Genomic DNA, 55,910 nt, shown 5'->3' with positions numbered 1-55,910 from the left:
CCCGGGCGGTGTTGCGTCCACCGGCCGGTGGGGGCCCGGCGCGCGGTTCCCCGCGCGTCTTTCTCCGGGGCTTCGCCTCGTGTCCCGGCTCGGGTGAGCGAGACGCGGGCGGGCCTCGTCGTGTGCCGGGGGACGGTGTGCCGTCGTCCCGGCGTCCGGGCGGGGCCGCGCCCGCGTACCGCTCCCGTGCGCTCACCTCAGTGGGGGAGCCACCGGGGCCCGCGCCTCAGGCCACCGCCTCGATCCGCATCCTGATGTCGTCAGGGGACAACGTGCCCTTGGCGCTGACATGGTCGCCGGAGGACTCGCCGCGCAGCCGGCGGCCGATCCACGGCACCAGGTACTCCCGCGCCCAGTGGACGTCGTCCTTGCGCACGTCCAGGGTGCCGCGCGGCGGAAGCGGCGGCCAGGGCTGCTCCGGGTCGGCCGGCACCTCCAGGCCCAGCGCCTGCCCGGCGCGCAGCGCCACACGCGTGTGCCCCTCGGGCGAGAGGTGCAGCCGGTCGTCGTCCCAGGCCCTGCGGTCCTGCACGGATTTCAGGGACCACAGGTCGAGCACCGGGCAGCCGTACCGGTCGGCGATGGCGCGCACATGCCCGTTGTAGGTGGCGATCTTGCCGCGCAGGTGCTTGAGCACGGGGACGCCCCGGGTGTCGAAGCCGGTGGTCACCAGCACCGTGCCGGCCGTCTCGGTCAGCGCCGCGATCGCGCGCTCGAACCGCTCGGCGACCTCGTCGGGGTCGGTGCCCGGACGGAGGATGTCGTTGCCGCCCGCGCAGAACGACACCAGGTCCGGCGCGAGTTCGACCGCCCGCGGCAGCTGGTCGGCCATGATCTGGTCGAGCAGCTTCCCGCGCACGGCGAGGTTGGTGTAGTTGAAGTCGCCCTCGGGCCGCCGGTCGGCGAGCAGGACCGCGAGCCGGTCGGCCCAGCCGACGAACGCCCCGTCGGGGCCGGGGTCGCCGACGCCCTCGGTGAAGCTGTCCCCCACCGCCACGTACGACCCGATCACTGATCTGCTGTCACTCTTCGAATCGTCTGCCACAGCGGTTCATGATTCACTGCGGATTGTGACCTACGCGACCGTAGGCAAGGGTTGACGGACGGTGAGATAAGCCACTCCCCAAGAGTCCGTCAACCCGGGAATACGTGAAGACCGGATACCCGGATACCCGGATACCCGGATACGGGGACAACGGCCGAAGGCCGGACCCAGGGGATGGGGGTCCGGCCTTCGGCGGTGTGCGGGCGGTCAGCCGACGGAGACCCCGTGCGAGCGGAGGTAGGCGACCGGGTCGACGTCCGAGCCGTAGTCCGGGGTGGTGCGGATCTCGAAGTGCAGGTGCGGACCGGTGGAGTTGCCGGTCGAACCCGAGAGGCCGATCTGCTGGCCGGCGCTCACGCTCTGGCCGGCCGAGACGGACAGCGCGGACAGGTGGGCGTACTGCGCGTAGTAGCCGTCGGCGAGCCTGATGACGACCTGGTTGCCGTACGCGCCGCCCCAGCCGGCGGAGACGACCGTGCCGGCGCCGACGGCCTTGAGGGAGGTGCCGGTCGGGACGACGAAGTCGACACCGGTGTGGTAGCCGCTGGACCACATGCTGCCGGCGACGCGGTAGGCGGTGCCCACGCCGGCGGAGACGGGCGCGGTGTAGCCGGTCGCGGCGGTCTGCGTACCGGCCGACGTCGTCGCGGACGAGGAGGAGTTCGACGTCGTGGACTTCGACGGCGTCGACTTCTGCGTCGTGGACTTCTGCGTCTTCGGCGTCGTGGACTTCGCCGACGACTTCGACGACTTCGAGGAGTTCGAGGAGTTCGAGGACGACGACTTCTTTGTGGTGCCCGTCGACGCGGCCTTCTTGCCGATCGACAGCTTGAGGCCGGGGTGGATCAGTGACGGGTCGCCGCCGATGGCCGCGCGGTTGTCGCGGTAGAGCCGCTGCCAGCCACCACTGACGTTCTGCTCGTCGGCGATCTTCGAGAGATAGTCGCCGGGGCGGACCGTGTAGATCGTCGCGGCGGCCTTCTTTTCCGTGCTCTTCTTCTCGGCGCTCGCCTTTTCGGCCTTCTGCGTCACCGGGGCGGACTGCACGGCCTTTTGCGAAACGGACTGGGCCGAAACGGACTGGGCCGGGGCGGCGTGGGCGCCGGTGGCACCCAGCAGCGGGAGAGCGAGCGCGACGCCACCGGATCCGGCGACGGCGATCGAGCGGGCGAAGCGCGGGGTCTTCGAGCGGCGGTGCTTACCCTTCGCGGGCATGGCGAATTCCTCTCCGGCGCCTGCGAGGTGAGCTGTCGGGTGCGGGCTGGAGATGCCCGGCCGCGTCCGGGGACGCGGCTTTACCCCTAGCCGTTCCGGAGACCGGAACAGGCGGTGATACCTGTGGGTCCCCCGCTCCTGCCGTCACGGGTGAGTGTGTGGGGCTCCGGTCGGCGGCAGGATTGGGCGTCCGTCCGGATTGGTGGCGAACGTAAGCGACCAAGACGCACGGAAACAAGCAGAGGTTGCACGGGCCCCGCTTTTCTCGTGATCCCCTGTGAGAATTCCCAGTCACCCTGCGTGCATCAAAGAACCTGCCGTTTCACCAAATCCCCTTGAAAGGAGGCTCGATTACGTGAACATGACGGACAACGCTCGGTCACGGATATGACGATGCTCACGTGACGCTGCTCCAGCTCTCCCCATTCCAGAGCGAGTTGGAACGAAGGCTGCAATTCGGACAGAACGCTCAGATACGACGCAGCCGGAGAACCGTCGCATCCAGGTCGCCACGCAGCCCGGCATCCAGCCCATGGTGCAGCAGCAGCGCCCCTCGATGCGTTTCGCCCGTTTCAAGGCATTCGTACGACGCTGTCGGGTCGAGCCCGCGCAGCCGCACCGCCGGTACGGGTTCGCCGTACCGCTGGGCCTGGAGCCAGGCCAGGACGACGGACTCGTCGCCGCGGACGTACTGCACGGCACTCAGCCCGCCCTCCGGGGGCCGCAGCCGGTAGAGGTCGCCGCGCTGGACGAGAGGCCGGATCTCCTTGTAGAGGGCGACCCACTCGCCGGCCTCGGCGAGCTCCTCCTCGCTCCACTCGGCGAGGTCGCCGCCGACGCCGAGCACCCCGGCCATCGCGCTGACGAAGCGGAAGCGCAGCGAGCTGACCCGGCCGTTGAGCTGGGTGTTGGGGCTGTCGGTGACCCAGGCGGCCATCACGCGCGCGGGATGGACCTGACTGAAGCCGTGCTGGATGGTGAGCCGGTCCAGCGGGTCGGTGTTGTCGGAGGTCCACACCTGGTCCGTACGGCTCAGGACGCCGAGGTCGATGCGCCCGCCGCCGCCCGAGCAGGACTCGAAGGCGACGCCCGGGTGGGCCTCGCGCAGCCGGTCCAGCAGGGCGTAGAGGGCGCGCACATGGTCCACCCAGAGGCGCTGCGGGTACGGGTCGCCCGGCCATCCGGCGTCGGTGAAGCAGCGGTTGAAGTCCCACTTCACATAGTCGACGGGCGCGCTGGAGAGAAGACCGTGGAGCTGCTCCCACAGATACTCCCGCACATCCTCGCGCGCGAGGTTCAGCACGAGCTGATTGCGAAATTCCGTCCGCTTTCGTCCCGGTTGGTACTGCACCCAGTCGGGGTGTGCCCGGTACAGGTCGCTGTCCGGGTTGACCATCTCGGGCTCGACCCAGATGCCGAACCGCATCCCGAGCGCGTGCACGTAGTCGGCGAGCGGCTTGAGCCCGGAGGGGAAGCGATCGGGGTTGGGGGTCCAGTCGCCGAGTCCGGCGCGGTCGCTGGTGCGCGCACCGAACCAGCCGTCGTCGACGACGAACAGCTCGACGCCGATCGCCGCCGCCCGCCGGGCGAGGGCCGCCTGCTGCTCCTCGGAGATGTCGAAGGTGGTGGCCTCCCACGAGTTGAACAGCACCGGCCGGTCCTGGTCGGCGTCCGGGATGACGTACGCGCGCTGGTAGGCGTGCCAGGCACGGCTCGCGCCGCCGAAGCCACCGTCGCTCCACAGACCGGCGAAGACGGGCGTGGTGAAGGAGTCCCCCGCCGCCAGGCTCAGCAGGCCGGAGTCGTCGTGCCCGGCGCCGCCGGTGATCTGCACGCGCGCGTCGGGGAGTTGGGCGACGGCGATCCGCCACGAACCCGACCAGCCGAGGGCGCAGCCGTAGACCTCCCCGCGCTCCTCGGTGGCGTCGGTGTCCAGGGCGACCCAGGGCAGGTGCTGGTGCCCGGTGTGGCCGCGCCGGCTGCCGATGACCTTCTCGCCGTAGGTGAGTGCGGAGCGGGTGAGCCGGGACTCGGCGGCCCAGCGGCCGTGCAGCTGCGACAGCCGCCAGCCGTCGCGCTCGGGCAGCGTCCAGGTGGCGGAGTCGGCCCGCAGCAGCTCCAGGGCCTGCTCCCCTTCGTTGCGCAGCGTCGTCCAGCGCTCCACGACGTCGCCACGCATCCGGTAGTGCAGGGTCACCGCCAGTCCGGCGTCCCGGAAGAGCAGCCGCAGCTCGTCGCCGTCGGTCTCGTGCCCCGCGTAACGCCACTCGGTGCCGCGCCGCCCGTCGGCGCGCACGGACAGGGCGGGCCGGACGAAGCGGCGGCCGCCCTCGACGGGATACTCCTCGCGTCCGTCGAGCCGGGACTCGAAGGGCCACTCGCCGGGCAGCCCGCGCGCGGCGAGGGCCTCGGCGTCGGCGAGCGCGATCGCCGGGCCCCAGTGCAGATGCAGCACTTCGTCGCCGTCGGTGACATGGACGGCGTAACTGCTCGTGGGACCCGAGAGCAGCGCCGTACGGCCGTTTTCCGCGATCTCCAGCATCGGGCCTCACAGATTCGAACAGACGCGATCAGACAGCAACATCATCAGGGGCGGGAGGCCATCTGGGCAACGGCCTGTGGACAACTCCTGACCCAGGCATGTCGCCTCGCACCGGCCTGTGGAGAACCCGTCGCCCCAGGCCAGCGATGCCGTATGGTCGAGAGGATGCCCCGGTCGGCCACCCGAGAGCCGCGCCGACCGGGATCGACAGGGAGGGAGCCCCCGTGACGCAGCAGATCCCGTCGACCGAACCCCAACTGGCAGGCGTACGCAACTTCCGTGACGTGGGCGGCCTGCCGACCGAGGACGGACGGCGGGTGCGGCACGGTGTGCTGTTCCGCAGCGGCCACCTCGCGCACGCGACCGAGGAGGACACGGCGTTCCTGTCCGGGCTGGGGCTGCACACCGTCTTCGACTTCCGCAACGCGGCGGACCAGAAGCTGGAGGGCCCGGACGTCGAGCTGCCGGGCGTGCGCAATGTGAACCTGCCGCTGTCGGACCCGGCGGACGGCGCGGAGTTCTGGAAGATGATCCGCGAGGGGGGCATCGACCAACTGCGTGAGATCCTCGGCGACGGCAAGGCGGCCGACCGGATGGTCCTCTCCTACCGCACCATCATCAAGGAGCGCACGAGCGAGCACTCGCACGTGCTGCACGCGCTGGCCGAGGACAGCGTCCCGGCTCTGATGCACTGCGCGGCCGGCAAGGACCGCGCCGGTCTGTCCGTGGCGGTGACACTGCTGGCGCTGCGGGTGGAGCGGGAGGCGATCCTCGCCGACTACCTGGAGTCCAACGCCAAGCACCGCCGCTACAAGGTGCACCGCAACGGCAGCGATGCGAGCGCCTACTCCCCCGAGGTCATGGAGCTGCTCTCCCCCGTGTTCGACGCCCGCGCCGAGTATCTGACGGCGGCCTTCGAGACCATCGACGAGACCTGGGGCGGTGTCGACGCCTACCTGGAGCGGGGTCTCGGCGTCACCGACGCCACCCGGGAGCTGCTGCGGGAGCGACTGCTGGACTGAACCGCCCACGGGCTCACTGGTTGGCGCCGACCTCGAAGAGCAGCCAGATGAAGGCGGCGAAGAGGTGCCCCACGGCGATGTAGATGATCAGCCGGATCCACAGGGAACGGGGAAATCTCTCCTCGAGCTCGCTCATGGCGTCTCTCCTTGGGTGGGGCCGAGGCACAGGGCGGCCGTCGGGCTCTGCAGCAGGGTGTGGACGAACAGCAGCTCCACACCGTCCGCGTCCAGCGCGGCGATGCGGTGCGGGGTCAGGGAGTCGAAGTGCGCGCTGTCGCCGGGCGCGAGCCGGTGCGTGGTGTCCCCGAGCCGCAGCGAGAGCCGGCCCTTGAGGACGTAGAGCCACTCCTCGCCGGGGTGCACGCGCACGATGTCGCCCTGCGCGCCGTGCGGGACGTGCACCCGAAGGGCCTGCATCCCGCGGCCGGACGCGCCGGCCTGCCAGTACGTCCAGCCGCCGGCCGCGGTGGGCTCCATGTCGGCGGCGTGGACGACGGCGTCCCGGTCGGCGACCGTCTCGCCGAGCAGCTCGGACACGGTCGTACCGTAGACGCGGGCGAGAGAGAGCAGCATCGGCAGCGACGGTTGCCGCTGCCCGGTCTCCAGCCGGGACAGATGCGCGGGCGACAAGGAGGCGGCGCGGGCCGCGGCCTCCAGGGTGAGGGCGGCGCGGCGGCGCAGGGCGCGCAGTTGCGGCGCGACGACGGGCAGGGCACCCTCGGGTTCCACCGGGGGTTCCGTCTCGGCGGGGCTCATGCCTCCATTCAGCCCGAGCTTTGCCTCTGCGGCAAATTCCTTGCCTCAGAGGCAAAAACTCCCGGGCCGCCTGGTCACCTGTGGGCGACCGCCTGCTTGATCAGCGTCTTGCCGAAGTCCCACATCAGTCCGCCACCGCTGTGGGCGTCGTCCATGACCTCGGTGAAGGCGTCGACGAAGCGGTCCACCTCCTGTTCGCCGATGATCAGCGGCGGAATCAGTTTGATCACTTCCAGATGGTCGCCCGAGACCTGGGTGAGGATCCGGTGCCGTTGCAGCAGCGGGACGACGACCATCTGCGCGAACAGGCCCTTGCGCGCCGCCTGGAGCATCGCCCACCGGCTGCGCAGCTTCAGCGACCTGGGCCGGTCGAACTCGATGCCGATCATCAGGCCCCGGCCGCGCACGTCGGCGAGCAGCTCGTACTTCTCGGTCAGTGCGGCGAGCCGGGACCTCAGCAGTTCCCCGGTGGCCCGTACGTTGGCGACGATCTGGTCGTTCTCCATCACCGTCAGCACGGCGAGCCCCGCCGCCATCGCCTGCGCGTTGGACCCGAAGCTCGCCGAGTGGACCAGCACCCGGTCCATCGACGAGTAGACCTTCTTGAAGATCCAGTCCCGGCCGAGGGTGGCACCCACCGGCACATAGCCGCCGGAGAGCGCCTTGGCCACACACACCAGGTCCGGCTCGACACCGTCCTCGTGCTGATAGGCGTAGAAGTCGCCGGTGCGGCCCAGCCCGGTCTGCACCTCGTCGGCGATCAGCAGCGCCTTGTGCCGGTGCAGCAGCTCCTGCGCGGCCCGCAGATAGCCGGGCGGGGCCTCGTGCACCCCCTTGCCCTGGATCGGCTCGACGATCAGCGCGGCCACGTCGCCCTTCTTCACCTCCCGGGCCAGCGCGTCGAGATCACCGAGCGGGACGGCGGTGTCGGGCAGCAGGGGCGCGAAGCCGTCCCGGAAGCCGGTCTCGCCGTTGACGGACAGCGAGCCCGTGGTCAGCCCGTGGAAGGCGTGGTCGCAGTAGAGGATCCTCGGCCTCCCGGTGACGTACCGGGCGAACTTCAGCGCGGTCTCGACCGCCTCCGTACCGCTGTTGCCGAAGAACACCCGGTCCAGGTGCGGACTGTGCCCGAGCAGCTGCTCCGCGAGCAGCCCGGGCAGCGGCTGGCAGTCGAACCGGGTCAGGTCGGCGAGCCCCAGGTCGAGCACATCGTGCAGCGCCTTGCGCACCACCGGATGATGCCGCCCGAGCCCCATCACCCCGAACCCGGCCAGCATGTCGAGATAGTCGTTCCCCTCGGCGTCCCAGAAGTAGGCCCCCTCAGCCCGCTCGTACACCTTGTCGAACCCGATGGTGTGCAACATCCGCGGCAGCTGCGGGTTCAGATATCTGCTGTGCAGCTCGTACCGCTCATTCCCACGCGCGCCCAACAACGCACCGAGCTCGAACTCGCTGGTCATTCCCTCTCCTTGAAAGAAGCGTCCGCGTCGGCGCCGGAAAGGGGCACGGGGCTGCATCCGTAAGCGGCTCCACCGCGGGGCGCGACCAGCCCGGACGCAGCCGCAGACGGCCGACCACCCTCAGCGGCAGTACCAGACCCGGCGTCCCGCACCGCGAGACTCGCACTGACCCGCCCCGCGATCTCCACCGGCGTCAGCCCGATATCGGCCAGCACCTCACCCCGCTTGGCATGCGCCAAGAACTGCTCCGGAATCCCGAACCGACGTACAGGTACGTCGACATCCGCGTCCCCGAGCGTGAGCGCCACCGCGGAACCGACACCGCCCGCCCGGCTGTTGTCCTCCACGACGGCCACCAGCCGATGCCTCGCGGCAAGCCCCGGCAACGCCGCGTCGACCGGCTTGACCCAGCGCGGGTCGACGACCGTGCACCCGATCCCCCGCGCCTCCAGCAGCTCCGTGGCCTGGAGACACACCGGCGCCATCACGCCCACCGCCACCAGCAGCACCTCGGGCCGTTCCGCGCGGTGCAGCACATCCATCCCCCCGACCCGGTCGAGCGCCTCGATCGACGGCCCCACCGACTCCTTCGGGAACCGGAGCATCGTCGGCGCGTCGTCGACGGCCACCGCCTCCCGCAGCTGCAGCCGCAACTGGTCCGCGTCGCGCGGCGCGGCGATCCTGAGGCCGGGCACGACCTGGAGGACCGACAGGTCCCACATGCCGTTGTGGGAGGCCCCGTCGACACCCGTCACGCCGGCCCGGTCCAGGACGAAGGTCACCCCGCAGCGGTGCAGGGCCACGTCCATCAGCAACTGGTCGAAGGCACGGTTGAGGAAGGTGGCGTAGACGGCGACGACGGGGTGCAGTCCCCCCGTGGCGAGTCCGGCCGCCGACACGGCCGCGTGCTGCTCGGCGATCCCGACGTCCCACACCCGGTCGGGGAACCGCTCCGCGAACCTGCCGAGGCCGACCGGGTGCAGCATGGCCGCCGTGATCGCCACGACGTCCTCCCGCTCCTCCCCGATCCGCACGATCTCCTCCCCGAACACCGCCGTCCAGGAGGGGCCGTTGGACGGGCTGAGCGGTTCGCAGGTCAGCGGGTCCATCACGCCGACGGTGTGGAAGTGGTCCTCCTCGTGAGCGAGGGCGGGCTCGTAGCCCCGGCCCTTCTCGGTGAGACAGTGCACCAGGACCGGCCCGTGGAAGCGCTTGGCGCGCCGCAGCGCGGACTCGACGGCCCTGATGTCGTGGCCGTCGATCGGGCCGACGTACTTCAGCCCCAGGTCCTCGAACAGCCCCTGCGGGGCGAAGGCGTCCTTGAAGCCCTTCTTGGCGCCGTGCAGGGCCTCGTAGACGGTGTTGCCGACGACGGGCGTGCGCTGCAGGACATCCTTGCCCCAGGCGAGGACCTTCTCGTAGCCGTCGGTGGTGCGCAGGGTGGCCAGGTGGTTGGCCAGGCCGCCGATGGTGGGGGCGTACGAGCGCTCGTTGTCGTTGACGACGATGATCAGTGGCCGGTCCTTGGCGGCCGCGATGTTGTTCAGCGCCTCCCAGGCCATGCCGCCGGTGAGCGCGCCGTCGCCGATGACCGCGACGACGTGCCCCTTCCGCCCCTGCACCCGTCGGGCCTTGGCGAGCCCGTCGGCCCAGCCGAGGGCGGTGGAGGCGTGGCTGTTCTCGATGACGTCGTGCTCGGACTCCTCACGCGAGGGATAGCCGGACAGGCCGCCCTTGCCGCGCAGTTTGGAGAAGTCCTGACGTCCCGTCAGAAGCTTGTGCACGTAGCTCTGGTGGCCGGTGTCCCAGAGGATGCGGTCGACCGGTGACTCGAAGACCCGGTGGAGGGCGACGGTGAGTTCCACCACCCCCAGATTGGGCCCCAGATGGCCGCCGGTCCTGGCCACCGCATGCACCAGGAACTCCCTGATCTCTTCGGACAGTTCGCGAAGTTCCGCCTCGGACAGCGCCTTCAGGTCGCGTGGTCCCCGGATGTTCTCCAGAATGGTCACGCTCGGGCCCCCTCTCGGTCCGTGCCTTGTGTCTCAACTCACTTCGTCTGCTCCGCGATCCTCAGGGCCTCCTCGATGAGGGTCTCCACGATCTTCGACTCGGGGACGGTCTTGACGACCTCGCCCTTGACGAAGATCTGGCCCTTGCCGTTGCCGGAGGCGACGCCGAGGTCGGCCTCGCGGGCCTCGCCGGGCCCGTTGACGACACAGCCCATCACCGCGACGCGCAGCGGCACCTCCATGCCGTCCAGGCCGGCCGTGACCTCCTCGGCCAGCTTGTAGACGTCGACCTGGGCGCGCCCGCAGGACGGGCAGGAGACGATCTCCAGGCGCCGCTGCCTCAGGCCGAGCGACTCCAGGATCTGGATGCCGACCTTGATCTCCTCGGCGGGCGGGGCGCTCAGCGACACCCGGATCGTGTCCCCGATGCCGCGTGAGAGCAGTGCGCCGAAGGCCACCGCCGACTTGATGGTGCCCTGGAAGGCCGGACCCGCCTCCGTGACCCCCAGGTGGAGCGGGTAGTCGCACTGTTCGGCGAGCTGCCTGTACGCCTCGACCATCACGACCGGGTCGTTGTGCTTCACCGAGATCTTGATGTCCCGGAAGTCGTGCTCCTCGAAGAGCGACGCCTCCCAGAGGGCGGACTCGACGAGGGCCTCCGGCGTCGCCTTGCCGTACTTCTGCAGCAGGCGCCGGTCCAGGGAGCCGGCGTTCACCCCGATGCGGATCGGCGTGCCGTGGTCCTTCGCGGCGCGTGCGATGGCGCGCACCTGGTCGTCGAACTTCTTGATGTTGCCCGGGTTCACCCGCACCGCCGCGCAGCCCGCCTCGATCGCGGCGAACACGTACTTGGGCTGGAAGTGGATGTCGGCGATCACCGGGATCCGGGACTTCCGCGCGATGGTCGCCAGAGCGTCCGCGTCGTCCTGCGTGGGGCAGGCGACGCGCGCGATCTGGCAGCCGGACGCGGTGAGTTCGGCGATCTGCTGGAGCGTCGCGCCGATGTCGGAGGTGCGCGTCGTGGTCATCGACTGCACCGATACCGGGGCGCCACCCCCGACCGGCACCGGCCCGACCTGGATCCGCCGCGACGGGCGGCGCGCGGCGATCGGCCGGACGGGCACCTCGGGGACACCCAGGGAAACGGCGGTCATGCGGTCACTCCCGATTGCCGTTGACGGTCTCACGCATCGCCCGCAGGGACTCCTTCAGCGAGCCCATGGTGGCCAGGACCGCGGTGGGTTCGTAGCCGCAGTGCGCCATGCAGTTGGCGCAGCGCGGGTCCTTGCCGCGGCCGTACTTGTCCCAGTCGGTGTCCTCGACCAGCTCGCGGTACGTCGGCACGTAGCCGTCGCTCATCAGGTAGCAGGGCCGCTGCCAGCCGAAGAGCGAGTAGTTGGGGATCGCCCAGGCCGTGCAGGGGAAGTCGACCTTGCCCTCGAGGAAATCCAGGAAGAGCGGCGAGTGGTTGAGCCGCCACTTCCTGCGGTTGCCGCCCGCGAACGCCTTCCTGAACAGCTCGCGGGTCTGCTCCACGCCGAGGAAGTGCTCCTGGTCGGGCGCCTTCTCGTAGGCGTAGGCGGGCGAGATCATCATCTCGTCGACCTTGAGGTCGTCGTTGAGGAAGTTGAGCACCTCGATGATGGTCTGCGGGGTGTCGGTGTTGAAGAAGGTCGAGTTGGTGGTCACCCGGAAGCCGCGCCGCTTGGCCTCCTTGATGGCCGCCACCGCCTCGTCGAACACGCCCTCCTTCGCCACCGACTCGTCGTGCCGCTCACGCAGTCCGTCGATGTGCACGGCGAAGGCGAAGTACGGGGAGGGGGTGAACTTGTCCATCTTCTTGCGCAGCAGTATGGCGTTGGTGCACAGGAAGACGTACTTCCTTCTGGCCACCAACTGGCGGACGATCTCGTCGATCTGAGGGTGCATCAGCGGCTCGCCGCCCGCGATGGACACCATCGGCGCACCGGACTCCAGGACCGCGCCCACGGCCTGCGCGACGGGCATGCGCTGCTTCAGCACTCCCGCCGGGTGCTGGATCTTGCCGCAGCCCTCGCACTTCAGATTGCAGGCGAAGAGCGGTTCGAGTTCGACGATCAGCGGGAACTTGTCACGCCTGCGGAGCTTCTGTTCGGCCAGGTAAGTAGCGACCTTGATGGACTGACGCAGCGGCATGGCCATCGGGCTCACCTCCGGGGGAGCAGCACATTACGGTGCCATTCAAAGAAAGTAGGCAGAACGGAACGGAGAACGCGGAAGGCCGATATTCCACCGCGCAACGTGCCGATCCGGACGAGTTCATGTTCTGGAGCGTCCACGACCACCCGGACGGCCGCAACGGGGCGCTCGCCTGCGGATACGGCGCTCAGGAGCGTGGCCGCCGACTCCATGTCCACGGCGATCGCGCCGGTGGCGAGCAGATCGGACCGTTCGGGTCCGCGCACCACGTGGTCGGAGCCGGTGAGCGGGCCGGTGTGGACGGTCCGCCCGGGCAGGGTGCGCACGAGTTCCTTGACGAGCAGTTCGGTGCTCACGCACGGCACGGTGCCGCGCGGGTCCCGGGTCTCCTCGGCGACCACCAGGTCGCCGGGGTGCATCCCGGGGGCGAGGCCCGCGCAGAAGCCGGTGGCGAGCACCGCCGCACCGGTCAGCGCCGGGTCGCCCAGGAGCCGGGTGACGGAGCGCTCGGCCGCCTTGGGGCCCATGCCCGTGCGCAGGACGGTGACGGGCCCGCCGGCCCCGTAGCGGTCGCCGGTGCGCAACGCCAGTTGCTCGATGCCGAGTGCGCAGGCGATCAGCAGCGGCGGGACCGGGGCGGACTGCGGACTCATCAGCTCCCCTTGACCTCGACGGTGACGGCCTCGACGGAAACCGCCTCCGCCGGAACGCCCTTCGCCGGGACCGCCTCACCGGCGCCCTTCTGCGCGAACGGCTCTCCGTGGACGTACCGGCCGAGCGCGGTGAGCGGGAACACCTGCCGGTACAGGTGGTAGTTGATGGAGAAGTCCCAGGGGAAGCCCGTACCCGTGAAGTAGGGCTCGTCCCAGGTGCCGTCCGGCCGCTGGGTGTCGGCCAGCCACTGGACGCCACGCTCGACGGCCTTGGAGTCCCGCTCACCCGCGGCCAGCAGCGCGAGCAGCGCCCAGGCGGTCTGCGAGGCCGTGGAGGCGCCCCGGCCGCTCCACTGGGTGGAGTTCTGGTAGGAGCGCAGGTCCTCGCCCCAGCCGCCGTCGTCGTTCTGTACGCGCTCCAGCCAGGCCACCGCCCGCCGGATCGCGGGGTGCTGGGCGGGCAGCCCGGCGGCGGCCAGCGCGGGCACCACCGACCCGGTGCCGTAGATGTAGTTGACGCCCCAGCGCCCGAACCAGGAGCCGTCCGGTTCCTGTTCGGCGAGCAGCCAGTCGATGCCCCGGCGGGTGCGCGGGTCGTGGCTGTAGCCCTCGACGGCGAGCATCTCCACCACGTGCGCGGTCACATCGGCCGACGGCGGGTCGATGACCTCGCCGAAGTCGCAGAACGGCAGCCGGTTGGGGAACGGGCTGGTGTTGTCGACGTCGAACGCGCCCCAGGCGCCGTTCCTGGACTGCATGCCGAGGTTCCAGCGCACCCCGCGCGCGATGGCGTTCTCCACCCGCTCGGGGTCGTGGTGCCGGACCCGGCGCAGGGCGAGGACGACCTCGGCGGTGTCGTCGATGTCGGGGTAGTTGTCGTTGTGGAACTCGAACGCCCAGCCGCCCGGCGGGAGTTGAGGTCGGCGCACGGACCAGTCGCCGGGCCGGACGATCTGCTCGCCGAGCATCCAGTCGGCGGCCTTGACCAGCTGCGGATGGTCGGCGGGGAGGCCGGCGTCGGCGAGCGCGATGGTGGCCAGGCAGGTGTCCCACACCGGGGACTGGCACGCCTCGACCATCCGGGCCCCGTCCTCACGCCAGACGGCGTAGCGGTCCAGGGACTCCAACCCGGCGCGCATCACGGGGTGGTCGAGGTCGTAGCCGAGCAGGTGCAACGCGATGATCGAGTACACGGCCGGCGGCTGGATGCCGCCCCAGCAGCCGTCGTTCTCCTGCCGCTCGACGATCCAGCGAGCGGCGGAGTTCAGGGCCGACCTGCGCAGCGACCGCACCGCGACCCTGCGGTAGCCGCGGACGACCTTGTCGAGCCGCTGGAAGAGGCCGTCCCAGGTCGTCGCGGGTGCCAGGGGCCTGGGCGGGCTGGGGCGGGCCGGGTCGGTGTGCAGCTCGTCGAGCGCGAACGGCGCCGGGCGCACCGGGCGTTTGGCGGAGACGACGGTGAGCGGCACGATGGTCTGCCGGGCCCAGCAGCCGAAGTTGTAGATGCCGAGCGGGAACCACTTCGGGAAGTAGATGAGTTCGGGCGGCAGTTCGGGCAGGTCCTCCCATTTCCACCAGCCGAACAGGGCGAGCCAGATCCGGGTGAAGACGCGCGCGGCGGCGATGCCGCCCCGGGCCCGGATCCAGGCGGACGCCCGCGCCATGTGCGGGGCGTCGGGTGCGTCACCGGCCAGGCGCAGGGCGACGTATGCCTCGATGGTGGCGGACAGGTCGCCCGGTCCGCCGTAGAAGGTGGCCCAGGCGCCGTCGTCACGCTGCTCGCCGCGGATGAAGAGGGCTGCCGCCCGGGTCGTCGACTCGTCGCGGATGCCCAGGAACTGACGGAGCAGCAGGTCCTCGGCGTCCATGGTGACGTTGGTCTCCAGGTCGCCCTTCCACCAGCCCTGGGCGTCCTGCCGGGACAGCAGGTGGTCGGTAGCGCGGGTCATCGCGCTCCGGGCGGCTTCTTGCAGCCCGGCCGCGTCGGGGGTGGTGATGTCGGTGTCGCTGGCCGAGGCAGCGCGGGGCGGGAGGGCCGCCCCGGTGCTTCCGTCGGTCGTCGCTGTCATGGCTTCCCCTTCGTGCAGTCGTGTGAGTCCTGCTGCTGTGGGTCCGCCGTCGGCCGGTGCGTTCTTCCCGCGGCACCGGCCGGCGACTACGCGAGGGCTATTCGACCGATAGTGATCATCTCTTTCGTACGACGACGAAGTCGGCGAGCGCCGTGAACCGCGCCCGGACCTGTTCGGGCATGTCGACGGCGTCGAGGGCTTCGATGGCGATGGTGTGCTGACGGCGCGCTTCCGCGGCGGTCCACTCGCGGCCCCCCGCCTCCTCGATGAGGCGGGCGCGGGCCGCGAACTCCTCCTCGGAGAAGTGCTCGACGTCGCTGCTCTTGGCGTCGGCGGCGAGCATCTCGCCGAGCCGTTCGGAGGCCGGGCCGCCCGCCGCGAGCGCGGCCACGACCGGCAGGGACTTCTTGCGCTGGCGCAGGTCGCTCCAGGTCTGCTTGCCGGTGGCCTCCGGGTCCCCCCAGATGCCGAGGATGTCGTCGACGGCCTGGAAGGCGAGGCCGAGGTGGTGGCCGTACCGCTCCAGGACGTCGGCGGTGCGCTCGTCGGCGCCGCCGAGAACCGCGCCGATGGAGGAGGCGCAGGCCAGCAGGGCGCCGGTCTTGTTGCCCTCCATCTCCAGGCACTCCTCCACGGTGACGCGGTCGCGGTGCTCGTAGGAGATGTCCTGGGCCTGACCGTCGATCAGGGCGCGGGTGGCGGTGGTCAGCCGGCGGGCGGCGCGCCCGGCCTCGACCGAGCCGGATTCCAGCAGCACGTCGTAGGCCAGCGCGAACAGGGCGTCGCCGACCAGGATGGCCTGGGCGGGGCCGTGCACCTTCCAGACCGTGTCGCGGTGGCGGCGCTGCTCGTCGCCGTCCATCAGGTCGTCGTGCAGGAGTGAGAAGTTGTGGACCAGTTCGACGGCGACCGCGCCGGGGACGCCGGTCTCCGGCGCGGCCCCGGTGACCTCCGCGGACAGCACGGCCAGTGCGGGGCGCACGGCCTTGCCGCCGTCGCCGGACGTGGGGTGGCCCTGGGCGTCGATCCACCCGAAGTGGTAGGCGGCGACCGTGTCCATGGGCGGTGCCAGGCGGTCGACGGCCGCCCGCAGCACCGGTGTGGCCAGGGTCCGGCCGCGCTCCAGGAGCGCGGACACGTCCACCGCGTCGGCAGCCGTGGAGGCCGGGGGCACAGTGGGCACAGTTTCTCCTCTTGTTGCGGTGCCGGAGGTGCGGGGGTCGGTCCCGTGCGGCTCGGTCCTCACGCAGCCTCCCCGAAGAAGTCCGGGAGACGGTCACGGGACCGGCCCAGGGCGCCGAGGGCGGCCTCGGCCGCACTCACACCGCTGCGGACCGCACTCTCCATGGTCGCGGGCCACCCTGTGGCGGTCCACGCTCCGGCCAGGTACAGGCCGGGGGCCTTGGTGCGGGCGCCGGGCCTGAGCCGTCCGACGCCGGGGGCGGGAGCGAACGTCGCCGTGCGCTCCCGGGTCACGAAGAAGTCCGTCACCTCGGCGCCGCGCGCGCGGGGCAGCAGCCGCTGGAGTTCGGGCAGATAGCGCTCGCGCAGGGCGGCGACGGGCGCGTCGATCTCGTCCTGCGCGGCCGACTGCGACAGCGCCAGGTATTGGCCGGTGCGCAGCCCGGAGGCGTCGGTGCGGTCGAAGACCCACTGCACGGGGGTGCCGAGCGCGGCGATGAAGGGGGCCCCGAGGACCTTGCGGTCGTAGACGACGTGCACGTTGAGGATCGGCGCGGTGCCGATGTCGAGGAGCCGCTCGGGGGCGTCGAGCGCGCCGTCGGGGAGCAGGTCGTACGTCTCGCGCTGGGGTACGGCGAGGACGACCGCGTCGGCGCGGAGCGTCTCGCCGGGGACCCGGACCCGCCACGTGCCGTTGTCGTCAGTGGAGAGGGAGGTGACGCGTGTGCGGGTCTCGGTGCGTACGCCCGCGGAGTCGAGCGCCTCGCGGGCCAGCCGGTCGTGCAGTTCGCCCAGGGGGACGCGCGCCCAGCCGATGTCGGCCGCGCCCGGGTCGGACAGCAGCCCGGTCTTGAACACCATCGCGGCGAGCCCCAGGGAGGCGTCGCCCGCGACCGCGTTGAGGGTGGCGACCCCGACCAGGTCCCACAGGGCCTCGACGGCACGCGCGGACTGACCGTGCGTGGTCAGCCAGCTGCCGAAGTCCTGTGCGTCCAGGGTCGGATCGGCGAGGTCGAGGCCCTTGAGTGCGAGCGCGGCCCGGCCGACCCTGGCGCGTTCGGCGAGTGAGAGATGCGGATAGGCGGCGAGGCTGCGCCCGAGGTGGAGGGGGACGGGCAGCGCGTCGCGCCGCAGTCTGCCGAGCCGTCGGCCCTCGGGCCGGGCGACGTCGACGACGGGCACGTCGAGACGGTCCTGCAGCGGTGCCAGCGCGCTGCCCTCGATGCGGTCGAGGAACCAGCGGTAGGCGGTGCAGCAGCGCAGATAGACGTGCTGGCCGTTGTCGACGGTGAGGTCGCCGCGCTGGAAGGAGAAGGCGAGGCCGCCGAGCCTCGGCCGGCCCTCGAGCAGGGTGACGCGGACGCCCGCGTCGGCGAGGGCGAGCGCCGCGGTGATCCCGGCGAGCCCGCCGCCGACCACGACGGCGTCCCGTACGGAGCCCGCCGGTGCCTCCGTCGGCTGTGTGCCGTCGCTCATCGCGCGTCCTCCCCTGCGTGCCCACCGTGGTGCTTGAAGCCTGCACGAACGGTGGTCGCCCTCAGGGACGCCGCGCCGCACCGGAGGGTTGCGTGCCGCTGTTCGCCGGCTGCGTCACCTTGGTCCACTGCGTCACCCGTGGCGCCCATCAGCCCCGCCTCCTCGGCGCCTGCCGGGACACATGGCGGGTGTCCAGGCCCGACAGTCCGCGTACGGCGACGTACGCCTTCTCCCGGCCGGGCAGCGAGACCCGGCCGCGCAGCACGGCCTCCGGGTCGCGCTCGATCCGGTCCAGCAGCCGGCGGTAGATCCCGGCCATGGCGGCGACACAGGCGCCGCTGCGCCGGTCGAGCAGCGGAAGGAGCCGGTAGCCCTCGGCGAAGAGGGCGCGGGCCCGTCGCACCTCGAAGTGCACGAGGCCCACGAAGTCGGAGCCCTCCGGTGGCGTCGGCCCGTCGAACCCGGCCGAGCAGCCGAACTTGGCGAGGTCGTCGGCGGGCAGATAGGTCCGCCCGCCGACGGCGTCCTCGCGCACGTCCCGCAGGATGTTGGTGAGCTGGAGCGCCAGACCGAGGGTGTCGGCGTACTCCGGTGCGCGCTCGGCACCACGCGCCCCCGGTTCCGTGCCGAACACTCCGAGCGAGAGCCGGCCGATGGCTCCGGCCACGCAGCGGCAGTACGCCCTCAGGTCGTCCCAGGTCTCGTAGGTCTCGCCGCGGACGTCCATCAGGACGCCGTCGATCAGCTCGTCGAGGCCCTTCAGCGGGATCGGGAAGGCCCGGGAGGCATGGGCGAGGGCGACCGCGACGGGATCGGTGTCGTCCTCGTCGACCTCGCCGGCGCGGACTCTGCCGAGCAGCGCCCGGGTGTCCTCCAGGCGCGCGATCTTGACGTCGCCGGCCAGCTCGCCGTCGCCGATGTCGTCGACGCGCCGGGAGAAGGCGTACAGCGCCGAGATCGCGCGGCGCTTGGGCGTGGGCAGCAGCCTGATGCCGTACGCGAAGTTACGGGCCTGCTGCCCGGTGACGGCCTCGCAGTAGCTGTAGGCGGCGATTACCGGTGCGGACGCGGGTGGCGGAGACTCCACGGTCCGGATCACCCCTCTCCTCGCAGAGTCACGCCCACCTCGCGCAGCAGCCGGAGCTTGCCTGGCTTGGGCGGGCCGGGAAGAACGTCGTACTCGGCGGCGGCGATCGCGTGGATCGCCGCCCTTCCTCCCGCCACGAACCCTGCGAGCAGCAGCCTCAGCCTGCCGGTGACGCTACCCACCAGGGGGGCGCCTTCATTCAGGAGGTCGCGGGCGCGTTGGGCCTCGTACGCGATCAGCGCGCGCACCGACGCGCCCGCGGTCGTCGTGGCGAGATCCGCCTCCTGGACGTGAAAGCGCTTCATGTCCGTGGCGGGCAGGTAGATGCGGTCGCGGCCGAGGTCCTCGGACACGTCCTGGAGGTGTTCGACGATCTGCAGGGCGGTGCAGACGGCGTCGGAGCGGCGGATCCGCTCGGGGCTGGCGGTGCCGGTGACGGCGAGGACGAGACGGCCGACCGGGTTGGCGGACAGCTCGCAGTAGGCCAGCAGGTCGTCGTAGGTCTCGTAGCGCCTGACCAGCTGGTCCTGGCGGTTGGCGGCGATCAGCCCGAGGAAGGGTTCGGGGGTGAGCGAGCAGCGGCGGACGGTGGGCTGCAGCCGGCGCAGCAGGGGGTGGCGCGGGGTGCCGTCGAAGACGCGGCGCAGGTCGGCCTCGAAGGCGTCGAGCAGCACCAGCCGGTCGTCGGCCTCGGCGTGCGACACGCCGAGCAGCCGGGCATCGGCGCCGCCGGAGGCGAGATCGCCGTCACCGATGTCGTCGACGAGGCGGGCGAAGCCGTAGACCGCCATGAGGTCGTCGCGCCAGGGGCGGGGCAGGAAGAAGGGGGCCACGGGGAAGTTCTCGTGCGCGGCCTTGTCGAGCGTGCCGCGCTCGGGGTCGCCGCTGTACGGCGCGGTGGTTCGGGTCATCGTTCGCTGCCCGGGGCAGGGACGGCACATGCTGCGTTGAGCTGGGGAGTTTCCGTAGCCATTGCCGTCACATCTCCCGTTCTACACCGCCGACCCAATACACACTATTTCGGACACGCCGCCCGGCCGCCCGCGCGGCAGCCCTGACTGGAGGTGTCGCGCAATATCGCCCCACTTGACGCGTTTCGGGACCGGTACAGCTTACGTTGTACAACGCGTCTCGGATCCGGGGGGTGTCCCGCACATCACAACAACACACCGATTGGCGTCAGGATTTCTGCGCCCGGCGGGAGTTGACGTTTCCTTTGCAGACGCGGGGCCCCGCCGGACAGTTCCGGCAGGGCCCCGGCGCCGCGGACGAGCTCGGACTACCTGCCCGTGAACTTCTCGTACTCCTTGAGGACCTCGTCGGTCGGACCGTCCAGGCGCAGCACTCCGTGTTCCAGCCACAGCACCCGGTTGCAGGTGTCCCGGATGGACTTGTTGCTGTGGCTGACCAGGAACACCGTGCCGGCCTGCTGACGCAGCTCGCGGATCCGCTCCTCGGAGCGCACCTGGAACTTGCGGTCGCCGGTGGCCAGCGCCTCGTCGATCATGAGGACGTCGTGGTCCTTGGCGGCGGCGATGGAGAAGCGCAGCCGCGCCTGCATGCCGGAGGAGTAGGTACGCATCGGCAGCGAGATGAAGTCGCCCTTCTCGTTGATGCCGGAGAAGTCGACGATGTCCTGGTAGCGCTCCTTGATCTGCTCCCGGGACATGCCCATCGCCAGACCGCCGAGGATGACGTTGCGCTCGCCGGTGAGGTCGTTCATCAGGGCCGCGTTGACGCCGAGCAGCGAGGGCTGGCCGTCGGTGTAGACCTTGCCGCTCTCGGGCGGCAGCAGGCCGGCGATGGCGCGCAGCAGGGTGGACTTGCCGGAGCCGTTGGAGCCGATCAGGCCGATGGCCTCGCCGCGGTAGGCGGTGAAGGTCACACCGCGCACGGCGTGCACCTTGCGCACCCCGCGCTCCTCGCCGCGCCGCATCATGCGGCTCAGCGCGGCGGTGGCGCTGCCCTTGCCGGTCTTGGCGCCGTTGACCCGGTAGACGATGTGGACGTCGTCGGCGATCACGGTCGGAATGCGCCGCTCGGGCGTGGATTCAGCCACGGCCGTACCTCTCCTCCGCCTGCCAGAAGTACACGAACCCGCCGACCGCGAAGAGCAGCGCCCAGCCACCGGCGACCGCCCACACATGGTCGGGGAGGTTCTCGGAGCCGTAGCCGTCGATCATCGCGAAGCGCATCAGGTCCATGTAGACCGCGGCCGGGTTCCACTGCAGGACGTCCGCGATCCACTGCGGCTTGCCCTCCAGCATGATCGGGATGGAGAACATCACGCCGGACGCGTACATCCAGGTGCGCATCACGAACGGCATCAGCTGGGCGAGGTCCGGGGTCTTCGCCCCGGCCCGGGCGAAGATCAGGGCCAGGCCGGTGTTGAAGAGGAACTGCAGGAGGAGCACCGGGAGGATGAGCGCCCAGGAGGCCGAGGGGTAGCTGCCGAAGCCGATCACGATGACGATCAGCACGATCATCGAGTACAGCAGCTGCTGGAGCTGCTGGATGGCGAAGGAGATCGGCAGGGAGGCGCGCGGGAAGTGCAGGGCGCGCACCAGGCCCAGGTTGCCGGAGATCGCCCGTACGCCGCTCATCACCGAGCTCTGGGTGAAGGTGAAGACGAAGATGCCCGTCACCAGGAACGGGATGTAGACCTCCTTCTTCATCCCGCGGTCGGCCTCCAGGATCAGGGCGAAGATCATGAAGTAGACGGCCGCGTTCAGCAGGGGTGTGGCCACCTGCCACAGCTGGCCGAGCTTCGCCTGGCTGTACTGGGCGGTCAGCTTCGCCGAGGAGAAGGCGAGGATGAAGTGGCGCCGGCCCCAGAGCTGGCGGACGTACTCCCGCAGGGAGGGCCTGGCGCCGCTCACGGCCAGCCCGTGCTCGGCGGCGAGCTGCGCCGCCGTCAGGCCCTCGTCGGGTGACGGAGGCGCAGTCACGAGAACACCGCCGTCACCGCCGTCATGGCTTCTCTCACTCACAAGTGGAAACTTTCGTCTTCGGTCTGCACGGCCGGAAGGGTGCCGGGCACACACCGGAGCGGGGGGTTACGGCCCGGAGTGCCCTTGAGGGACGAGCTTGTCAGATCACCGGGGGCCGGCCCAGTCGGGTCAGCCGCCACACCGTACGCCACTTCATGGGCCGGCGAGGTCCGCAGGGCGCGGACCAGCCTTCCCGGAAACCGCCGAACCACGCCTTGAGCGCGGGCCCGGAGGGGCGGCGCACCAGGGTGAGCAGCAGCCACACCCCGAGATAGACGGGGACCAGGGGGGCGGGCAGGTTGCGGCGGGCCAGCCAGACCCGGTTGCGGGCCACCATGCGGTGGTAGACCGCGTGCCGGGAGGGCGCGGTCGTCGGGTGGTACAGCACCATGTCGGACCGGTAGTCGATCAGCCAGCCGGCGTCGAGGGCCCGCCAGGCGAGGTCGGTCTCCTCGTGCGCGTAGAAGAACTCGTCCGGCAGCCCGCCGACCTCCGCGAAGACCTTCGTCCGTACGGCGTTGGCGCCGCCGAGGAAGGTGGTGACCCGGGAGGAGCGCATCGGGTCCGAGGCGCGCAGCCGGGGCACGTGGCGGCGCTGGGTGACGCCGGTGTCCGGGTCGGCGATGCGGAAGCTCACGATGCCGAGCGCCGGGTCCTCCGCGAAGGCCCGCCGGCACAGCTCGGCGGTGTCGTGCTGCGCCAGCAGGCCGTCGTCGTCGAGGAACATCAGTATGTCGACGTCCCGGCCGCTGGGCCCGAACGCCTCGATGCCGACGTTGCGCCCGCCGGGGATACCGAGGTTCTCCGGCAGTTCGACGGTGCGCACCCCGGCGGGCACGTCGGGCACGGGCGAGCCGTTGCCGACGACGACCACCTCGACCGGGTCGCCGTCCTGCTTGGCGACCGAGTCGAGCAGGGCGCGCAGCTCTTCGGGGCGGTTGCCCATGGTGATGATCACCGCGCCGACCTTCATGCCGGTCACCTCAGCCTGCTCGACACGAGGATCGACACCAGGTGCAGCACGGTCTGCAGCAGGGCGATCCCGGCGAGTACGGCGGTGCCGAGGCGGGTGAAGAACAGGTCGCCGCGGCTCGCGTCCACGATCGCCAGGACCAGGATCAGCAGGGACGCCTCGATCCCGAGGATCAGCCGGTGGAACTTCAGCGCGGCGGCGGCCCGCCGGGCCAGTGCCATGCCGGAGGAGCGCGGCTCGGACGCGGACTCCTTCACCGGCGGCAGCCCGCCCTGGTGCCGGGCCACACCGACCAGGTCGGTCTCGGCCTTGATGAGGATCGCGCCGAGCGCGGCCAGCGTGCCGAGGAAGGCCCACAGCCAGTCGATCCGCCCGGGTCCCCACAGGTCGGCGGCGCGCAGCCCGAGCCCGACCAGGACCGCGGCGTCGGTCAGATAGGCACCGACCCGGTCGAGGTAGACCCCGCCCAGCGAGTACTGCCGGCGCCAGCGGGCGATCTCCCCGTCGACGCAGTCCAGCAGCAGATACAGCTGGACCATCACCACGCCGAGCACGGCGCCCCAGATCCCCGGCACCAGCAGGGCCGGTGCGGCGAGCACACCGCAGACGGTCATCAGATACGTCAGCTGGTTGGGCGTGACCCGGGTGTTGACCAGGTAGCGGTCGACCCGCAGGGACACCTCACGCATGTAGAGGCGTCCCATCCAGTGCTCGCCGCTGCGCCGGTCCTTCACCCCGGCGGGGTGGACGACCGGGCGGAGTTCAGCTACCGATGGCCTTGACATAGTCGGCGTAGACGTCCTTGATCTGTTCGGTTGTGAGCGCGAGGTGTTCGAGGATCGTGTAGCGGCCGGGCCGGGTCTCGGGGGCGTACTCCACCACCCGGACGAACTCGTCCACGGTGAAGCCGATCTCCTGCGGCAGCACCGGAAGCCCGTGCCGGCGCAGGACCTCGGCCATGTACGCCGACTCCTCCTTGGCCCCGCGCAGGTACATCGCGAAGGCGGCGCCGAGGCCGCACTGCTCGCCGTGGGCGGCGGCACGCTTGGGGAACAGCAGGTCGAAGGCGTGGTTGATCTCGTGGCAGGCGCCGGAGGACGGGCGGGAGTCGCCCGACACGGACATGGCGATACCGGTGAGGACCAGCGACTCGGCGAGGACCTGGAGGAAGCCGTCGTCGCCGGCGCCGCCCGGGTGCCGCAGCACGGCTTCACCGGCCTGGCGGGCCATGGCGGCGGCGAGGCCGTCGATCTTCTCGCCGTTGACGCGGTTGGACAGCTCCCAGTCCGCGACGGCGGAGATGTTCGAGATGACGTCGCCGATGCCGGAGCGGACGAAACGGACAGGAGCCTCACGGATCACGTTGAGGTCGATGACGACCGCGATCGGGTTCGGCACACCGTACGAGCCACGGCCGGCGTCGTTGTCGAGGGTGGCGACCGGAGAGCACAGGCCGTCGTGCGCGAGGTTGGTGGCGACGGCGACCAGCGGCAGGCCGACCCGCGCCGCGGCGAACTTGGCGCAGTCGATGATCTTTCCGCCGCCGAGTCCTACGACGGCGTCGTAGTGGCCGCTCTTGACGTCGCCGGCCAGCCGGATCGCGTCGTCGAGGGTGCCGCCGCCGACCTCGTACCAGGTCGCTCCGGGCAGCGAGGGCGCGAGGCGCTCGCGCAGGCGGGCGCCCGAGCCGTTGCTGACGGCGATGGCGAGCCGGCCCGAGTGCGAGATGCGCTCGTCGGCCAGGACGCCCGCCAGGTCGTCGAGGGCACCCGGGCGGATGTCCACGACGACCGGCGACGGGATCAGCCGGGTCAGTACTGGCACGCGATCTCACGCCCCTTGGCGAGGTCGTCGTGGTTGTCGATCTCGACCCACTTGACGTCACCGATCGGGGCGACGTCGACCTTGAAGCCGCGGTTGACGAGCTCCTGGTAGCCGTCCTCGTAGTACAGCTGCGGGTCGCGCTCGAAGGTGGTCTTCAGGGCGTCGGCAAGCTCCTCGGCGGCGTCGCCCTCGATGAGGGTGACCCCGATGTACTCGCCGGTGGCCTCGGCGGGGTCCATCAGCTTGGTGATCTTCTGGACGCCCTTGACGGGGTCGACGACGACCTTCATCTCCTCGTCGGCGAGCTTCTTCACCGTGTCGAGTGCGAGGATGATCCTCTTGCCGTCGCCGCGGGCGGCCAGCAGCGTCTTCTCGACGGAGACGGGGTGGACGGTGTCGCCGTTGGCGAGGATCACGCCGTCCTTGAGGGCGTCACGGCCGCACCACAGGGAGTAGGCGTTGTTCCACTCCTCGGCCTTGTCGTTGTCGATGAGGGTCAGCTTGAGGCCGTACTCCTCCTCGAGGGCCGCCTGACGCTCGTACACGGCCTCCTTGCGGTAGCCGACGATCACGCCGACCTCGGTCAGGCCGATCTCGGCGAAGTTGCCGAGGGTGAGGTCGAGGACCGTGAGGCTGTCCTCCGCACCATCGGGCCCCACCGGTACCAGTGCCTTGGGCAGGGTGTCGGTGTAGGGGCGCAGACGCCGTCCGGCGCCGGCCGCCAGCACGAGGCCGATCATGCGGGTTCTCCTTCATCGTGTACGGCTGGGGCGCCGGCCCGGTGAGCGGCGACCCAGAAACGGATGCTCTCGACGAGCACCACGAGGGCGACGGCCACGGCCAGAACGGTGAGCGCGACCTTGAACTGCGGGGCGGTGAGCAGAGCGGCGAGGACGGTGACGAGCAGCGTCCGCCCTTCCTGCCCCCCGATGGCGCGCACCAGCCAGGCCGGCGGCGCTCCGGCGTCACCGCGGATGCGGTACACCGTGTCGTAGTGATGGTAGGCGACGGCCCCCACCAGCCCGAAAGCCGCCGGCAGGGCTCCGTTCACGTGGGCCTTGGCGGCGAGGAGGAGGATGGTGCCGTACTCGACGACGCGGAAGAGCGGGGGGACGAGCCAGTCGAGGCGGCCCGTCAGGGGGCGGTTGCCGCAGCCTCCCGCACAGAGCACGTACACCAGGGCCGCGACGACGACCGACACCGAGCCGTAGGGCTGGATCACCGCGCCGATCAGCAGCAGGGTGCTGTACACCGCGAGGAAGAGCCACGACGCGAACGGCGTGCGGCTGCCCAGCCGCGCCAGCAGGGCGGCGGCGCCGGCGGCGAGCGGCCCGTTGTCCGTCAGGTCTCCCAGGGCGCGTACCGCGCGGTCGCTGCGCGGTACCTTGCGCCGGATGGAGCGCAGCACCCGCCCCGCCGTCGTGTAGAGCGCCGCGAAGGCGGAGCCGACGAGCAGCGCGTAGAACGTGATGCGGGGCGTCGCCACGGCGGTGAGGACGGCGATCATGGCCCAGCGTTCGCCGATGGGCAGGACGATCACCCGGCGCACCCAGACCGTCCAGCCGGCACTGTCCAGCTTGTCGGAGAGGGCGGCGGTGGCGGTCGGGTCGCCGGTGTTGGCCTCGTGGAAGGCGAAGTCGACCATGTGGCGGCCGGTCTGCAGGATCATCGCGGCGAGGGCGAGGGCCCATACGTCGTCGCCGCCGCGGGCCGCGCCGAGGGCGAGGCCGGCGAAGAAGGCGTACTCCTTGGCCCGGTCGAAGGTGGCGTCCAGCCAGGCGCCGAGCGTGGAGTACCGCAGCGAGTAGCGGGCCAGCTGGCCGTCGGTGCAGTCGAGGACGAAGGAGAGGAGCAGCAGGACGCCGGAGGCGATGAAGCCGCCCCGGGTGCCGGTGGCCGCGCTGCCTGCCGCGATCAGGGCGGTGAGCAGGGAGGCGGTGGTGACCTGGTTGGGGGTCAGACCGCGGCGGGCGCACCAGCGGGCGAGGTGGCGCGAGTACGGGCTGACGCAGTAGGTGGTGAACAGGCCGTCCCCGGACTTCACGGCCGACTTCAGGCGTACGGCCTCGTCGTCGACGGCGGCGACGGCCTGCCGTGCCTCGTTGCGGGCCTGCGGATCGGCGGGGACGACGGCGACGAGGCTGCCGAGCCGGGGCCGGTACACCTCGGCGCCGTCGGCGCCGAGGGCGGTGACGACCCGGTCGGCGAGGCCGTCGGCGTCCCGGTGCGCGGTGACCGTGCCGGTACCGGTGACCGCGGTGCTCTGACCGGCGGGCGCGGGGCCTGCGGTGGCGGTCCCGTCGGTCGACGTGCCGTCCCCGACGGTGGTCGCCCCGTGCGTCGACACAGCACCCTCGGCGGCAGCGGTCCGGTGGCCCGGCTCGCGGCGGCCGTCCGCGAGGGGTTCGTCGGCCGTCAGGCGGGCGTCGGCGGTGGAGGGCTCGTCCGCTTGTCCCCGGCCGTCGCCGGGCTTCGCGAGGGTGGTCAGCGCGCGGAGCAGGGTCGGGCGGGCGGACGGCTGGGCGGTGACTGCGCCGGGGATCGCGGCGAGCGGGAAGCGGGGGTCGGTGAGTGCCAGGCGCAGCGCGTGCGGGTGGCCGACGAAGCGGGCGTCGACGACGGCGACCCGTTCCTCATCCGGCACCGCGGCGAGGAGCGCCTCGGTGTCGGCCGGGCCGGCCGCGGTCCGCACGTCGAAGCCGAGGCCCCGCAGGTCCGACTCGATCGACGATCCGGGGACCGGCTGACCGGTGAGGATGGCGGTCGGCAACCGAACTCACTCCCTGGGATCCCGGCGCGTGCGCACCGGTCGTCTGCATGGCGGGGCGCCCCTGGGGCGGCTCCCGGCGGGCGGCATGTCGGCAGAGGCTATCGGATACCGGGAACCCGTCGTTCACCGGTCGTTCAGGCCCGATCAAGGCCGTCTGCACCGTGCTTCGCCGCGATCATCATCGGTGATCGACGGCCTCCCCCACAAACCGTCCGCCCGACACCCCCCGGGATCCGGATGAGGGTGCCCTGACCTGCGGATCGTTTGCGCTGGTCAGAGCATATGACAACGGTGTTCAGTGCCGCGTTGCCGGATACCCCCCACCCGTAGTTCACTGGGCCCGCACACCACGCGATCACACACCGGGCGGACCAGAAAGGGCGGCTTCCCATGGGGGCTGGGCACGACCACGGGCACGCGCATGCGCACGGCCCGGCCGGCGGCACGGCGACGGCCGCCTACCGGGGCCGGCTGCGCATCGCGCTCGGCATCACACTCACCGTGATGGCCGTCGAGATCGTCGGCGGCGTACTCGCCGACTCGCTGGCGCTGATCGCGGACGCCGCGCACATGGCGACCGACGCGCTGGGCCTGGGCATGGCACTGCTCGCCATCCACTTCGCGGCGCGCCCGGCGAGCGCCCGCCGCACCTTCGGCTACGCCCGCGCGGAGATCCTGGCCGCGCTCGCCAACTGCCTGCTGCTGCTCGGGGTGGGCGGCTACGTGCTGTACGAGGCGGTCGAGCGGTTCCTCACGCCGGCCGGCACCGAGGGCGGGCTGATGATCGTGTTCGGCGCGATCGGCCTGGCGGCGAACATGGTCTCGCTCGGCCTGCTGATGCGCGGCCAGCGGGAGAGCCTGAACGTGCGCGGGGCGTTCCTGGAGGTCGCGGCGGACGCGCTGGGCTCGGTGGCGGTGATCATCTCGGCGGCGGTGATCCTGACCACGGGCTGGCAGGCGGCCGACCCGATCGCCTCGCTGGTGATCGGCCTGATGATCGTGCCGCGGACCGTACGGCTGCTCCGGGAGACGCTGGACGTGCTGCTGGAGGCGGCGCCCAAGGACGTCGACATGGCCGAGGTACGGGCGCACATACTCGCCCTGGACGGCGTGGAGGACGTGCACGACCTGCACGCCTGGACGATCACGTCCGGCATGCCGGTGCTGTCCGCGCATGTGGTGGTCCGCTCGGACGTCCTGAACGCGACAGGGCACGAGAAGATGCTGCACGAGCTGCAGGGCTGCCTGGGCGACCACTTCGACGTGGAGCACTGCACCTTCCAGCTGGAGCCCGGCGGCCACGCGGAGCACGAGGCGCGGCTCTGCCACTGAGACGGTCCCGTGCCCTCCTGGCCCCTCCCTGCCCGTGCACCCGCACAACCCCGCGCCGGACGATTCCCCGTCCGCCGGGCCGGGCAAGATCACACACCGGCCCCCCTTCCGGTGGCGTGAAGCAGCGGAAGCGCCGTGCTCGTGCGGCAGACTGGGGTCGCGAGGACCGAAGCTAAGGATGGGTATGCCGATCACACCTGCCACCGCGACGCACAGCTCGTCGGACGGCACCGCGGACGCGATTTTGCTGGAACTGGTCGACGAGAACGGCGTGACGATCGGCACCGCGGAGAAGCTCGCCGCCCATCAGCCACCGGGGCAGCTGCACCGCGCCTTCTCGGTGTTCCTCTTCGACGAGCGCGGCCGGCTGCTGCTGCAGCAGCGGGCGCTGGGCAAGTACCACTCCCCCGGCGTGTGGTCCAACACCTGCTGTGGTCACCCCTACCCCGGTGAGGCCCCGTTCGCGGCGGCCGCTCGGCGCACCTTCGAGGAGCTGGGCGCGTCCCCCGCGCTGCTGGCCGAGGCGGGCACGGTGCGCTACAACCACCCGGACCCGGAGTCGGGCCTGGTGGAGCAGGAGTACAACCACCTCTTCGTCGGGCTGGTGCGCGGCCCGCTGCGGCCGGACCCGGAGGAGGTCGGCGACACGGCCTTCGTGACACCCGCCGAGCTGGCGGAGCGGCATGCGAAGGACACGTTCTCCGCCTGGTTCATGACCGTGCTGGACGCGGCCCGGCCCGCGATCAGCGAGCTGACCGGGGACACCGCGGGCTGGTGAGCCCGGTCAGGGGAGCCTGGCGGGGGCGAGCGGCAGCGCGGCCCAGATGACCTTGCCGCCGCTCGCGGTGTGCTCCACGTCGCACACCCCGCCCGCCTCCCGGGTGACCTCCCGGACCAGCAGCAGCCCCCGGCCCCCGGTCGCGCTGTGCGGGTTCTCCAGGGCGGTCGGGCGGTAGGGGTGGTTGTCCTCCACGGACACCCGCACCCACTCGGCCCCGACGGCCACCTCCACCGCGAGCATCGGCGACAGCAGCGCCGCGTGCCGGACGGCGTTGGTCACCAGCTCCGAGACGATCAGCAGCAGCCCCTGCACCACGTCGTCCGTGACGGGGACGCCCTGGCGGTGCAGCAGGTCCCGTACGGCGTGCCGGGCCTGCGGCACCGAGGCGTCCACGGCGGGGGCGGTGAACCGCCAGACGCCCTCGTACGGCAGCGGTTGTGGCATCGGTGCCCCGACGGGCTCGTACGGTGTGCCTGCGCCGCCTTCTGGGCGTGGGGCGGGCCCGCGCCCGTGGTTCTCCATCGTCCGGTCGCCACCCTTGCGCTCGATTGTCACCACACGTCGAGTGTTGGGAACCGGTCGCCCGACCCCGGACGACTGAACAGAAGTCAGCGATTATCGAACACTTCCGACCGCCCTCGCCCGGTTCGGGTGGACCGGGGACCGCTCCTGTCCGGGCCGGGCCGACTTCGCGACTCTTCGGGTTGTACGGGTTTCACGGCCCCTGGCCCGGTTCGTCCCCCCGGTCCGCGGCCTCCTGCTCCCCTTCCCCGGTGAGCCGCTCGGAGACCATTCCGACGATGCGCCGCCCGCCGAAGCCGGTGGCGACCAGACCGAGGCCGTCGAAGAGCAGGGCCAGGGAGAAGAAGGTGCCGATGACGTACTGGCTGCTGCTCGGCCAGTTCCCCAGCACCAGGATGCCGAGCAGCAGGTCGAAGACGCCGAGGAGCAGGGTCCAGCCGAACTGCGGTCCGCGCACCACCAGGCTGCCGACCAGCCGGAACAGGCCGGCGGACAGGAACAGCAGGGCGGCGAACATGGTGAGCGCGGCGGCGGCCTCGTCGGGCTTGCGGATGATCACCACACCGGCGGCCAGGTTCAGGGCGGCGACGATGACCCCGAGCCAGAAGAAGTTGGTGCCGCGCGCCTGGATCGCGTGCAGCAGACCGACCACGCCGCCGATCAGCAGCAGCCAGCCGAACAGGAGCATCGAGGTGAGCGTGGCGACACCGGTGTAGACGAGGCCGACGAGTCCCGCGACGACCAGGATCACCCCGAGCGCGGCGAGCCAGCCGAAGCCGCGCCTGAGCTTCGCCGTCTCCTCCTGGGGCCGACTGGACCTGGTCATGGGGCGCCTCCGTGGACCTTCGCTGCTTTTGTTCTCTGAATCCCCTCTATCCCGTTTACCCCGAGTGATGTAACGCTCATCGGCTCGGCCGCCGTGATCACTCACGCGGCCGGGCGGTTAGCATCCGGCCCATGGAGCCCCAGCTGCTGCACGGCGTCACCGACTCGGTCGCCACCGTCGTCATCCACCATCCGGCCAAGCGGAACGCCATGACGGCCGCGATGTGGGCGGCACTGCCGCCGCTGCTGGATGCGCTCGCCACCGATCCGGGTGTGCGGGCGCTGGTACTGGCCGGGGAGGGCGGCACGTTCTGCGCGGGCGCCGACATCTCCACACTGCGCGGGTCGCCCGAGGAGGCGCAGCGGCTGGCCGCACGGGCCGAGGAGGCGCTGGCCGCCTTCCCCAAGCCGACGCTGGCGGCGGTCCGGGGGCACTGCGTGGGCGGCGGGGCGCAGTTGGCGGCCGCCTGCGATCTGCGGTTCGCCGAGGAGGGCGCGCTGTTCGGAGTGACACCGGCGAAGCTCGGGATCGTGTACCCGTCGTCGGCCACCCGGCGGCTGGTGGCACTGGTCGGCCCGGCGACCGCCAAGTACCTGCTGTTCTCCGGCGAGTTGATCGACGCACGGCGGGCCCTGCGGACGGGGCTGGTCGACGAGGTGCTGCCCGAGGGCGAACTGGCCAAGCGGGTCGCGGAGTTCACCCGGATCCTGGTGTCGCGCTCGCAGCTCACCCAGGCCGCGGCGAAGGAGTTCGCGAACGGCCGCACGGACCGCGACGCCCACTGGAGCGAGCAGGCGCGCGGCAGCGGCGACACCGCGGAGGGCGTCGCCGCGTTCCTGGAGCGCCGGGCGCCGCGCTTCGGCTGGACCGTGTCCGGGCCTGCATCGGGATGACACGGCTCCTGGTGCGGAAATCCTCGACGAGGTGCGCGGGCGCCTTCCGCGGGGAGCCGGCGTCGTAGAGCGGCAAGGGGGTGCTTCCCGCCCTTCCTGCCGGGGGGCGCGGACGCATGAGAGGCGGGCGGCACGGTACTCGCACGCGCGTACGGAGTCCGTCGGAGAAGGGGTGTGCCATGTTCCGGGCGATCGGAGATGTGCTGCGGCAGATCGGTGGTGCGGTGGCGACGGTGGTGACGTTGCCCTTCAGGGCGCTGGCCCGGCTGCTGGGCGGCGGCTCGGGCGGCACACGGCGCCGCGCCTGACCGCGGGCGCGTTCCGCCCGGTCCTGGTCAGGTCCGCGCCCCGATCCCCGATTGTCGGTGCCACCTGCCACAATTGCCGCGCAACCTCAGTGGAGAAGGCGGTACGGGATCGTGACGACACCCCGCACAGGGTCCATCGAAGGCAGGATCGCCGAGGAGCTCGGCGTACGGGAGCGGCAGGTCAAGGCCGCCGTGGAACTGCTGGACGGCGGTTCGACGGTGCCCTTCATCGCTCGCTACCGCAAGGAAGCGACCGAGATGCTCGACGACGCGCAGCTGCGCACGATCGAGGAGCGGCTGCGCTATCTGCGGGAGCTGGAGGAGCGGCGGACGGCGATCCTGGAGTCGGTGCGCGAGCAGGGCAAGCTCACCGAGGCGCTGGAGGCCCGGATCCGGGGCGCGGAGACCAAGGCCCGCCTGGAGGACATCTACCTGCCGTACAAGCCGAAGCGGCGCACCAAGGCGCAGATCGCCCGGGAGGCGGGCCTGGAGCCGCTGGCCGAGGGACTGCTCGGCGACCCGTCCGTGGAGCCGCTGGCGGCGGCCGCCGCCTTCGTCGACGCGGACAAGGGCGTCGCCGATCCGCAGGCCGCGCTCGACGGCGCGCGGGCGATCCTCACCGAGCGGTTCTCGGAGGACGCCGACCTGATCGGCGAGGTCCGCGAACGGATGTGGGTGCGCGGGCGGCTGGCCGCCAAGGTGCGTGAGGGCAAGGAGGAGGCGGGCGCCAAGTTCGCCGACTACTTCGACTTCGCCGAGCCCTTCACCGAGCTGCCCTCGCACCGCATCCTGGCGATGCTGCGCGGCGAGAAGGAGGAGGTCCTCGACCTCGTCCTGGAGCCCGAGGAGCCCACGGACGGGCCGTCGTCGTACGAGGGGATCATCGCCTCCCGGTTCGGGATCGCCGACCGGGGCCGGCCCGCCGACAAGTGGCTGACGGACACGGTCCGCTGGGCCTGGCGTACCCGGATCCTCGTCCACCTCGGCATCGACCTGCGGTTGCGGCTGCGCACGGCCGCGGAGGACGAGGCGGTGAACGTGTTCGCGGCCAACCTGCGCGACCTGCTGCTCGCGGCCCCGGCCGGCACGCGCGCCACGCTCGGCCTCGACCCGGGCTTCCGTACGGGCGTGAAGGTCGCCGTGGTCGACGCGACCGGCAAGGTCGTCGCCACGGACGTGATCTACCCGCACGTCCCGGCCAACAAGTGGGACGAGGCGATCGCCAAGCTGGCCCGGCTGGCGAAGGAGCACTCGGTCGAGCTGATCGCGATCGGCAACGGCACCGCGTCCCGCGAGACCGACAAGCTCGCCGGGGAACTGATCTCGAAGCACCCGGAGTTGAAGCTCACCAAGGTGATGGTGTCCGAGGCCGGCGCGTCGGTGTACTCGGCGTCCGCGTTCGCCTCGCAGGAACTGCCGGACATGGACGTGTCGCTGCGCGGCGCGGTCTCCATCGCCCGGCGCCTGCAGGACCCGCTGGCCGAGCTGGTGAAGATCGACCCGAAGTCCATCGGCGTCGGCCAGTACCAGCACGACCTGTCCGAGGTGAAGCTGTCGCGCTCACTGGACGCGGTGGTGGAGGACTGTGTGAACGGCGTCGGGGTGGACGTCAACACCGCCTCCGCGCCGCTGCTGGCGCGTGTCTCCGGCATCACCTCCGGCCTCGCGGAGAACATCGTGGCGCACCGCGACGCCAACGGACCGTTCACCTCGCGCACCGAGCTGAAGAAGGTGCCCCGGCTGGGCCCGAAGGCGTACGAGCAGTGCGCGGGCTTCCTGCGCATCCGCGGCGGCGTCGACCCGCTGGACTCGTCCAGCGTGCACCCGGAGGCGTACCCGGTCGTGCGGCGCATGGTGAAGACGGCCGGTCAGGAGGTCGCCTCGCTGATCGGCAACACGGGGGTGCTGCGCTCGCTGAAGCCCGGTGACTTCGTGGACGACACGTTCGGTCTGCCGACCGTCACCGACATCCTCAAGGAGCTGGAGAAGCCGGGGCGTGATCCTCGGCCCGCCTTCAAGACGGCCACCTTCAAGGAGGGCGTGGAGAAGATCTCCGACCTGTCCTCCGGGATGGTCCTGGAGGGCGTGGTGACGAATGTCGCGGCCTTCGGTGCGTTCGTCGACGTCGGTGTCCATCAGGACGGGCTGGTGCATGTCTCGGCGATGTCGAAGACGTTCGTCAAGGACCCGCGGGAGGTCGTCAAGCCCGGGGACATCGTCAAGGTGAAGGTCCTGGACGTGGACATCCCGCGCAAGCGGATCTCGCTGACACTACGGCTGGACGACGACATCGCCGCGCAGGGCCAGCCGTCCGGCGGGGGCCGCGCACAGCGCGGCGGGCGGCCGCCCCAGCAGCGGCAGCAACGACAGGGTCAGCAGCGGCAGGGCCAGCAGCGGCAGGCTCCGGCCAACAGCGCGATGGCCGACGCGTTGCGCAAGGCGGGGCTGCTCGATCCGAAGGCGCGGTGACGGTCCGATTACAGTGACCGTATGACTGCTTCGCACGTCCTCACCTGGGCGGTCTCCGCCAGTCAGGGGTTCGAGACCGCCTGGGTCGAGGTCGGCGAAAGGGTGCTGCGGGCCCGGGGGCGGGCGGTCGGGACCGTGCCCGAGCCGTACTGGGTGTCGTACGAGCTCGACACCGCCGAAGGGTTCGTCACCCGGCGCCTTCGGGTGACGGTGGAGACCGCCGAGCGGAGCCGGTCGCTGGATCTGCGCCGCGACGGACACGGCGGGTGGACCGCCGACGGTGAGCGGCTGCCCGGGTTCGAAGGTGCGCTCGACTGCGATCTGGGGCTGTGTCCGCTCACCAACACCATGCCGGTGCTGCGGCACGGGCTGCACCGGCGGCCGAGTGAGCGGCGGTTGCTGATGGCGTGGGTGTCGGTGCCCGCGCTGACCGTGCGGCCGTCCTGGCAGACGTACACCCATCTCGGTGCGAGCGGCGGCGGGGCTCGGGTCCGCTTCGCCTCCGGGTCCTTCCGCAGCGATGTCCTGTTCGACGCGGACGGGTTGGTGACCGAGTATCCGGGGCTGGCCCGGCGTCTCTAGCGTTCGGTCACCTTGCCGTCGGCGACCTCCAGGCGGCGGGTGACATGGACCGCGTCCAGCATGCGGCGGTCGTGGGTGACCAGCAGCAGGGTGCCCTCGTAGGAGTCGAGGGCCGACTCCAGCTGTTCGATGGCGGGGAGGTCGAGGTGGTTGGTCGGCTCGTCCAGGACCAGGAGGTTGACGCCGCGGCCCTGGAGGAGGGCGAGGGCGGCGCGGGTGCGTTCGCCGGGTGACAGGGTGGCCGCGGGGCGCAGGACGTGGTCCGACTTCAGGCCGAACTTGGCCAGGAGGGTACGGACCTCGACCGGCTCGGTGTCGGGGACGGCCGCGCAGAACGCGTCCAGCAGGGACTCGGGGCCGTGGAACAGCTTGCGGGCCTGGTCGACCTCGCCGACCAGCACGCCCGAGCCGAGCGTGGCGTTCCCGGCGTCCAGCGGCACACGGCCGAGCAGGGCGCCGAGGAGCGTGGACTTGCCGGCGCCGTTCGCGCCGGTCACCGCGACCCGGTCGGCCCAGTCGATCTGCAGGGACACCGGGCCGAAGGTGAAGTCGCCGCGCCGCACCTCGGCGTCCCTGAGCGTGGCCACGACCGCGCCCGAGCGCGGGGCGGACGCGATCTCCATGCGCAGCTCCCACTCCTTGCGGGGCTCCTCGACGACGTCCAGGCGTTCGATCATGCGCTGGGTCTGCCGGGCCTTCGCAGCCTGCTTCTCGCTGGCCTCGCTGCGGAACTTGCGGCCGATCTTGTCGTTGTCGTTGCCCGCCTTGCGGCGGGCGTTCTTGACGCCCTTGTCCATCCAGGCGCGCTGCATCTGGGCGCGGTCCTGGAGGGCGGCCCGCTTGTCGGCGTACTCCTCGTAGTCCTCGCGGGCGTGCCGGCGGGCGACCTCCCGCTCCTCCAGGTAGGCCGCGTAGCCGCCGCCGTAGAGGTTGATCTGCCGTTGGGCGAGGTCGAGTTCGAGGACCTTGGTGACCGTGCGGGTGAGGAACTCGCGGTCGTGGCTCACGACGACCGTGCCGGCGCGCAGGCCGGTCACGAAGCGCTCCAGGCGTTCCAGGCCGTCCAGGTCGAGGTCGTTGGTCGGCTCGTCGAGGAGGAAGACGTCGTAGCGGGAGAGCAGCAGGGAGGCGAGGCCGGCGCGGGCGGCCTGGCCGCCGGACAGGGCGGTCATCGGCTGGTCCAGGTCCACGCCGAGGCCGAGGGAGTCGGCGACCTCCGCGGCCCGTTCGTCGAGGTCGGCGCCGCCGAGGCCGAGCCAGCGCTCCAGGCTCGCCGCGTACGCGTCGTCGGCGCCGGGCGCGCCGTCGACCAGGCCCTGCGTGGCCTCGTCCATCGCGCGCTGTGCGTCGGCGACGCCGGTGCGGCGGGCCAGGAACTCCCGTACGGTCTCGCCGGGCCGGCGCTCCGGCTCCTGCGGCAGATGGCCGACGGTCGCGGTCGGCGGGGACAGCCTGAGCTCGCCCTGCTCGGGCGCGGTGAGCCCGGCGAGCAGCTTCAGCAGCGTGGACTTGCCCGCGCCGTTGGCTCCGACCAGCCCGATCACGTCCCCGGGGGCGACGACGAGGTCGAGCCCGGAGAAGAGGGAGCGGTCGCCGTGGCCGGCGGCGAGGTTCTTGGCGACGAGGGTGGCAGTCATCAGGGCGGAAATTCTAGGAGATCCTCATGGGCTACGGCCGCGCCGGACCGGTCGTAGGGTGCTGGTGTGGACGGAGAGTCGTACGGCGAGGTCATCGTGGTCGGCGGCGGGGTCATCGGGCTGACGACGGCCCTGGTCCTCGCCGAGCGTGGGCTGAGGGTCCGGGTGTGGACCCGGGAGCCGGCCGAGCGGACCACCTCGGCGGTCGCGGGCGGGCTGTGGTGGCCCTATCACATCGAGCCGATCGTGTCCGCCCGGACGTGGGCGCTGCGCTCTCTGGCGGTGTACGAGCGACTGGCGGCGCGGCCCGACGAGACCGGCGTGCGGTTCGTCGACGGGGTGCTGGGTGAGACGGACCTGGACGAGGTGGCGGGGTGGGCGGCCGGACGGCTGACCGGGCTGCGGCGGGCCACGGCCGAGGAGTACCCCTGGGGTTCCGGCTTGTGGGCCCGACTGCCGTTGATCGACATGCCGGTCCATCTGGCGTGGCTGCGGGAGCGGCTGGCGCGGGCCGGGGGCTCGGTCGAGGAGCGTACGGTGACCGATCTCGCGGCGGTGCCCGCTCCCGTGGTGGTCAACTGCACCGGCCTGGGGGCGCGGGAGCTGGCGGGGGACGACAAGGTGCGCCCGGTACGGGGGCAGTTGGTGGTCGTGGAGAACCCCGGGGTGAGCACCTGGCTGGTCTCCCCCGCCGCCCCGGAGCCGACGTATCTCCTCCCCCAGCCCGGGCGTCTGGTGCTGGGCGGCACGGCCGAGGAGGACGCGTGGTCGCCGGAACCCGACCCCGCGGTGGCCGAGGCGATCGTACGACGGTGTGCGGCGCTGCGGCCCGAGGTGGCGGGGGCGCGGGTGCTGGAGCACCGGGTGGGCCTGCGGCCGGCGCGGGACGCGGTGCGGTTGGAGCGTGAGGAGTTGGGGGGCGGGCGGGTGGTGGTGCATCACTACGGGCACGGCGGTGGTGGGGTGACCGTGGCGTGGGGGTGCGCGGAGGAGGCGGCCCGGGTGGTGCGGGGTGCCGCCTCCTCCTGACGTGGCTCGGCGTGACCGGCCTGAGGGGCGCGGGGCTGTGTCGATATGCGGCTCCGCCGCGTGGGCACGACCCACCGACGGCCGGCAGCCGCACACAGACGAGCCCCCTGCCGGTCAGGCGCCGCAGGCTACGGCACGCGTCGGGTCATCGGCGACGCGTCCACGCCCTCCAGCGGCGCGGCGTCAGGGGCGGCCGCCCGTGGTGTGACGGTCGTGAGGCCGGCCGGACCGCCCACCAGCGGGACGTACGCCCTCGTGCGGGAGAGATCCAGTGTGAGGGTGGGCCGGTCCGCGGGCGGGTCGATGAGGTCCTTGTCGGTGCCGCCGATGATCAGTGCCAGTCGGTGGCCGCGCGGGACGACGTGGTCGGTGGCCGCGAGGTCGAGCGTGACGGTGTAGGCGCGGCCCGGGGTGAGCGGGACGCCGTGCGCCGGGTCGGCGTGGGTGCCGAGGTCGGCCCAGCCGCGGCTGACGATCGTGTAGTCGACGTCGGCGGTCTTGGCCGCGGTCTCGCGGAAGCAGGCGCTGTCGCCCGGGGTGCTCGCACCCCAGCAGGTGAGATCGGTGAGGGTGGTGATGCCCTCGCCGCGCGCCGCGTAGTCACGGATGGTGTCGGGGCCGAGGTCCACCAGGACGGCGGAGAGATGGGCCGTCGGGGTGGTGGGCGTGGCGGTGACGGTGACCCGGGAGGAGCCGGCCAGGCGCAGGTCGCGGGTGAGCGGGCCGGTGACGAAGCCGGCCTTCTCGGGGGTGGGCTGGTCGATCCGCGCGGCCCAGTCGGTCTCGCCGAGCTGCGGGTCGTCGGTGAGGGTCGCGGTGCCGGAGCCGGGACGCAGGCCGAGGGTGCCGACGCCGGCCTGGCTGCCCTGCCCGGGGTTGAGTGTGACGGTGCGGGTGCCGCGCGGCGGCCAGGTCGTGCTGGTCACCCACTGGTCGGGCGCGCGTTCGATGTCGGCCATGGGCTCGCGGTCGATGCCGTTGTCGTAGCCGAGGAGTTCATGGTCGAACCAGCGGTGCAGGGTGTCAACCCATTCCGCGCGGCGGAAGTCGAAGGGGTCGACATGGCCGGTCTGGGAGAGCCAGATCTTGCGCTTGACGCCGTTCTTCGCGAGGGCGTCCCACCACGGGCCGACGTGCTTCATACGGACGTTGAGGTCCTGCATGCCGTGGACGAGGAAGACGCTCGCCCGCACCTTGCTCGCGTCCTTGACGTGGTCCCGTTCGGTCCACAGGCCGGTCCAGTCGCCGGAACGCGGGGCACCGTCGACGAGCCTCTGCTGGACCGCGGCGCACTTGGCGCGGGCGTCGCGGCTGTTGACGTAGTTCGAGAGCCAGTCGGGGCCGGAGTCGTAGAGCGGGGCGCCCTGCTGGAAGTAGTAGTCGTACCAGGAGGAGATGGCGCCGATCGGGACGATGGTCTTCAGTCCCTTGACGCCGGTGGCGGCGACGCCGTTGGCGATGGTGCCGTCCCAGCTCTTGCCGATCATGCCGGTGCGGCCGTTGGTCCAGCTCGCCTTGACGCGCTCGGCGCCGGTACGGGTGGTGTACGCCGCGGCGCGGCCGCCCAGCCAGTCGACGACTGCCTTCGCGGACAGGACGTCGGAGCGGCCGCCGACGTCGACGCAGCCGTCGGAGCGGTTGGTTCCGGCCAGGTCGACGCCGACGAAGGCGTAGCCGCGGGGCACGAAGTAGTTGTCGTAGTACAGCGGCATCTGGACGACGTTCCCGGCCGCGTCGTACGTCTTCTTCTGGCTCTCGTTGCCGCGTCCGCAGCAGGAGTAGTAGGGGCTGGCGTCCATGATGACGGGCACCTTCCGGCCGTGTGCGGCGGGTTCCCGCGGGCGGACGATGTCCACGGCGACCCGGTCGCCGCGGCCGTCGCCGTCGCCGTCGAGGCCGGTGTCGACCCAGACGGCCTCGCGGATCGCGTCGTCGTACGAGTAGACGGGACGGCTCTCGCGAGGGGCGGCGGCGTCGGCCGTCGCCGGGGGGAGGAAGGCCGCCGACAGAAGGGTGACAGTGGCGGCGGTAGCGAACGGTCTCCAGGTCGTGAAGCGCGTGCTCATCGGCATGCGGCGGACGGTACCCGGGTCAACTCCCGTACAGAAGAGGGCAGATATGAGGCAGGAGTGGCTGAATCGGGTCCATGGGTGGGCGATTGCCACCGGCCGGAGCCGACGGACGGCTCAGGCGGCGGCGCGGGCGACCTCGGTCAGGAGTTCCGCCCTGCTGATCGCCGCCGTCCTGGTCGACGGGATGGTGCGGGGGCACCTGCCACCGCGCCGTACCGGGTGCAGCGGTGTGGAGGCTCGCCGGTGAGGTGGGCGGCGGCGAAGGCGTCGCCCGCGCCGTTGGAGTCGACCACCGGTGCGGGTGGCGTCGCCGCCGGTATGGGGTCGGTTCTCCGTCGGTCTGGAGGTACGCGTCCTCCGCGCCGGCTGTGGCGACGACGGCCTGGGCGCGGCCGCGTTCGGCGATGCGGCACATGGTCGCCTCGGGGGCGGTGAGGGCGGCGGCGGAGAGGAGGACGAGGTCGGCCCCCGTGGGCGAAGGGCTTCTCGCCGTCCCGGTTGTGCGGGCCGGTGGAGATGGTGACGCCGGTCTCACGCAGGATCGGCAGGGCGTGGGCGCCGGGGTGGGTGAGGGTCACAGGGACGTGGCGGCCGGCCCCCGCCAGGCGGCGCGGGGTGCTCGACGGGAAGCGGTCGTCCGCGCGCTTGGTGCCGGCGGGTTCCGGGAGTGCGGTCAGGGCATGCCGTGCTCGTGGTGCGGGGCATGCACCAGGTCGCCCTCGCCACGTTCTCCGTTCCGTGGTCGTAGACGATGCCCCGCGTCGCTGCGTGAGCAGTCCCACCTGTCACCCGAGGTTTCACAGTACTGGTGAGACAGCGATACTGCTGCACATGACGATCGATGCCGAGGAGCCGACCCTCACGGTCGACGAGCTGGCCGCCCGCGCCGGGGTCACGGTGCGCACGGTCCGCTTCTACGGCACCAGGGGTCTGCTGCCGCCGCCGGTGATCGGTCCGCGCCGGGTGGGGCACTACGGTGCGGAGCACCTCGCCCGTCTGGCGCTGATCGAGGAGCTGCAGCGGCAGGGCATGACGCTGGCGGCGATCGAGCGCCATCTGCGGCAGCTGCCGCCCGGTCTGAGCGCGCAGGAACTGGCCATCCACCGGGCGGTGGTGGCGTCGTGGGCGCCGGACACGGTGGAGACGGTGTCCCGTGCGGAGCTGCACCGGCGGGCCGGCCGGGAGCTGTCCGACGAGGAGGTGGAGCGCCTGGCCGCGCTGGACGTGGTCGCGGTCCAGGACGGCGCGTACCGGGTCGACGCGGGGCTGCTGCGGCTGGGCGTGGAGCTGCTCGACGTACCGCTGTCGCAGGAGGTGCTGCTGGCCGCGCGGGAGGCGCTGCTGGAGCACTCCCGCGCGGCGGCGCAGGCGCTGTCGCGGCTCCTGCGCGACGCGGTGGCCGAGCGCGCCGCGCAGGAGGTGAAGTCGCTGTCCGCGCACATGCATCCGCTGGTCGTGCAGGCCCTGCTGACGACGTTCCAGCGTTCGCTGCGGCAGGAGCTGCGCCAGTGGCTGGCGCAGTGAGCCCGGCCGGTGCGCTGAGCCGTTCGGTCAGCGGGCGTCGGTGAAGGTCTCTCCCTTCTCGGCCTTCTCCACCAGCAGGGCGGGCGGGGTGAAGCGGTCGCCGTAGCGTTCGGCGAGTTCACGCGCGCGGGCCACGAAGCCCGGCAGGCCCGTGCCTCCCCCGGCGCCGCCGTCGTAGCCGTTGATGTACTGCAGCACGCCGCCGGTCCAGCCGGGGAAGCCGATGCCGAGGATCGAGCCGATGTTGGCGTCGGCGACGGACGTCAGCACGCCCTCTTCGAGGAGCTTGACGGTGTCGAGCGCCTCCGAGAACAGCATGCGCTCCTGCATGTCCTTGAAGGGGATCTCGTGCCCCGGCTTGGTGAAGTGCTCGCGCAGTCCCGGCCAGAGGCCCGTCCGCCTGCCGTCCGCTCCGTACTCGTAGAAGCCGGCGCCGCCGCTGCGGCCGGTGCGCCCGAACTCGTCGACCATGCGGTCGATGACCGCCTCGGCGGGATGTGTGGACCAGGTGCCGCCGGCCTCCTCGACGGCCCGCCTGGACTCGTTGCGGATCTTGCGCGGGAGGGTGAGGGTCAGCTCGTCCATGAGGGAGAGCACCTTGGCCGGGTAGCCGGCCTGGGCCGCGGCCTGTTCGACGGAGGCGGGTTCGATGCCCTCGCCGACCATGGCGACGCCCTCGTTGAGGAAGTGGCCGATGACACGGGAGGTGAAGAAGCCGCGCGAGTCGTTGACCACGATCGGCGTCTTCCTGATCTGCCGCACCAGGTCGAAGGCGCGGGCCAGCGCCTCGTCCCCGGTGCGTTCGCCCTTGATGATCTCTACCAGGGGCATCTTGTCGACGGGTGAGAAGAAGTGCAGCCCGATGAAGTCGGCCTGACGGTCGACGCCTTCGGCGAGGGCGGTGATGGGCAGGGTGGAGGTGTTGGAGCACAGCAGCGCGTCGGGGGCGACGATGTGCTGGATCTCCTGGAACACCTTGTGCTTGAGGGCCGGGTCCTCGAACACCGCCTCGATGACCGCGTCGCAGCCCGCGAGGTCCTGCGGGTCGGCGGTGGGGGTGATGCGGGCGAGCAGCGCGTCCGCCTTGTCCTGGCTGGTGCGGCCCTTGGCGACGGCCTTGGCGCACAGCTTCTCGGAGTAGCCCTTGCCCTTGTGGGCGGCTTCGTCGGACACGTCCTTGAGGACGACGTCGATGCCCGCGCGGGCGCAGGAGTAGGCGATGCCGGCGCCCATCATCCCGGCGCCCAGGACGGCCACCTTGCGGACCTGTCGGGGTTCGACGCCCTGGGGGCGGTTGGCGCCGGAGTTGACGGCCTGGAGGTCGAAGAAGAACGCCTGGATCATGTTCTTCGACGTCTGGCCGGCGGCCAGTTCGACGAAGTAGCGGGCCTCGACGAGCTGCGCGGTCTCGAAGTCGACCTGGGCGCCCTCGACGGCCGCGGCGAGGATGTTGCGCGGGGCGGGGTAGGGGGCGCCGGCCGTCTGCTTGCGCAGGGTGGCCGGGAAGGCGGGCAGGTTCGCCGCGAACTTGGGGTTCGACGGGGTGCCGCCGGGGATCTTGTAACCGGGCCGGTCCCAGGGCTGCTGCGACTCGGGGTTCGCGTCGATGAAGGCACGGGCCCGAGCCATCAACTCCTCGGGCGTGTCGACGACTTCATGGATGAGGCCGTTGTCCAGGGCGCGCCGGGGGTTGTACTGGGTGCCCTGGAGGAGGACCTTCAGCAGGGCGTCGGCGATGCCCAGCAGGCGGACGGTGCGGACGACTCCGCCGCCTCCGGGGAGCAGGCCGAGGGTGACCTCGGGGCAGCCGATCTTGGCGCCGGGGGCGTCCAGGGCGATCCGGTGGTGGCAGGCGAGGGCGATCTCGTAACCGCCGCCGAGGGCCGCGCCGTTGATGGCGGCGACGACCGGCTTGCCCATGGTCTCGATGGTGCGCAGGTGGCGCTTGATGGCGAGGCCGCCGTCGTAGAGCTCCTGGGCGGTCTCGGGGGTGACGCGGATGAGGTCGCGCAGGTCGCCGCCGGCGAAGAAGGTCTTCTTGGCGGAGGTGACGATGATGCCGCGGATGGTGTCCCGCTCGGCCTCCAGGCGGGCGGTGACGGCGGCGAGGGAGTCGCGGAAGGCCGCGTTCATGGTGTTGGCGGACTGGTTCGGGTCGTCCAGGACGAGGGTGACGACGCCGGTGCGGTCCTGTTCCCAGCGGATGGTCGTGGGCTGAGTGCTCATGGTGGAGGTGCTCCGTGTGATCCGTCGGGAAGGGGTCAGATGCGCTCGACGATGGTGGCGACGCCCATGCCGCCGCCCACGCACAGCGTGGCGAGGCCGTAGCGCTTGTCCTGGCGCTCCAGTTCGTCGACGAGCGTGCCGAGGATCATCGCGCCGGTCGCGCCGAGGGGGTGGCCGAGGGCGATCGCGCCGCCGTTGACGTTGACCTTGTCCAGGGAGAGACCCATGTCCCGTACGAAGCGCAGCACGACCGCGGCGAACGCCTCGTTGATCTCGACGAGGTCGATGTCGTCGATGGTCAGTCCGGCCTTGGCGAGGGCCTTGCGGGTGGCGGGCGCGGGGCCGGTGAGCATGATGGTCGGCTCGGAGCCGGAGACGGCGGCGGACACGATCCGCGCGCGCGGGGTGAGGCCGTGGCGCTCGCCGACCTCCTTGGAGCCGATGGCGACGAGGGAGGCGCCGTCGACGATGCCGGAGGAGTTGCCCGCGTGGTGGACGTGGTCGATCTTCTCCACCCAGTGGTACTGCTGGAGGGCGACGGCGTCGAAGCCGCCGAGTTCGCCGATGTCGGCGAAGGACGGCTTCAGCTTGGCGAGGGAGTCGGCGGTGGTGCCCGGCCGCATGTGCTCGTCGTGGTCGAGGATCACCAGTCCGGTGCGGTCCTTCACGGGCACCACGGAGCGCTCGAAGCGGCCCTCCTTCCAGGCGGTGGCCGCGCGCTCCTGCGAGAGGGCCGCGTACTCGTCCACGTCGCGCCGGGAGAATCCTTCGATGGTGGCGATGAGGTCGGCGCCGATGCCCTGCGGGACGAAGTTGACGGCCAGGTTGGTCATCGGGTCGTTGAACCAGGCGCCGCCGTCCGAGGCCATCGGCACCCGGGACATCGACTCGACGCCGCCCGCGAGGACCAGGTCCTCCCAGCCCGAACGCACCTTGGCGGCGGCCAGGTTGACGGCCTCCAGGCCCGAGGCACAGAAGCGGTTCTCCTGCACTCCCGCCACGGTGTCCGGCAGCCCGGCGGCGATCGCGGCGATCCGCGCGATGTCGGAGCCCTGGTCGCCGACGGGTCCGACGACGCCGAGCACGATGTCGTCGATCGCGGCCGGGTCCAGGCCCGGGAAGCGGTCGCGCAGCTCGTGGATGAGGCCGACGACCAGGTCGATGGGCTTGGTGCCGTGCAGGGCGCCGTTGGCCTTGCCGCGCCCGCGCGGGGTGCGGATCGCGTCGTAGACGTACGCTTCAGTGCTCACGGGATGCCTTTCACTGAGGGTTCGGGGCGCTGAGGGGGCGGGCCCTCGGAGTGGTCGAGGGGTGCGGGGCTCTCACTGAATGATCGGTGCGAGGGTCACTTGCGGTTCACGGGCGAGGCGGCGAGTTCGGGAACGTTCCAGTCGCGGGCCACGTCCTCGGTGTCCGCGCCCGGGCGGGCCGGGCCGGTCCGGACGGTCGTGGGGGTCGCGGAGAAGCGGGGTGCGGGGGCGGGCTGGGTGAGGCCGGCGTGGTCGGTGAAGGTGCCGCGTGCGGCCAGGTGCGGGTGGTGCGGGGCCTCTCGCAGGGTCAGGACGGGTGCCACGCAGGCGTCGGAGCCCTCGAAGACGGCCGTCCACTCCTCACGCGTACGGCCTTTGAAGCGGGCCGCGACGGCCGCGCGCAGTTCCTCCCAACGGGTGACGTCCTTGCGGGCGTCGGCGTGCTCGGCGAGGCCCATCAGGTCCAGGAACTGCGCGTAGAACTGCGGCTCCAGCGCGCCGACCGCCATGTACCGGCCGTCGGCGGTCTCGTAGGTGCCGTAGTAGGGGCAGCCGCCGTCGAGGAGGTTGGCGGCGCGCCGGTCCTGCCAGCCGCCGGCGGCGAGCATGCCGTGGATCATCGCCGAGAGGTGGGCGGTGCCGTCGACGATGGCGGCGTCGACGACCTGGCCGGTGCCGGTCGCGCGGGCGTGGTGCAGCGCGGCGAGGACGCCGACGACGAGGTAGAGGGAGCCGCCCGCGTAGTCCCCGAGGAGGTTGGCGGGTACGGCGGGGGGCCGGTCGGGGTCGCCGATCATGCCGAGGGTGCCGGTGAGGGCGATGTAGGCGATGTCGTGGCCGGCGCGGTGGGCGAGGGGTCCGTCCTGCCCCCAGCCGGTCATCCGGCCGTAGACCAGCCTCGGGTTGCGGGCGTGGCAGTCCTCGGGGCCGACGCCGAGGCGCTCGGCGACGCCGGGGCGGTAGCCCTCGATGAGGAGGTCGGCGCGTTCGGCGAGGTCGAGCACGCGCGCGGGGCCGTCGGGTGCCTTGAGGTCGACGATCACCGAGCGCTTGTTGCGGTTGGTGATGTCGCGGGCCGGGTCGATCGCGAGGCCGGGGCCGCCGGGACGGTCCACGCGGACCACGTCGGCGCCGAGGTCGGCCAGCAGCATGGCGGCGAACGGGCCGGGGCCGATGCCGGCCAGCTCCAGCACGCGCACGCCCGCGAGCGGGCCCTGTCCGGGCGTTCCTGCCGCTGTCATCCAGCCCCCTCGCTGTGACACGACCGATGTAACACCAGTGATGTTAAGAACGTGTTCCAGTGGACACAAGATATGGACGCGCGCGACCGAGCAAGCGCTTGGACACCGTACCCGGCACAGGTGGCTCCGGCGCCCACCCTCGCGCGTCCGCTCTCCACACCTCACGCTAGCCTCGGCCGGCGACAGCGGCGCGGGCCGCGCGATCGAGGGGTGTCATGAGCAGGCTGAAAAAGACGGACCGTCCGTACGACATCGTGCTCTTCGGGGCCACGGGCTTCGTCGGGACGCTTACCGCGGAGTACCTCGCCGCGCACGCCCCGGACGGCCTGCGCTGGGCGATCGCGGGCCGCAGCGAGAGCAGGCTGGCGCGACTGCGCGACCGGCTGCCCGGCGGCTCGGGGATCGGGGTGCTGCGGGCGGACGTGGCCGACGCGGCGTCCCTGCGGTCCCTCGCTGAGCACGCGCGCGTGGTGGCCACGACGGTCGGCCCCTATGTGACGTACGGCGAGGAGCTGGTCGCCGCCTGCGCGGACACCGGGACCGACTATCTCGACCTCGCGGGCGAGCCGGAGTTCGTGGACCTGATGTACGTCCGTCACGACGCACGCGCGCGTGAGACGGGTGCCCGCCTGCTGCACGCGTGCGGCTTCGACTCGGTGCCGCACGACCTCGGCGTGTACTACACGGTCCGGCAACTCCCGGAGGGCATACCGCTGACGGTGGACGGGTTCGTGACCGTCGACGCGGCCTTCTCGGGTGGCACGTTCGCCTCCGCGCTGGGCCAGTTCGCGCGCGGTCGGCAGGTGGCGGCCGCGGCCCGCGACCGGGCCCGGCACGAACCTCGGCTGATGGGCCGGCGGGCCACCGCACCGCTGGGCGCGCCCCGCTACGCCCCGGAGGTCGGCGCCTGGGCGCTGCCGCTGCCGACGATCGACCCGCAGATCGTGCGCCGGTCGGCGAAGGCGCTGCCGCGCTACGGCCCGGACTTCCGCTACCGCCACTACGCGGCCGTGCGCCGGCTGCCGGTCGCGGTCGGCGGTGTGGTGGCGGTGGGGGCGCTGGCCGCCGCCGCGCAGCTGGCGCCCGCCCGGCGCCGGCTGTCGGACCGGCTGCGGCCCGGGGAGGGGCCGAGCGCCGAGAAGCGGGCGCGCAGCTGGTTCTCGCTGCGGTTCGTGGGCGAGGGCGGTGGCCGGCGGGTGTGCACCGAGGTCTCGGGCGGCGACCCCGGCTACGACGAGACGGCCAAGATCCTCGCCGAGGCGGCCCTGGCGCTGGTCCACGACGACCTGCCCGAGACGTCCGGACAGGTCACGACGGCGGTGGCGATGGGCGACGCGCTGACCGAGCGGCTGGTGCGCGCCGGCGTCCGCTTCCGGGTGGCGGCGCGCCGCTGAACCACCGTCGGACGGGCCGCTCCACGAGCGGTCCGGATCTCCCGACTCCGGGCGGCCCCACAACACCGCCCAGCCACCGCCAGACCAGCCACTCCGCAAGCCGCACGGACCACCCGAATCCAGGGCAGCCCCCGACCCCGCAGAGCCACCCTCAGACCGGCCACTCCACGAGCGTGTAGATCATTCCGGCGATCCAGCCCAGCGCCGCCAGCACGGCGAGGACCAGGGCGGCGTTCACTGCACGCTCGACGGGCCGTTCGGGGTCGGCGAGGGGCTTGGGGGCGCGGTGCGTCGTCATGCGACCCACCCTGCCGGGCGGGGCGGGCCGGCCACATCCGTACGGATACTCAGACGGCGTACTCAGCCCCTCCGGTCCCCCGCGGTGCCCGTCGCCTCCTTCAGCGCGCTCCGGCACAGCGCGTCCGCCCTGCGGGTGGTCTCCGGCAGGCGGTACGCCGGGGTGAGGGCGAGGGTGTGGGCGCAGGCGTTGGCCAGGCTCACCCGGTGGCCGACGGAGACGAAGACCGGCTTGACGCCGTCCCGGGTGCGCAGCGCGCGGCCGACCTCCTCGGCGCCGGCGAGCAGCGGGGCGGACGAGCCGCGGGGGGTGTCCGGCTCGTCGTAGGTGAAGGTGAACGGGTTCTTCGCGACGCCGATCGTGGGCAGGCCGGTGAGCACGCCGAGGTGGCTGGCCAGGCCGAAGCGGCGGGGGTGGGCGAGGCCGTAGCCGTCGCACACCACCAGGCCGGGGGGCCGGGGCAGCGCGTCGAGGGCGGCGAGGACGGTGGGGATCTCGCGGAAGGCGAGCAGGCCGGGCACGTACGGGAAGGAGATCCGGCCCACGACCGTGGCCTCGGCGACGACGTCGAGGGTCGCCGCGTCCAGCACCACGGCGGCGGCCGCCACGACGTCCCGCTCGTCGTCGTAAGCGACGTCGACGCCTGTCACATGGCCCGTCCCGGGCGCCGGCCCCGGCTCGTCGAGCACCACGCGCGCGCGTAGTTCGTCCTGGACGGCGCGGGCCTGTTCCTCGGTCGCGGGCCAGCCCGCGGGAATGCGTACGGTCGTCATGGTGGGCACGAGCGTACGGGGCCGGGGCAGCCGGAGGCGGGCCCGGGGGTGGCCTTGCGATCACGCGGGCGCGCGCCGGTGTTCAGCGCCTCTTCGGGTTTCTCGTCATCCCTTCTTGCGGTCCAGCGCGCGTTGCAGCTCGTCCTTGTTCATGTTCGAGCGGCCCTCGATGCCGCGCTGCCGGGCCTCGTTGTACAGCTGGTCCTTGGTGGGGCCGTGGGAGCCGACACGGCGGCCCGACCGCTGGCCGCCCCGCTTGCTGGAGGGCATGTCCTGGGTCGAGGTACGGCTGGCGGTCTTCGACTCGCCGGTGCGGGCGCGTTCCTTGTTCACCGTCCGTGCCGCGATCTCCTTGGCGCGCTCGGCGCTCTCGCCGCGCTCCTGGGCGCCCTTCTTGATGTGCTCGTACTGGCGTTCCCGTTTGGGGCTGGAACCGGCTGGCATGGGAGTCACTCCTCTCGCAGTCGGCATCCGAGTACCCCCGTGTCCACAGTCGTGTGCATGAAGGCGGTGACCGAGGTCACTCGACTTCGGTGTGCACTGATCGGCCGGTTCCGACGTCTCTTCCAGTGCCGGCCCTCACCCCACCGGAAGTCCGTCCCGCCGTCACAAGGGAGCAAGGCGTTGTCCACCGTCATCGAGCAGCCCGTAGAGGCCCGTCTGGTCGCCGCCGCGCCACGGATGCCCAGCATCCCCGCCACACTGCACTACGACCGCACCGACCCGTTCGCCGTCCGTATGACTTTCCCGGCCCCGTCCACCCTGGAGGGCGTGGAGGTCTGCTGGACCTTCGCCCGTGACCTGCTCGCCGCCGGCCTGACCCGCGCGGAGGGCCACGGCGACGTACGCGTCAGGCCGTACGGCTACGACCGTACGGTGCTGGAGTTCCACGCGCCCGAGGGCACCGCCGTCGTGCACGTCCGGTCGGCGGACGTCCGCCGCTTCCTGCGGGCGGCCGACGAGCTGGTGCCGGCCGGCCTGGAGCATCTGCAGCTCGACCTGGACCACGACCTGGCGGAGCTGATGCGGGACGCCTGCTAGCGCGTCCGCCCCAGCAGGGTGTTGAGCTCCGCGTGGTCGAGGCCGCCGGCCAGGGTGGTGTACGTCCCCGCGTCCAGCAGTTCCCGCGCGGCACGGCGGACCAGTGCGTGCGCGGCCTGGGCGAGCCCCGCGCCGACGCTCACGCGCGCGACGCCGAGCGCGGCCAGCTCGGCGACCGGGGGTGCGCCGGGCCCGGCCATGACGTTCAGCGGGGCGTCGACGCCGTCGGCGAGCAGCTTCACGGTCCCCGGGTCGACGGCCCCGGGGACGAAGACACCGTCGGCGCCCGCCGCGACGAAGGCGGCCGCACGCTCCAGGGTGAGGTCCACTCCCCCGGCACCGGTCAGGAACGTGTCGATGCGCGCGTTCACGAACAGCGGCACGCCCCGCGCGTCGGCCGCCTCCCGCGCGGCCGCGATCCTCTCGGCCTGCTCGGCGACCGGCCGCAGCGGCTCGCCCACACCGCCATGCAGCGCGTCCTCGATGTTGACGCCCACGGCACCCGCGGTGAGCACCGCGCGGACGGTGTCGGCGACACCCGCCGGGTCCACGGCGTAGCCGCTCTCGATGTCCGCGCTGACCGGGACATCGACCACGGCCCTGATGTCCGCGACGGCACGCACGGCGCGGTCGCGCTCCATCCGGTCGCCGTCCGCCGCGCCTAGGGCCCAGGCGACCCCGGCGCTGGTGGTGGCCACGGCGGCGGCACCCGCGCCCTGGACGAGACGGGCGCTCGCGGTGTCCCAGGCGTTCGGCAGGACCAGGGGCCGCCCCGGCACATGGAGGGCGCGGAAGGCCAGGGCGCGGTCGCGGAGGGCGGTGCTGTGCAGGTTCGTCATGCCGACCAGCCAAGCGGCGGGGGCGCGGGCGAGCCGGCAGGAATCCGACAAGAACACATGGCTGCCCACGGCGCGTCAATTGCGTTGACGTCCCTGCGCGGCCCTCCTACCTTGGGAAGCGGTTCTGTTGCCGCCGATTGGAGAAGGACGTTGCTCGTCTGAGGTCCTGAGACACCGCGTCACACCGGTGAGGTGTGTGCGCTGCGTGGCGACCTCGGCGTTCGAGCCGTCCTTGCGGAGCAGGGCCGTTTCCCGTGCTTCTCCGCCCCGTCTCCGCGGTGGTCGCCGCGTCCGGTGTCTCGATACGCGTTGCCCTGACCCACACACGCAACCGCGAGGCCCACTTGTATATCTCCCTTGCCTGTACGTCCCTCTCCTTCGCCTGGCCCGACGGCCGCCCCGTCTTCGAGGGCCTCGACGTCACCTTCGGCCCCGGCCGGACCGGCCTGGTCGGCGTCAACGGCTCGGGCAAGTCGACCCTGTTGAAGCTGATCGCCGGTGAACTCGCCCCCACCGACGGCGCGGTACGCGTCACCGGCGAGATCGGCCACCTCCCGCAGAACGTCACCCTCGACACCGCCCTGCGCGTCGACGAGGCCCTCGGCATCGCCGAGCAGCGCGCCGCGCTGCACGCCATCGAGTCGGGCGACGTGTCCGAGGCGCACTTCGAGACCGTGGGTGACGACTGGGACGTGGAGGAGCGCGCCCTGGCCACACTCGGCGAACTCGGGCTCGGCCACATCGGCCTGGACCGCACGACCGGTGAGCTGTCGGGCGGCGAGTCGGTGCTGCTGCGGCTGGCCGCGCTGCTGCTGCGCCGGCCGGACGTTCTGCTCCTCGACGAACCCACCAACAACCTCGACCTGTACGCGCGCCGACGGCTGTACGCGGCCGTCGCGTCCTGGCCGGGCGTGATGGTCGTGGTCAGCCACGACCGCGAACTGCTGGAACTCGTCGACCAGATCGCCGATCTGCGCGCCGGGGAGATCACCTGGTACGGCGGCAACTTCTCCGCGTACGAGGAGGCGCTCGCCACCGAGCAGGAGGCGGCCGAACGCATGGTGCGGGTCGCCGAGGCCGATCTGCGTCGGCAGAAGCGGGAACTGGCCGACGCCCAGGTCAAGTTGGCTCGCCGAAAGCGCTACGCCCAGAAGATGTACGACACCAAGCGCGAACCCCGCGCCGTGATGAAGCTGAAGAACCGCGCGGCCGAGGTGTCCGCGGGCAAGCACCGGATCATGCACGAGGAGAAGCTCGCCGAGGCCCGCGAACGGCTCGACGACGCGGTGGAGGCCGTACGGGACGACGACGAGATCCGCGTCGACCTGCCGTACACCGCCGTGCCGCCGGGCCGGAGCGTGCTCACCCTGCGGGACCTGGAGCTGGTCCACGGCGCGCGGATCGCGGGCGGCCTCGATCTGCACGGTCCGGAGCGGATCGCGCTGATCGGGCGCAACGGCGCGGGCAAGACCACGCTGCTGCGGACCGTCGCCGGGGAGCTGGCGCCGGTGGCGGGCGAGGCGACGGCGCATGTGCCGCTGCGCTTCCTGCCGCAGCGGCTGGACGTCCTCGACGGCGAGCTGTCCGTCGCCGAGAACGTGGCCCGGTTCGCGCCGGGTGCCACCAACAACCGGATCCGGGCGCGGCTGGCCCGCTTCCTGTTCCGGGGCGCCCGGGCCGACCAGAAGGCCGCGACGCTGTCGGGCGGCGAACGCTTCCGGGCGGCGCTGGCCGCGCTGATGCTCGCCGAGCCCGCGCCGCAGCTGCTGATGCTGGACGAGCCGACGAACAACCTCGACATGGCGAGCGTCCGGCAGCTCACCACGGCGCTGGAGTCGTACGAGGGTGCGCTGATCGTGGCCAGTCACGATCTGCCGTTCCTGGAGTCGATCGGCATCACACGGTGGCTGCTGCTGGACGGGGAGCTGCGGGAGACCGCACCCGAGGCGATCGGGTAGCGGCGACTCAGGAGCGCCACGGCCCGCGGACGACGGTTTTGCGTGCGCGGGCCCGCGCTGCATGATGGCGGGTCGGCGCTGCATCATGGTGGTGCCGACATTGCCATCGACCCGGAGATCCCCTCGTGCCCAGCAAGAAGGCCCTCGTCCGCCGCCCCAGCCCGCGCCTCGCCGAAGGCGTGGTCACGCACATCGAGCGGGAGAAGGTCGACGTGGAGCTCGCCGTCGAGCAGTGGGAGGCGTACGTCGAGGCGCTGCGCGCGCACGGCTGGGAGACCATCGAGGTGGCGCCGGAAGACGACTGCCCGGACTCGGTGTTCGTCGAGGACACCGTGGTGATGTACAGGAACGTCGCCCTGATCGCCCGCCCCGGCGCCGAGTCGCGGCGGGAGGAGACCGCCGGGGTGGAGGAGGCCGTGGCGCGCCTGGGCTGCTCCGTGAACTGGATCTGGGAGCCGGGCACGCTGGACGGCGGCGATGTGCTCAAGGTCGGCGACACGATCTACGTGGGCCGGAGCGGCCGCACCAACGCGGCCGGGGTCCAGCAGGTCCGGGCCTCCTTCGAGCCGCTGGGAGCGCGGGTGGTGCCCGTGCCCGTGAGCAAGGTGCTGCATCTGAAGTCGGCGGTCACCGCGCTGCCCGACGGCACGGTGATCGGGCACATCCCGAAGGTGGACCGCCCGTCGCTGTTCCCGCGGTTCCTGTCCGTGCCGGAGGAGGCCGGCGCCCATGTCGTCCTCCTCGGCGGGCACAAGCTGCTCATCTCGGCGAGCGCGCCGAAGACCGCGGAGCTGCTCACCGACCTGGGGCACGAGGTGGTCGTGGTGGACATCAGCGAGTTCGAGAAGCTCGAAGGGTGTGTGACCTGTCTCTCGGTACGGCTGCGGGAGCTGTACGCCTGACGGGTGAACGCCTCACCCCTTCGGCCCCGGGACCTGAGGGTTCCGGGGCTTTCACATGTCCGGGCTCCATGCCTCGGACATCTCCCGTTCATCCCGTTTCAGGCGGTCTGATCAGCGGTCTTTACGTCGCGCTTAACCTACGGATTCGTAACCTACGGCTTCGTAGCCTACGATCCCGTAGGTTCCGGCACCGCTCGCCGGAGCGTTCCGCTCCGTTTCACGTCCCCTGGAGTTCCCGTGACGATCGCTTCCCCTCATCTCGGCAGCCCCGCCGTCTGGACCGACGCCCGGCTGCTGTACGCGCTGGAGGAAGTGGTCGAGCAGGAGCTGAACCGGCATCTGAAGGTCGCCAAGGACTGGATGCCGCACGAGTACGTGCCGTGGAGCGACGGTCGTAACTTCCCCGGTCTCTTCGAGGACGGCGAAGCCTGGGACAAGGAGCAGTCCAAGGTCACCGAGATCGGCCGGATCGCGCTGGTGGTGAACCTGCTCACCGAGGACAACCTGCCCAGCTACCACCACGAGATCGCCTCCCTCTTCGGCCGCGACGGCGCCTGGGGCACCTGGGTGCACCGCTGGACCGCCGAGGAGGGGCGGCACGGCATCGTGATGCGGGACTATCTGCTCGCCTCGCGCGCGGTGGACCCGGACAAGCTGGAGCAGTTCCGCATGGCCCACATGAGCGAGGGTTTCGAGTCCGACAACCGGCACTCGATGCTGCACTCGGTCGCCTACGTGGCCTTCCAGGAGCTGGCGACCCGCATCTCGCACCGCAACACCGGGTTCCAGTCCGGCGACCCGGTCTGCGACCGCATGCTCGCCCGCATCGCGACCGACGAGAACCTGCACATGGTCTTCTACCGCAACCTCCTCAAGGCGGCCTTCGAGCTCGCCCCCGACCTCACCATGCAGGCGGTGCGGGACGTCGTGGTGAACTTCCGTATGCCGGGCCACGGCATCCCCGGCTTCGAGCGGGCCGCGGCGCAGATGGCGATCGGCGAGGTCTACAACCTGCGCATCCACCACGACGACGTCCTCCAGCCCGTCCTGCGCTTCCTGAAGATCATGGAGATCGACGGCCTCGGCCCCGAGGGACGCCAGGCCCAGGAGGAACTCGGCCTGTTCATGGGCGGCCTGGACGCGGAGGCCGTGAAGTTCGACGAGAAGCTCGCGGCCCGCAAGGCGCGGTTGGCGGCCCGGGCCGGGGGCTGACGGGGCACGCGCGTGAGGGGGGCGGGCGGCTGGATTCGAACCAGCGTGTCCCGGTTCTGGAGACCGGCGCGACTGCCTCTGCGCCACGACCCCGCCCTTGCGGACGATCGCACGGTCTTGGCCCGTTCGAGGGCAGCGGCGTTTCTGCGCCGGGGGCGCGGGTCAGTCCCTCCGGGGGTGCCGTGCGGTGCACGCTGCGTACGGCAGGCACGTCAGCCGGGACCGACGGCGGCCGGTCGTGGGCGCTCAGGGCCGACAGACGGCGTTTGACGCTGCCGGCGATGCCCTGGCCTAGGACGAGGCGGTGGGTGTGGTGGCGTGCCGGGCGTGGTCCAGGAAGCGGTGGGCCTCGCGGCTGCGCAGGCCGGTGCGGTGCAGGACCAGATGGGCCAGGCGGTGTTCGTCGGCCGCCAGTGCCTCGGCCACCGTCGACGCGTCCGTCAGGTCCAGCGGGTTGTCCGCCGCGCCGAGCACCGCGGCCGCGCGGACCCGGCCCAGGTCGAGCAGGGTCACGCCCGCACGCGTCGCCGCCACCGCCATCCGTGGGCCGCCGCCGGTCCGATGCCGTTGCCGGCGACCGACAGCCGGGTCAGCCGTCCGTACCTGGTCCGCTCCAGCGCCTCGGCCAGGCGGAGCGCGCCCGGTTCCCCCAGCGGGTTGCCGCCGACGAACAGCCGCTCGACGCGCCGTCCGGTCCGCCTTGCCGGGGCGGTGCGCCTGCCTCTGCGCTACGCCCGGACACGCCCCGGACACTGGCCGCGCCGCCGGAGACGATCACACCCGTTTACGGCGCCGACCCGGGGACCCGCACAGTCGCACAGCGGGAGTCTCGTGGTTTCAGGGGGACGTACGGCGGAGCTGCAGGCGCTCCTTCTCGGAGAGACCGCCCCAGACACCGAAGCGCTCGTCGTGGGTCAGTGCGTACTCCAGGCAGGCGGAGCGGATCGGGCACAGGCCGCAGATCCGCTTCGCCTCACGCACCGAGCTGCCGGGCTCGGGGAAGAAGAAGTCCGCCCCGGTCTGCGCGCACAGCGCCTCCTGCTGCCAGGCGAGGTCGGGCGTGGGGATCGTGTCGGTGTACATGGGACACAGCGTGGCGCGCGGCGAAAAACGTTCGCTCAACGCCGGATCAACGCGGCGGCCCGATGCCTCCGGCCGCCCGATGATGCCCCCGCGAGGCGGTCCGGCGCACGGCGGCGCGCGGAACATCCGCCGATGGCGAACGAGCCTGGTTCGCTGTGCTGAGTCGAGCTGTACACGCCGGACGTCGCCGTGCTGCCGTACTGCGAAGTCACGGCCACCGACGCGGTGGTCGGCAGAGCTCGGGAGCTGGGCGGCACCGTGCGGACCCGTACGGGGCCCGCTTCGCGGTGATCAAGAGCGCGCCGGCGCCGCAGTCCTGAGCGGCGGGCGGAGCCGCATCGGCCCGATGGTGCGGTGATGGCGGACTGTCTAGGTGTTCTGCCCACGGAGGTTGGTGACAGCGATCACTGACGTGTGATCTTGAAATGGGTGAGGGCCCTCTGGCTCGGTGTGGATTGCGAGAT

Annotated in this window: 50 protein-coding genes, 1 tRNA gene, 3 pseudogenes and 1 riboswitch; of the genes and pseudogenes, 15 read left to right on the top strand and 39 right to left on the bottom strand. The window is 71.8% G+C overall.

The genetic code is table 11. The features are described 5' to 3' along the window. Nucleotides 1–226: 226 nt before the first annotated feature. From ACH5AC_RS32755 to ACH5AC_RS32745, 3 genes are all read right to left on the bottom strand, one after another. Nucleotides 227–1,012, bottom strand: coding sequence for an SGNH/GDSL hydrolase family protein (locus ACH5AC_RS32755; protein WP_398865986.1), 786 nt, complete (start codon nt 1,010–1,012; stop codon nt 227–229). Between the two features lie 240 nt (nt 1,013–1,252). Then, nucleotides 1,253–2,260 carry a peptidoglycan DD-metalloendopeptidase family protein gene (locus ACH5AC_RS32750; protein WP_398865903.1) on the bottom strand — a complete coding sequence of 336 codons (1,008 nt, stop codon included), beginning with the start codon at nt 2,258–2,260 and terminating at the stop codon, nt 1,253–1,255. A 4-nt stretch (nt 2,261–2,264) separates the two neighbouring features. After that, nucleotides 2,265–2,423, bottom strand: a riboswitch (cyclic di-AMP (ydaO/yuaA leader). A gap of 306 nt (nt 2,424–2,729) precedes the next feature. Further along, nucleotides 2,730–4,802: an alpha-galactosidase gene (locus tag ACH5AC_RS32745; RefSeq protein ID WP_398865902.1), complete on the bottom strand. Its 2,073-nt coding sequence runs from the start codon at nt 4,800–4,802 to the stop codon at nt 2,730–2,732. Between the two features lie 224 nt (nt 4,803–5,026). Here ACH5AC_RS32745 and ACH5AC_RS32740 point away from each other — a divergent pair, with 224 nt between their 5' ends. After that, nucleotides 5,027–5,824 (top strand): tyrosine-protein phosphatase, encoded by a 798-nt coding sequence (locus ACH5AC_RS32740; protein ID WP_398865900.1) that lies wholly within the window; start codon nt 5,027–5,029, stop codon nt 5,822–5,824. A gap of 13 nt (nt 5,825–5,837) precedes the next feature. Here ACH5AC_RS32740 and ACH5AC_RS32735 read toward each other — a convergent pair whose 3' ends face one another. From ACH5AC_RS32735 to ACH5AC_RS32640, 20 genes are all read right to left on the bottom strand, one after another. Continuing rightward, entirely contained in the window at nt 5,838–5,960 is a 123-nt protein-coding gene (locus ACH5AC_RS32735; protein WP_398865899.1) for a DUF6126 family protein, read from the bottom strand. Then, complete coding sequence (locus tag ACH5AC_RS32730) at nt 5,957–6,580, bottom strand: helix-turn-helix domain-containing protein (protein ID WP_398865898.1); 624 nt, start codon at nt 6,578–6,580, stop codon at nt 5,957–5,959. The genes ACH5AC_RS32735 and ACH5AC_RS32730 overlap by 4 nt, the downstream gene beginning before the upstream one ends. A 74-nt stretch (nt 6,581–6,654) precedes the next feature. Further along, complete coding sequence (locus tag ACH5AC_RS32725; RefSeq protein WP_398865897.1) at nt 6,655–8,040, bottom strand: aspartate aminotransferase family protein; 1,386 nt, start codon at nt 8,038–8,040, stop codon at nt 6,655–6,657. Continuing rightward, nucleotides 8,037–10,052 carry a 1-deoxy-D-xylulose-5-phosphate synthase gene (dxs, locus tag ACH5AC_RS32720; RefSeq protein WP_398865896.1) on the bottom strand — a complete coding sequence of 672 codons (2,016 nt, stop codon included), beginning with the start codon at nt 10,050–10,052 and terminating at the stop codon, nt 8,037–8,039. The genes ACH5AC_RS32725 and dxs overlap by 4 nt, the downstream gene beginning before the upstream one ends. A gap of 38 nt (nt 10,053–10,090) precedes the next feature. Then, nucleotides 10,091–11,206: a flavodoxin-dependent (E)-4-hydroxy-3-methylbut-2-enyl-diphosphate synthase gene (ispG, locus tag ACH5AC_RS32715; protein WP_398865895.1), complete on the bottom strand. Its 1,116-nt coding sequence runs from the start codon at nt 11,204–11,206 to the stop codon at nt 10,091–10,093. A gap of 4 nt (nt 11,207–11,210) precedes the next feature. Continuing rightward, entirely contained in the window at nt 11,211–12,233 is a 1,023-nt protein-coding gene (gene hpnH, locus ACH5AC_RS32710) for an adenosyl-hopene transferase HpnH (RefSeq protein WP_398865894.1), read from the bottom strand. Between the two features lie 5 nt (nt 12,234–12,238). Next, nucleotides 12,239–12,883, bottom strand: a complete 645-nt coding sequence (locus tag ACH5AC_RS32705; protein ID WP_398865893.1) for a 1-hydroxy-2-methyl-2-butenyl 4-diphosphate reductase — start codon at nt 12,881–12,883, stop codon at nt 12,239–12,241. Further along, entirely contained in the window at nt 12,883–14,952 is a 2,070-nt protein-coding gene (gene shc / locus ACH5AC_RS32700) for a squalene--hopene cyclase (RefSeq protein WP_398865892.1), read from the bottom strand. Before shc ends, ACH5AC_RS32705 begins: the two co-directional genes overlap by 1 nt. A 115-nt stretch (nt 14,953–15,067) precedes the next feature. Continuing rightward, entirely contained in the window at nt 15,068–16,198 is a 1,131-nt protein-coding gene (locus tag ACH5AC_RS32695) for a polyprenyl synthetase family protein (protein ID WP_398865891.1), read from the bottom strand. Then, nucleotides 16,195–17,610 (bottom strand): hydroxysqualene dehydroxylase HpnE, encoded by a 1,416-nt coding sequence (gene hpnE / locus ACH5AC_RS32690; protein WP_398865890.1) that lies wholly within the window; start codon nt 17,608–17,610, stop codon nt 16,195–16,197. The genes ACH5AC_RS32695 and hpnE overlap by 4 nt, the downstream gene beginning before the upstream one ends. Then, the gene (locus tag ACH5AC_RS32685) at nt 17,607–17,759 is read right to left on the bottom strand and encodes a DUF6380 family protein (RefSeq protein WP_398865889.1); all 153 of its coding nucleotides are present in this window, start codon (nt 17,757–17,759) and stop codon (nt 17,607–17,609) included. Before ACH5AC_RS32685 ends, hpnE begins: the two co-directional genes overlap by 4 nt. After that, nucleotides 17,759–18,709, bottom strand: coding sequence for a presqualene diphosphate synthase HpnD (gene hpnD / locus ACH5AC_RS32680; protein WP_398865888.1), 951 nt, complete (start codon nt 18,707–18,709; stop codon nt 17,759–17,761). The genes ACH5AC_RS32685 and hpnD overlap by 1 nt, the downstream gene beginning before the upstream one ends. After that, the gene (hpnC, locus tag ACH5AC_RS32675; protein ID WP_398865887.1) at nt 18,706–19,608 is read right to left on the bottom strand and encodes a squalene synthase HpnC; all 903 of its coding nucleotides are present in this window, start codon (nt 19,606–19,608) and stop codon (nt 18,706–18,708) included. The genes hpnD and hpnC overlap by 4 nt, the downstream gene beginning before the upstream one ends. A gap of 368 nt (nt 19,609–19,976) precedes the next feature. Next, a complete protein-coding gene (locus ACH5AC_RS32670; RefSeq protein ID WP_398865886.1) occupies nt 19,977–20,756 on the bottom strand; it encodes an ABC transporter ATP-binding protein in 780 nt (259 codons plus the stop codon). Further along, on the bottom strand, nt 20,749–21,645 hold the full coding sequence (locus tag ACH5AC_RS32665) for an ABC transporter permease (RefSeq protein WP_398865885.1): 897 nt from the start codon (nt 21,643–21,645) through the stop codon (nt 20,749–20,751). Before ACH5AC_RS32665 ends, ACH5AC_RS32670 begins: the two co-directional genes overlap by 8 nt. A gap of 142 nt (nt 21,646–21,787) precedes the next feature. Further along, nucleotides 21,788–22,660: a glycosyltransferase family 2 protein gene (locus tag ACH5AC_RS32660; protein ID WP_398865985.1), complete on the bottom strand. Its 873-nt coding sequence runs from the start codon at nt 22,658–22,660 to the stop codon at nt 21,788–21,790. A gap of 5 nt (nt 22,661–22,665) precedes the next feature. Then, complete coding sequence (locus ACH5AC_RS32655) at nt 22,666–23,445, bottom strand: CDP-alcohol phosphatidyltransferase family protein (protein ID WP_398865883.1); 780 nt, start codon at nt 23,443–23,445, stop codon at nt 22,666–22,668. After that, a complete protein-coding gene (locus ACH5AC_RS32650; protein ID WP_398865882.1) occupies nt 23,423–24,484 on the bottom strand; it encodes an iron-containing alcohol dehydrogenase family protein in 1,062 nt (353 codons plus the stop codon). Before ACH5AC_RS32650 ends, ACH5AC_RS32655 begins: the two co-directional genes overlap by 23 nt. Next, the gene (locus ACH5AC_RS32645) at nt 24,472–25,224 is read right to left on the bottom strand and encodes a sugar phosphate nucleotidyltransferase (RefSeq protein ID WP_398865881.1); all 753 of its coding nucleotides are present in this window, start codon (nt 25,222–25,224) and stop codon (nt 24,472–24,474) included. The genes ACH5AC_RS32650 and ACH5AC_RS32645 overlap by 13 nt, the downstream gene beginning before the upstream one ends. Beyond that, nucleotides 25,221–27,242 carry a DUF5941 domain-containing protein gene (locus ACH5AC_RS32640; protein ID WP_398865984.1) on the bottom strand — a complete coding sequence of 674 codons (2,022 nt, stop codon included), beginning with the start codon at nt 27,240–27,242 and terminating at the stop codon, nt 25,221–25,223. The genes ACH5AC_RS32645 and ACH5AC_RS32640 overlap by 4 nt, the downstream gene beginning before the upstream one ends. Nucleotides 27,243–27,644: 402 nt before the next feature. Here ACH5AC_RS32640 and ACH5AC_RS32635 point away from each other — a divergent pair, with 402 nt between their 5' ends. After that, on the top strand, nt 27,645–28,586 hold the full coding sequence (locus ACH5AC_RS32635; RefSeq protein WP_398865880.1) for a cation diffusion facilitator family transporter: 942 nt from the start codon (nt 27,645–27,647) through the stop codon (nt 28,584–28,586). 184 nt (nt 28,587–28,770) lie between these two features. Continuing rightward, a complete protein-coding gene (gene idi, locus ACH5AC_RS32630) occupies nt 28,771–29,364 on the top strand; it encodes an isopentenyl-diphosphate Delta-isomerase (RefSeq protein WP_398865879.1) in 594 nt (197 codons plus the stop codon). A 6-nt stretch (nt 29,365–29,370) separates the two neighbouring features. On the opposite strand, the gene ACH5AC_RS32625 is transcribed toward idi, so the two are convergent. Both ACH5AC_RS32625 and ACH5AC_RS32620 read right to left on the bottom strand, forming a co-directional pair. Continuing rightward, on the bottom strand, nt 29,371–29,889 hold the full coding sequence (locus ACH5AC_RS32625; protein WP_398865983.1) for an ATP-binding protein: 519 nt from the start codon (nt 29,887–29,889) through the stop codon (nt 29,371–29,373). A gap of 193 nt (nt 29,890–30,082) precedes the next feature. After that, a complete protein-coding gene (locus ACH5AC_RS32620) occupies nt 30,083–30,715 on the bottom strand; it encodes an HdeD family acid-resistance protein (RefSeq protein WP_398865878.1) in 633 nt (210 codons plus the stop codon). Nucleotides 30,716–30,846: 131 nt separating this feature from the next. Between ACH5AC_RS32620 and ACH5AC_RS32615 the strand changes: the two genes are divergently transcribed. Beyond that, on the top strand, nt 30,847–31,608 hold the full coding sequence (locus tag ACH5AC_RS32615) for an enoyl-CoA hydratase/isomerase family protein (protein WP_398865877.1): 762 nt from the start codon (nt 30,847–30,849) through the stop codon (nt 31,606–31,608). Here ACH5AC_RS32615 and ACH5AC_RS32610 read toward each other — a convergent pair. Beyond that, a pseudogene (locus tag ACH5AC_RS32610) lies at nt 31,604–31,687 on the bottom strand (DJ-1/PfpI family protein); the annotation flags it as partial. The gene ACH5AC_RS32615 and the pseudogene ACH5AC_RS32610 sit on opposite strands and share 5 nt — an antisense overlap. Before the next feature lie 100 nt (nt 31,688–31,787). Here ACH5AC_RS32610 and ACH5AC_RS32605 point away from each other — a divergent pair. The 3 genes from ACH5AC_RS32605 (at nt 31,788) to ACH5AC_RS32595 (ending at nt 34,967) form a co-directional block, all read left to right on the top strand. Next, entirely contained in the window at nt 31,788–31,916 is a 129-nt protein-coding gene (locus ACH5AC_RS32605; protein ID WP_398865876.1) for an LPFR motif small protein, read from the top strand. Between the two features lie 111 nt (nt 31,917–32,027). Then, the gene (locus tag ACH5AC_RS32600) at nt 32,028–34,385 is read left to right on the top strand and encodes a Tex family protein (protein ID WP_398865875.1); all 2,358 of its coding nucleotides are present in this window, start codon (nt 32,028–32,030) and stop codon (nt 34,383–34,385) included. Between the two features lie 21 nt (nt 34,386–34,406). Continuing rightward, nucleotides 34,407–34,967, top strand: coding sequence for a putative glycolipid-binding domain-containing protein (locus ACH5AC_RS32595; protein WP_398865874.1), 561 nt, complete (start codon nt 34,407–34,409; stop codon nt 34,965–34,967). On the opposite strand, the gene ACH5AC_RS32590 is transcribed toward ACH5AC_RS32595, so the two are convergent. Further along, complete coding sequence (locus ACH5AC_RS32590; RefSeq protein WP_398865873.1) at nt 34,964–36,604, bottom strand: ABC-F family ATP-binding cassette domain-containing protein; 1,641 nt, start codon at nt 36,602–36,604, stop codon at nt 34,964–34,966. The two genes, ACH5AC_RS32595 and ACH5AC_RS32590, sit on opposite strands and share 4 nt — an antisense overlap. A 66-nt stretch (nt 36,605–36,670) precedes the next feature. On the opposite strand from ACH5AC_RS32590, the gene ACH5AC_RS32585 reads away from it, so the two are divergent. Next, nucleotides 36,671–37,633, top strand: a complete 963-nt coding sequence (locus ACH5AC_RS32585) for an NAD(P)/FAD-dependent oxidoreductase (RefSeq protein WP_398865872.1) — start codon at nt 36,671–36,673, stop codon at nt 37,631–37,633. A gap of 128 nt (nt 37,634–37,761) precedes the next feature. On the opposite strand, the gene ACH5AC_RS32580 is transcribed toward ACH5AC_RS32585, so the two are convergent. Both ACH5AC_RS32580 and ACH5AC_RS32575 read right to left on the bottom strand, forming a co-directional pair. Further along, nucleotides 37,762–39,705, bottom strand: coding sequence for a Xaa-Pro dipeptidyl-peptidase (locus ACH5AC_RS32580; RefSeq protein ID WP_398865871.1), 1,944 nt, complete (start codon nt 39,703–39,705; stop codon nt 37,762–37,764). 114 nt (nt 39,706–39,819) lie between these two features. After that, nucleotides 39,820–40,438, bottom strand: a pseudogene (locus ACH5AC_RS32575) (PfkB family carbohydrate kinase); the annotation flags it as partial. 98 nt (nt 40,439–40,536) lie between these two features. Here ACH5AC_RS32575 and ACH5AC_RS32570 point away from each other — a divergent pair. Beyond that, nucleotides 40,537–41,229 carry a MerR family transcriptional regulator gene (locus ACH5AC_RS32570; protein WP_398865870.1) on the top strand — a complete coding sequence of 231 codons (693 nt, stop codon included), beginning with the start codon at nt 40,537–40,539 and terminating at the stop codon, nt 41,227–41,229. A gap of 27 nt (nt 41,230–41,256) precedes the next feature. Here the strand turns inward: ACH5AC_RS32570 and ACH5AC_RS32565 are convergent, their stop codons facing one another. From ACH5AC_RS32565 to ACH5AC_RS32555, 3 genes are all read right to left on the bottom strand, one after another. Further along, the gene (locus tag ACH5AC_RS32565; protein WP_398865869.1) at nt 41,257–43,455 is read right to left on the bottom strand and encodes a 3-hydroxyacyl-CoA dehydrogenase NAD-binding domain-containing protein; all 2,199 of its coding nucleotides are present in this window, start codon (nt 43,453–43,455) and stop codon (nt 41,257–41,259) included. A gap of 35 nt (nt 43,456–43,490) precedes the next feature. Then, complete coding sequence (locus ACH5AC_RS32560) at nt 43,491–44,705, bottom strand: acetyl-CoA C-acetyltransferase (protein ID WP_398865868.1); 1,215 nt, start codon at nt 44,703–44,705, stop codon at nt 43,491–43,493. Nucleotides 44,706–44,800: 95 nt separating this feature from the next. After that, nucleotides 44,801–45,946 carry a CaiB/BaiF CoA transferase family protein gene (locus ACH5AC_RS32555; RefSeq protein ID WP_398865867.1) on the bottom strand — a complete coding sequence of 382 codons (1,146 nt, stop codon included), beginning with the start codon at nt 45,944–45,946 and terminating at the stop codon, nt 44,801–44,803. Nucleotides 45,947–46,161: 215 nt separating this feature from the next. Here ACH5AC_RS32555 and ACH5AC_RS32550 point away from each other — a divergent pair, with 215 nt between their 5' ends. Further along, nucleotides 46,162–47,340, top strand: coding sequence for a saccharopine dehydrogenase family protein (locus ACH5AC_RS32550; RefSeq protein ID WP_398865866.1), 1,179 nt, complete (start codon nt 46,162–46,164; stop codon nt 47,338–47,340). Nucleotides 47,341–47,491: 151 nt separating this feature from the next. Here the strand turns inward: ACH5AC_RS32550 and mmpA are convergent, their stop codons facing one another. From mmpA to ACH5AC_RS32535, 3 genes are all read right to left on the bottom strand, one after another. Continuing rightward, a complete protein-coding gene (mmpA, locus tag ACH5AC_RS32545) occupies nt 47,492–47,638 on the bottom strand; it encodes a morphogenic membrane protein MmpA (RefSeq protein ID WP_398865865.1) in 147 nt (48 codons plus the stop codon). A gap of 62 nt (nt 47,639–47,700) precedes the next feature. Further along, a complete protein-coding gene (locus tag ACH5AC_RS32540; RefSeq protein WP_398865864.1) occupies nt 47,701–48,411 on the bottom strand; it encodes an endonuclease V in 711 nt (236 codons plus the stop codon). A 105-nt stretch (nt 48,412–48,516) separates the two neighbouring features. Then, nucleotides 48,517–48,855 carry a plasmid stabilization protein gene (locus tag ACH5AC_RS32535; protein ID WP_398865863.1) on the bottom strand — a complete coding sequence of 113 codons (339 nt, stop codon included), beginning with the start codon at nt 48,853–48,855 and terminating at the stop codon, nt 48,517–48,519. A gap of 180 nt (nt 48,856–49,035) precedes the next feature. Between ACH5AC_RS32535 and ACH5AC_RS32530 the strand changes: the two genes are divergently transcribed. Next, a complete protein-coding gene (locus ACH5AC_RS32530; RefSeq protein ID WP_398865862.1) occupies nt 49,036–49,452 on the top strand; it encodes an SsgA family sporulation/cell division regulator in 417 nt (138 codons plus the stop codon). Here ACH5AC_RS32530 and ACH5AC_RS32525 read toward each other — a convergent pair. Continuing rightward, entirely contained in the window at nt 49,449–50,291 is an 843-nt protein-coding gene (locus ACH5AC_RS32525) for an isocitrate lyase/phosphoenolpyruvate mutase family protein (protein ID WP_398865861.1), read from the bottom strand. The genes ACH5AC_RS32530 and ACH5AC_RS32525 overlap by 4 nt on opposite strands. 344 nt (nt 50,292–50,635) lie before the next feature. Between ACH5AC_RS32525 and ACH5AC_RS32520 the strand changes: the two genes are divergently transcribed. From ACH5AC_RS32520 to ACH5AC_RS32510, 3 genes are all read left to right on the top strand, one after another. Continuing rightward, complete coding sequence (locus ACH5AC_RS32520) at nt 50,636–52,249, top strand: ABC-F family ATP-binding cassette domain-containing protein (RefSeq protein WP_398865982.1); 1,614 nt, start codon at nt 50,636–50,638, stop codon at nt 52,247–52,249. A 125-nt stretch (nt 52,250–52,374) separates the two neighbouring features. Beyond that, the gene (ddaH, locus tag ACH5AC_RS32515) at nt 52,375–53,151 is read left to right on the top strand and encodes a dimethylargininase (RefSeq protein ID WP_398865860.1); all 777 of its coding nucleotides are present in this window, start codon (nt 52,375–52,377) and stop codon (nt 53,149–53,151) included. Between the two features lie 237 nt (nt 53,152–53,388). After that, entirely contained in the window at nt 53,389–54,363 is a 975-nt protein-coding gene (locus ACH5AC_RS32510) for an acyl-ACP desaturase (protein ID WP_398865859.1), read from the top strand. Between the two features lie 19 nt (nt 54,364–54,382). On the opposite strand, the gene ACH5AC_RS32505 is transcribed toward ACH5AC_RS32510, so the two are convergent. The 3 genes from ACH5AC_RS32505 to ACH5AC_RS32495 form a co-directional block, all read right to left on the bottom strand. After that, nucleotides 54,383–54,459 (bottom strand) — tRNA-Trp (locus ACH5AC_RS32505). A gap of 195 nt (nt 54,460–54,654) precedes the next feature. After that, complete coding sequence (locus ACH5AC_RS32500) at nt 54,655–54,897, bottom strand: hypothetical protein (protein WP_398865858.1); 243 nt, start codon at nt 54,895–54,897, stop codon at nt 54,655–54,657. 303 nt (nt 54,898–55,200) lie between these two features. Then, nucleotides 55,201–55,446, bottom strand: a complete 246-nt coding sequence (locus ACH5AC_RS32495) for a WhiB family transcriptional regulator (RefSeq protein WP_398865857.1) — start codon at nt 55,444–55,446, stop codon at nt 55,201–55,203. A gap of 192 nt (nt 55,447–55,638) precedes the next feature. On the opposite strand from ACH5AC_RS32495, the pseudogene ACH5AC_RS32490 reads away from it, so the two are divergent. Next, nucleotides 55,639–55,766: pseudogene (locus tag ACH5AC_RS32490) on the top strand (VOC family protein); the annotation flags it as partial. Nucleotides 55,767–55,910: the final 144 nt, after the last annotated feature.

The organism is Streptomyces sp. NPDC018693 (assembly GCF_044391385.1).
In the GTDB taxonomy this organism is placed as follows: Bacteria; Actinomycetota; Actinomycetes; order Streptomycetales; family Streptomycetaceae; genus Streptomyces.
Note: the sequence above shows the minus strand (reverse complement) of the source record. Positions and strands in the feature narration are given on the sequence as shown.

Excerpts from the sequence above, each read along its gene's own strand:
- ACH5AC_RS32495 (WP_398865857.1), bottom strand. The coding sequence starts at position 55,446 with ATGTACACCGACACGATCCCCACGCCCGACCTCGCCTGGCAGCAGGAG.
- mmpA (WP_398865865.1), bottom strand. The coding sequence starts at position 47,638 with ATGACGACGCACCGCGCCCCCAAGCCCCTCGCCGACCCCGAACGGCCC.
- shc (WP_398865892.1), bottom strand. The coding sequence starts at position 14,952 with ATGACAGCGACGACCGACGGAAGCACCGGGGCGGCCCTCCCGCCCCGC.
- ACH5AC_RS32685 (WP_398865889.1), bottom strand. The coding sequence starts at position 17,759 with ATGGGCGCCACGGGTGACGCAGTGGACCAAGGTGACGCAGCCGGCGAA.
- ACH5AC_RS32735 (WP_398865899.1), bottom strand. The coding sequence starts at position 5,960 with ATGAGCGAGCTCGAGGAGAGATTTCCCCGTTCCCTGTGGATCCGGCTG.
- ACH5AC_RS32725 (WP_398865897.1), bottom strand. The coding sequence starts at position 8,040 with ATGACCAGCGAGTTCGAGCTCGGTGCGTTGTTGGGCGCGCGTGGGAAT.
- hpnH (WP_398865894.1), bottom strand. The coding sequence starts at position 12,233 with ATGGCCATGCCGCTGCGTCAGTCCATCAAGGTCGCTACTTACCTGGCC.
- ACH5AC_RS32620 (WP_398865878.1), bottom strand. The coding sequence starts at position 30,715 with ATGACCAGGTCCAGTCGGCCCCAGGAGGAGACGGCGAAGCTCAGGCGC.
- ACH5AC_RS32660 (WP_398865985.1), bottom strand. The coding sequence starts at position 22,660 with ATGAAGGTCGGCGCGGTGATCATCACCATGGGCAACCGCCCCGAAGAG.
- ACH5AC_RS32525 (WP_398865861.1), bottom strand. The coding sequence starts at position 50,291 with ATGACGAACCTGCACAGCACCGCCCTCCGCGACCGCGCCCTGGCCTTC.
- ACH5AC_RS32605 (WP_398865876.1), top strand. The coding sequence starts at position 31,788 with ATGTTCCGGGCGATCGGAGATGTGCTGCGGCAGATCGGTGGTGCGGTG.
- ACH5AC_RS32550 (WP_398865866.1), top strand. The coding sequence starts at position 46,162 with ATGAGCAGGCTGAAAAAGACGGACCGTCCGTACGACATCGTGCTCTTC.
- ACH5AC_RS32635 (WP_398865880.1), top strand. The coding sequence starts at position 27,645 with ATGGGGGCTGGGCACGACCACGGGCACGCGCATGCGCACGGCCCGGCC.
- ACH5AC_RS32590 (WP_398865873.1), bottom strand. The coding sequence starts at position 36,604 with ATGACTGCCACCCTCGTCGCCAAGAACCTCGCCGCCGGCCACGGCGAC.
- ACH5AC_RS32655 (WP_398865883.1), bottom strand. The coding sequence starts at position 23,445 with ATGTCAAGGCCATCGGTAGCTGAACTCCGCCCGGTCGTCCACCCCGCC.
- ACH5AC_RS32705 (WP_398865893.1), bottom strand. The coding sequence starts at position 12,883 with ATGAGTCCGCAGTCCGCCCCGGTCCCGCCGCTGCTGATCGCCTGCGCA.
- ispG (WP_398865895.1), bottom strand. The coding sequence starts at position 11,206 with ATGACCGCCGTTTCCCTGGGTGTCCCCGAGGTGCCCGTCCGGCCGATC.
- ACH5AC_RS32730 (WP_398865898.1), bottom strand. The coding sequence starts at position 6,580 with ATGAGCCCCGCCGAGACGGAACCCCCGGTGGAACCCGAGGGTGCCCTG.
- ACH5AC_RS32535 (WP_398865863.1), bottom strand. The coding sequence starts at position 48,855 with ATGCCAGCCGGTTCCAGCCCCAAACGGGAACGCCAGTACGAGCACATC.
- ACH5AC_RS32565 (WP_398865869.1), bottom strand. The coding sequence starts at position 43,455 with ATGAGCACTCAGCCCACGACCATCCGCTGGGAACAGGACCGCACCGGC.
- hpnE (WP_398865890.1), bottom strand. The coding sequence starts at position 17,610 with ATGAGCGACGGCACACAGCCGACGGAGGCACCGGCGGGCTCCGTACGG.
- ACH5AC_RS32745 (WP_398865902.1), bottom strand. The coding sequence starts at position 4,802 with ATGCTGGAGATCGCGGAAAACGGCCGTACGGCGCTGCTCTCGGGTCCC.
- ACH5AC_RS32750 (WP_398865903.1), bottom strand. The coding sequence starts at position 2,260 with ATGCCCGCGAAGGGTAAGCACCGCCGCTCGAAGACCCCGCGCTTCGCC.
- hpnC (WP_398865887.1), bottom strand. The coding sequence starts at position 19,608 with ATGACCCGAACCACCGCGCCGTACAGCGGCGACCCCGAGCGCGGCACG.
- ACH5AC_RS32645 (WP_398865881.1), bottom strand. The coding sequence starts at position 25,224 with ATGATCGGCCTCGTGCTGGCGGCCGGCGCCGGACGGCGTCTGCGCCCC.
- ACH5AC_RS32580 (WP_398865871.1), bottom strand. The coding sequence starts at position 39,705 with ATGCCGATGAGCACGCGCTTCACGACCTGGAGACCGTTCGCTACCGCC.
- ACH5AC_RS32615 (WP_398865877.1), top strand. The coding sequence starts at position 30,847 with ATGGAGCCCCAGCTGCTGCACGGCGTCACCGACTCGGTCGCCACCGTC.
- ACH5AC_RS32595 (WP_398865874.1), top strand. The coding sequence starts at position 34,407 with ATGACTGCTTCGCACGTCCTCACCTGGGCGGTCTCCGCCAGTCAGGGG.
- ACH5AC_RS32555 (WP_398865867.1), bottom strand. The coding sequence starts at position 45,946 with ATGACAGCGGCAGGAACGCCCGGACAGGGCCCGCTCGCGGGCGTGCGC.
- ACH5AC_RS32540 (WP_398865864.1), bottom strand. The coding sequence starts at position 48,411 with ATGACGACCGTACGCATTCCCGCGGGCTGGCCCGCGACCGAGGAACAG.
- ACH5AC_RS32570 (WP_398865870.1), top strand. The coding sequence starts at position 40,537 with ATGACGATCGATGCCGAGGAGCCGACCCTCACGGTCGACGAGCTGGCC.
- ACH5AC_RS32625 (WP_398865983.1), bottom strand. The coding sequence starts at position 29,889 with ATGGAGAACCACGGGCGCGGGCCCGCCCCACGCCCAGAAGGCGGCGCA.
- idi (WP_398865879.1), top strand. The coding sequence starts at position 28,771 with ATGCCGATCACACCTGCCACCGCGACGCACAGCTCGTCGGACGGCACC.